Genomic DNA, 57,671 nt, shown 5'->3' on the forward strand with positions numbered 1-57,671 from the left:
GCGGTGTTCGTCGCGGACGACGAGATGGCGATGGGTGCGCTGCGGGCGTTGCGCCGTGCCAGGCTCCGCGTGCCGGAGGACATGTCTGTTATCGGCTTCGGCGGGCACGACAAGGCAGAGGTGTTCGAGCTGACGACGGTCGTCCAGCCGCTGGCCCGTCAGGGGAAGATCGCCGCCGAGTTGCTGCTCAGTCTCCTCGACGCTGTTCCGGATGCTTCCCAGAACCTGGACGCCTCGGAAGTGGTCGTGCTGCCCGTGAGCATCGAGATCCGTGACACGACGTGCCGCCCCGCGAGCGGAACAACATAACTCATGCTGATTTTCGCATCACTGACACCCGAGGCAGCTATCAAGGGAAACCTTACGACGCCATTACATCGGCGCGGTTGATCGTCCTTGCTACCCGGCCGTAGCCATACGTTCACCTGTCACGGATTCCCACTGTGCCATGGGTGGGCATCCGTGGCCTCGATACCTGCGCGCTCGTCAACGTCCGACGACCCGCCGCAGCACGGCCTCGGCCGGGGGCCGACGTCGCGACGGATGGTCGCGACGGACAAGTGTGGCGGGTTGGGCGCGGTCTGGAGACCGTCAACCGTGCCTAGTACTCCAGTGACAGTGGCSGATGTGTGGTCTCTGTGTGGGGTGGCGGCGTGGCGTCCGAACGGGGGTGGCCACCCTGTGATCCTCCGTAGTTTGTGAGAACCAACAAAGAATCCGCGGTGRCCGCGGCGCGGAGTGTATCCGGGTCGGACGTGGCGGTGTGGGAGGCCGGTTTGGACCGAGGACCGGGATCGGTGCGCCGCGGCGGGGGTGCCCCGACGGCGGGGTTCGCGACGAAACCACTGCTGGCCCTGGACATGATCCGCCGGTTCTGGYTGGCTCATCGGGAGCTGGGCTGRGTCGCCGGTGACGAGGTGTACGGCGCGAACGCCGAGCTGCGGGACTGGTTGGAGGAGCAGATGATTCCGTTCAGTTCCAACGAAATCCGGCACGTCCTCGCCCTGTTCGGACAGGCTGCTATCCCAGCAGCGATGATCACATGGTGGTCGGACTGGCGTCGTCGCCACCAGGCACGCGCCCGCCTCTACCACTTCCAAACCCGGATCCGAGCCAACCAGTCGGCCGTCGCCCGTGCCGCGACCACGTAAGGATCACTGTCACTGGAGTACGAGATGCCTGGCATGCCGAGGAGTTCCTCGCCCGCCGCCGCGCCGTCACCGACACCGACCKTCCGCTGCTAGATCGAGTCGCCGCGACGCTGATCCTGCTCTACTCCTACGCCTTGTCCGGTGGCCCCTGACAACCCCCGTGTCACAGCGTCGCTCCTGACAACAAGGAGCCCCTCGGCGTGACGCACCGTGACAGCTAACCCAAGAAGCGCTCGACTACAGACCACCCGATCAACGGTCGCTGCCAGTGTGGTCCCCCACGGACAGCCTCAACCCGGCGATGATCTGCGCCAGGTCGTCGAGGGACGCMACCGCGCACCGCGCCATCGGGCTAGCGGAGCGCTGCGAGTGGCTCCGGGGCATCCGGCCACGGAGCCTCTGGGAAAACCTGTTGGCGGATCACGGTGACCACTGCTAGCTTGCCGGAGGCCGTGCGAAAGAACGAGGAGGTGGTACCCGTGAACGCAGTATCGACATGGGTGCTCCCCTCCGGGGTCACGGTCGGGCGATAGGTCGTCCGGGAGCGCCGTTCACAAGCACTCCCGAAAGGCACGACCATGCGATTCACGTCTGAACAGCGCCTCGACGACGGTGTCCTCGAACGCGCATTCACCCTCGGCGAGATCCCCGGCATCCTGTGGACTCCCGCATCCGCATCCGCACCGGCCCCGCTGATCCTGCTCGGTCACCCCGGCGGACTGCACAAGATGTACCCCCGACTGGTGGCCCGGGCCCGGCGCTCCGCGGCGGACGGCTTCGCCGCGGCCACCATCGAGCTCCCCGGAAGCGGTGACCGGCCCCGTTCCGCCACCGCTGAGCAGGCCCGCGTCGACCTGCACCGGGCGCTGAAGGCCGGCGAGCCGGTCGACGAGGAGATCGTGGACCGGCTCGTCCTCCCGCTGGTCGAAAAGGCGGTCCCGGAATGGCAGGCCGCCCTGGACGCCTTCCTTTCGCTGCCCGAGATCGGCGGCCCGGTCGGGTACTCGGGGGGAGTGATCGCCATCGGGATCCGGCTGGCGGTGGTCGAGCCGCGCATCTCGGCCGCCGTTCTGTTCGCCGGGAGTTTCGTGCCCCACACCATGTTCGAGGAGGCCCGCCAGGTCACCATTCCGCTGCACGTCCTGCTGCAGTGGGACGACGAAGGAAACGACCGGCAGCTGGCCCTGGACCTGTTCGACGCCTTCGGCTCCAAGGAGAAGACGCTGCACGCCAATCTGGGCGGGCACACCGGCGTCCCGCAGTTCGCGGGGGACGCTGCGGCCCGGTTCTTCACCCGGCACCTGACGTGAGGCCCGGCCGTCCGGCCGGCAACAGACGATAGGAGCTGTCGGCCAGGATGCCGCTCATCGAGGACAGGTCCCGGCCCTCCTCGATGAGCGGTGGCCAGCAGATGCACGACCGCGCGGATATGCCCAACCTGCGTTSATCCCGAGCTACTCCCGGCGCCGCGGGCCGGACAGCACCTCGGTGGCCTGGTGCACGGCGGCCAGGCCCGGCTTGACGTAGCGCTGCACGCTGCGCAGCGACTTGTGCCCGGCCTTGTCCATGATCAAGTTGGCGGAGATGTTGGCGTCCCCGAGGTGGGTCGCTGAATCCTCGATGTTGAGGTGGAATTGCCAGCCGTGGACAGCGAGCGGCTGACCGACCGTATTTCGATCGGTGTGCTCGCCAGAATCGTTCCCCGGGATCTCGTCGATGAAGCGCTGGTGGAGACGAAACGGCAGGAACGGCGTACCAGGCTGCTGCCAGCCCGGGTCATGGTGTACTTCACGATTCGGGGTGGTCGGGGTGGTCCTCGATGAGTGGGTGGGGCCGGCCCTTCTGCCGTCACTGGACGTGCCGACCATCCTTGCGCGTCAGCTCACCGAGCGGCTCGCCCCGGGCAACCGCCCGCGGCGCACCGCCGCTGCGTACCCCGGCCCCACCATCGACGCCGAAGGCGAGGACAACCCACTGCCGAACCCGTTCGCACTGGTCCTGGATCCATCGCGCACGGACGGTATTCGCATCCCGACCTTCGTCGGGAAGGCCCACGGCGACCTGCACATCGAGAACATCCTGATCCCGTCCTCACTGCGCAACGTCGACACGACGTATCAGCTGATCGACCTGTCGCGGTACGCGGCCGACGCCGTGCTCACCCGGGATCCCGTCCATCTGGTCCTGCACATCCTTGCCCGGAGACTGTCGGAGCTGTCCGCGGCGCAACGCACCGCCGTCATCGATCTGCTGCTCGACCCGGAGCAGGACGGAGACCTCGTGCCGCGGTGGCTGTTCCTGCTCATCGACCGGGTCCGATCGGCGGCGAAGGACTGGGCACGCCGGGCCGGTCTGGTCGACCTGTGGCGCGACCAGATCCCGCTGTCCCTGCTGGCCGTCGCCCTGACCTGCCTCGGACGGACATCCACCCGGCCGGGGACCGACGCAACCCGGGCGCGCGGCCCTGGACGCGGATGACCCGACCGGGTCCGCGTGCAGACTCGTCACCGTCCTGGTCGAGGCCTGTGCCGTGCCGGCCGCATTCGATCAGGCCTCCTCGGCCCACCTCGACCTGTCCAACCTGGCCGAGGCCGATGCCCGCAAGACGCTCCTGCGGCGGCTGGCTGGGCGCTGAGAGAAGGATTGACGTTTCCGGCCTGCACTGACTCCGGCGACCGACCCAGGGTGGCCGCCGCGGACAACGGAAAGGACAACGGAAAGTTGTGGAGGGTTGAGCACGGTCCGACGGCGTCAAACCATGCTCAACCCTCCACATTTCGCCGGCCCGCCGGAGCGACTGCTCCGGATTCGGGGTCGGGGTCGGCCGGGCCCGCCACGGACATCACCACCAGCAGCTGGTCCAGGGCGACGAGGTCGCCGGGCCGGACGAGTACTTCCTTGACGATCCCGGCGCCCGTCGCCGAGACGGTGTGCTCCATCTTCATGGCCTCGACGACGGCCAGCGACTGCCCGTCCGCCACGGTCATCCCCGGTTCGACCAACACCGCGGTCACCGTGCCCGGCATGGGGCTACGCGCCTGCCCGCCGGGCACCGGCCCGGCCCCGGTGCCCGCCACCGGAATCACCTCGGCCAGGCCCCACGCCCCACCGTCGCGGCCAAGCCAGAGGATCCCGTCGGCGGGCTCCCACGCGTAGGCCCACCGGGTGGTGACCGCACCGATCGTGACGAGCAGCTCGTCGCCGAGCTGACTGACCGATGCGGCGACCGGCGGCCCGTCGGCGATCCGGACCCGGGCCGCGTCGGGGGTGCCGCGCGCCGCGACCCGCAGCGTTGACACCGTCCGCTCCCCGCGTCCCGGCTCCACCCCATCCCCGTGGCCGTTACCATCCCCGTGGATGTTCCCATCCCCGTGGATGTTCCCGGCCCCGCCCTCAACCCCGGCCCCGATCTCGGGTGGCGCGCTGCCACCAGGTTCGGCGCCGTCGGGGCCGCCGGACGGTACTGCCCCACCGGGCAGGGCGACCTCCCAGGTCAGCCACGCGGGCTCACCGGGCCGCCATCCGGAGGGGATGTCCCACGGGTCGACCACCGGACCGGCCGGTTGCAACGTCAGCAGCCTGGCCAGGGCGTATCCGAGGAACGCCTCGCCGGGCAGATCGTCCTGGGTGAGGGCGGCGAGATCACGTTCGACGAGACCGGTGTCGAGCCGCCCGGCGACGACGTCCGGATGGGCGAGCAGCGAGCGCAGGAAGCCGATGTTGGTCGTCACCCCGAGCAGGACCGTGCCGGCGAGCGCGGTGTCGAGGCGGGCGATCGCGGCGGCGCGGTCCGCGCCCCAGGCGATCACCTTGGCCAGCATAGGATCATACGTGGTGCTCACGATGTCCCCGGCCCCGATGCCGGCGTCGACGCGGATGGCCGGCCCGGCCGGTTCCCGGAAAGTCAGCACCCTACCGCCGGTCGGCAGGAATCCCCGCCCGGGGTCCTCGGCGTAGATCCGCGCCTCCACCGCGTGCCCGGTTAGGCGGATGTCGGCCTGACCGAAGCGCAACGGCTCCCCGGCCGCGATCCGGATCTGCTCGGCGACCAGGTCCACCCCCGTCACCAGCTCGGTGACCGGATGCTCGACCTGGAGCCGGGTGTTCATCTCCATGAAGTAAAACTCATCCGGCGCGTCGGCGGACAGGATGAACTCGACCGTGCCCGCTCCGACGTAGCCGACGGCGCTGGCGACGGCGACCGCCGCCCCCCCGAGCCGCTCCCTGGTCCGCGCGTCGAGCGCCGGCGCCGGCGCCTCTTCAACAATCTTCTGGTAGCGCCGTTGCAGGCTGCACTCCCGCTCACCCAGGTGGAGCACGCTGCCGTGCTCGTCGGCGAGGATCTGGACCTCGACGTGGCGGGGACGGGTGATGAACCGCTCCACGTACAGGGTGTCGTCCCCGAAGCCGGCGGCGGCCTCCCGGCGGGCCGACGCGATCGCCTCCGGCAGTCGGGCGGGCTCGCGGACGATGCGCATCCCCTTGCCACCACCCCCTGCCGAGGGTTTGAGCAGCACCGGATAGCCGATCTGACCGGCGGCCTCGGCGATCGCGGCATCGCTCATGCCCGGCGCCGACCGGCCCGGCACGACCGGCACCCCCACCTCCGCCACCGTCCGCCGCGCGGTGATCTTGTCGCCCATCACCTGCACCGCGGCAAGCGACGGTCCGATGAAGAGCACTCCGGCCGTCTCACAGGCCTGTACGAAGGCCGCGTTCTCGGCGAGGAAGCCATAACCGGGATGGACGGCCTCCGCCCCGGATACCCTCGCCGCCTCCAGCACGGCCTCGATGCTGAGGTAGCTCTCCTTCGCGGGCGCCGGGCCCAGCCGCACCGCGACATCCGCCTCCCGGACGTGCCGCGCCCCAGCGTCGGCGTCTGAGTAGACGGCGACGGACCGGATACCGAGATCGCGCAGTGTGCGGATCACCCGGACGGCGATTTCACCCCGGTTCGCGACGAGCACCGACGAGAACGTCAGACCCGACGTTCCCGGTGCCCTCGGCGGCACGACGCCCGCCGGCCGGGCCGGCGTGGAATGGCCATCCGGACCGTGGCCGGCACCGCCGCCGTGACCGGCGGAACCGGCGGAACCCGCGATGCCGGGATCGCCGCCTGCGTGATTCGTGGCGGACAGATCAGCCGTGGACACCCTTGATCCTCACGATTGGTTTCCTCACATCGGATGTTTCCGCACGCCAGGATGTCCCCCTCACATCCGGAAGACGCCGTAGCCCACCGGTTCCAGCGGAGCGTTCGCCGCCACCGACAGGCCCAGGCCCAGCACCATACGGGTGTCGGCCGGATCGATGACACCGTCGTCCCACAGCCGAGCGGTCGAATAGTACGGGCTGCCCTGCTCCGCGTACCGATTCAGGATCGGCGCCCGGAAGGCGACCTCGTCGGYCTCGCTCCAGGCGACCCCCGCGGCTTCCATCTGGTCCCGGCGCACGGTCGCCAGCACCGCCGCCGCCTGCTCCCCGCCCATCACCGAGACGCAGGCATTCGGCCACATCCACAGAAAGTGGGGCGAGAATGCCCGGCCGCACATCGAGTAGTTACCCGCGCCGAACGAACCGCCGATCACCACGGTGAACTTCGGCACCCGGGCACAGGCAACCGCGTTAACCATCTTCGCGCCATGCTTCGCGATGCCGCCGGCCTCGTACTCCCGACCCACCATGAAACCGGTGATGTTCTGCAGGAACACCAACGGGATACCGCGCTGATCGCAGAGCTCGATGAAATGGGTGCCCTTCAGCGCCGACTCGCCGAAGAGCACCCCGTTGTTCGCGACGATCCCCACGGGATGGCCATGGAGGCGGGCGGTCCCAGTGACCAGCGTCGTTCCGTWCTCCTTCTTGAACTCCGCGAAACGGCTGCCGTCAACGATGCGCGCGATCACCTCTCGCACGTCATAGGGGGTACGCCCGTCCGTCGGTACCGCGGCGTACAGCCCGGCCGGGTCGACCGTCGGTGCCTCGGTCGGCTCCAGTTCCCACGGCCGCGGCCCGCGCGGCGCGAGGCCCGCGACGATKGAGCGCACAATCCGCAGCGCATGGGCGTCGTCCTCGGCCAGGTGGTCGGTCACCCCGGAGGTGCGGGAGTGCAGCAGCCCGCCGCCGAGATCCTCGGCCGACACCACCTCGCCGGTCGCGGCCTTCACGAGCGGCGGACCACCGAGGAAGATCGTCCCCTGATTCCTGACTATCACCGCCTCGTCGGCCATCGCGGGAACGTACGCGCCGCCCGCCGTGCACGAACCGAGCACCGCCGCGATCTGGGAGATTCCCAGCGAGGACATCCGGGCCTGGTTGAAGAAGATCCGCCCGAAATGCTCCCGATCCGGGAAGACCTGGTCCTGCAGCGGAAGAAACGCTCCCCCAGAGTCGACCAGATAGACACAGGGCAGCCGATTCTGTAGCGCCACCTCCTGGGCGCGCAGATGCTTCTTCACGGTCAACGGATAGTAGGTGCCACCCTTGACCGTGGCATCGTTGGCGACTACCATGCATTCCCGACCCGAGATCCGGCCAATGCCGGTGATGATGCCCGCCCCCGGAACCGGATCCTCGTAAAAGCCGTTCGCGGCGAGCGGGGAGAGCTCCAGAAAAGGACTCCCCCGGTCGAGCAGCGTGTCGACCCGGTCGYGGGGCAGGAGTTTGCCGCGAGCCACGTGGCGGGACCGCGCCTGCTCCGACCCGCCGACCGCCGCCACCGCCAACCGCTCCTGGAGATCGGTCACAGCGTGCCAATGCCTCTCGGYATTGCGCCGTCCCTGTTCACCCGCGGCATCGACCCGACTGGTCAGGACCGGCATGGCCGAGGACCGCCGGACCTCGTCGGACCGCCGACCCGCGATGGTTCCGGCGCGTGCTGCGCTCACAGTCACCCCCACGAGTGGACGTCGGGCCCCGAAACAACGCCCCCAAGTTAACGACCGCTAACCTCGTCGTCAAGGCAGACGGCGGCGGGGACCGTCGGGCAGACGGCCGATCCCCGTTGCCGTTGCCGGACCTTCACCCCTTCACCGACATTCACCCACGAMCGAGACCAAGACCAGGATCCGGCGATCCGAAATACACCGGTTGCTCCCCGGTGGCTAACTTTAGCGATGCCTGACCGGTGGCGTCCGACCGGGACGGTCCGGCCACCCGACGGCACCGCGCAGGGCGCGGCGCCGTCGGGCCGGCGGGACTACCCGGCCCGCTCCCGGCCAGGCGGGCCCGAATCGGGAGTACGGCGCGCAGCCGTCACAGGTACATGCCGTGGCGGGCGTCCGTGGTGGTGGGCCGCGGCAGGCCCCGGCCGTCCCGCAGGGCGAACAGCTCCGCCAGCGTCATGCTCGACCGGACTCCCTCCGCGGAGCCCAGCCAGGACACCGCCTCGGTGTGTGGCAGGGCTCCCACCTCGATCTGGGCAAGACAGCGGCCGGGACGGACAACCGCGGGATGCATGCGCAGCAGATCCTCGTTCGTGGTCAGGGCGACCAACACCTCGCGGCCCTGCCCGACCAGACCATCGGTGAGGTTCAGCAGTCGAGAGAGCTGCTGGCCAGCCGCACCCCGGCCGTCCCCACGGATCAGGTCGTCGCAGTCCTCGATCACCAGCAGCCGCCACCGGTGGGCGGGTGGCTCGCCCATGCGGTCGGTCGCCGCGGCCTGGGCACCATGACTGTCCGCATCCCCGGACCCGGCATCGCCGCTGTCCGCATCCCCGGCCCACGCGATCCCGCCGTCGGTACCCCCGCCGTCGGTACCCCCGCCGTCGGTACCCCCGCCGTCGGCGCCGCGGGCGTCGGCGCTCTCCCCCTCCGGGTCCCCGTCGTCGTCGAAGCCGATCGCGACCTCCATCAGGTAGGCGGGATCGGCGAACAGCGCCTCGGGATCCAGGACGCAGTCGACCTGGCACCAGGATCGCCATTCGTTCGCCAGGGCCCGCAGCACGGTCGTCTTCCCGGTTCCCGCCGGACCATGCAGGAGGATCAGGCGGCCGACCACGTTGTCCCGGCGAACCGCCATGAGCCGGTCGAGCGGGCCCACGGCGGCCGACGCGTAGTTGGCGCGGATCGAAGCCCACGTCGTGGTGGCCGTCCGGCGGCTGGTCCGGATCGGACCACGTTGACTGGACAGATACCAGAAACCCATGTTGACGGCGTTGTCCGCACCGCTCTCGGCGACGGACGAGCGGAGCACGTCCTCGATCACCACCCGGGCGAGCTGTTCGCTCACCGCGGTGACGGTCACCTCACCACCCCCGCCGCGCCAGCGCACGGCTCGCACTGTCCAGCCCTCGCCGACCGCGAGACGTGAATCGCGGGACTCCTCGACAACCGCGCGCAGGACCCTTGCCCCTGACGGCAGCAGCGTGGCTCCCGGCCGGAGCCGGTCGACCCGGGCACTGCGGGCCCAGGGCTGCTCACCGGTTGTGAAAGGAGCCAGGGCGAGTGCGTCGACGACGTCGTAGGGCGTGTCCGAGTCGTCCAGGCCGACAACGAAAGGGAGCTTCATCCCTCCGCTCAGTGACTCGGAGACCATCCAGGACTTAGGYAGCGACGCCTTCTGATGTGGAACTGACACCTGTCCGATGGTCCCGGACAACTCAGCGCCCGGYCATCCCGTTGCGCGATTTACTCGGGCACATCGCGGGGGCCGTACACCGCCCGCGACCTGTCGCGTGCCTCCATCAGGGCCGATCCGAGGACGTTGCGGCCCGGCCAACCTCCCGGGGAATCTCCCGGCCCCACCAGCGGCGCGCCTACCTTAAGTAATCCATCAGCCACTCCAAGCTTCTTCCTGGGAGGTGGTCAGGATGCTAGGAGGGCTACTCATCCACCGTCGGCGCCGAAAGTCGGCGCAGCCGGAGCCGGACGACCATGCCGGCACCGGGGCCGGTACCGGGGCCGGTACCGCGGCCGGTAAGGGCGACGGTGACGCGAGGAAGCCCGGTGAAACGGGAACCGGTGCCACGGGAACCAGCGCCACGACGAGCGGGGGCGCCCGGCTGGGCCGGGGTCCGTTCGACGCGGTGGACGCGCCCGATGACGGCCGGGCGCGAGCGGATTTCGGAGCTCTCGTGGTGCCGCGGGTGAACGGCACCCGGATCCGGGTCTCGGCCTCCGGGCCGATGCCCACCCTGGCCGCGATGGACGGGACATCCGTCCTGGAGCTGTCCGTCCTCGCCGCCCCGCGCAGCGGCGGCCTGTGGGCGTCGATCCACGAGGACCTGGTGCTCTCGGCACCGGAGGACACGGAATGGAACGACGAGGACGGGCCCTACGGCCCCGAGCTGCGCATGCCGCTCGACACGGCCGTCGGCCGCCTGCCCGCCCGCATCTTCGGCATCGAGGGGCCGCGGTGGATCCTCTGTGCGGTCATCACCGGTGCGGCCGCGGTCGACGTGACGGCGGCGCCGCTGCTGGAGGAGGTACTGGACGGGCTCGTCGTCGTCCGGGGGGACGCGGCGATGCCGGTGCGCGAGCCCATCCCCTTCGAACGTCMCGACAGATTCGACCGTCCCGACCGTCCCGACCGAACAACCGACACCGCCGCGGCCATTCCGGAGCAACCCCCGGAACGCAGGATCATGACGCTGGCGCTGCGGGGCGCCAACCGCGAGGCCCCCCCACCCGCGGCGTCGTGACCSGGCCCGTCCACCACCGGCCCGGCTCAGGCCCGTGGGGAGTCGGTGTACTCCACGAGGTCGACGAAGATCTGGGCTGCGGCCTGGTAGAGATCGGTCCGGAGATGTTCATGGGCAGCACGCGGAGCTATCCGGTCGACGGTCTTCAGCCCAACGCCGGAAGCAGACGTGCAACGGCGGCCGTTCAGAAATCGTCTGTAAACGGATTTATCAAGCCTGTTCACCATGCGGGAAGGATGGCGCGGTTCGGGTCGCCCGGGCCGGTCACCATCGGACCGGGGCTCCCCCGGAGAGCACCCGGCACGACGGGCGGAGGTGCGGAGTGTCGGCCACGCTAGCGCTGGGTCTGCTGCTGCAGGGGCTCGCCTTGGTCGTGGTGGTTCGCGGTCGGGGCCGGCACGCCGTGTCCAGTCTCGGGCTGATGTTCGTCGGTGCCGCCATCGTCTACCACGGGGTGACGGAGGTCCTGCAGGTCCTGGTGCCGTCCTACAGTGACAACCGGCTGTTGACCACGGAGTCCGACGTCGCGGCCTACACCGTTCTGGTCGGGTTCTCCCTGCTCGCGTTCGCTTTCGGTTATCGCTTCGCGACCCCGCGCACGCCGCCGTCCACCGGTTTCCGCCGGGAGGAAGTCTTGGACTTCTTCGACTGGCGGGTCCTGACTCCGCTGGCCCTGGCTGCGGTGGCCGTGACAGCGGTCGGCAGGAACACCTCGCCCGGCCACGCGGACCCCTCGACGGTCACCGGCAGTCCCTACCTCGTCAGCGGCTTCGCGACGCAGTTCCTGGTCGTCGGCCTCGCCCTGGGAAGCTTCGCCGTGCTCGTGCGGACGAAGGGCCGCGGATTCCTCCCGGTGCTCGGCGTCCAGTGTACGTTGCACACACTGGCGGGGCAGCGGCTGCCGGTGGCGATAGCCGCGGGCGCGGTGATCTACCTACTGTCCATCGTCGGGATTCCCATACGCCGACGGCAGCTCGTCTCGGTCGTCGCGCTCGTGGTTCTRGCCTACGTCGTCATCTACGGGGCACGCGCGGACGCGGGCCGGCAGGTGTTCGGGTACAGCGTGGGTCCCGGGCAGCGCCTGCAGGCCCTGGCCTCCGGTCTGACCCATCTGGAAGGCGGGATAAACCCGGGCGAGGTGGGAGACCTCGGGGTCCGCCTGGACGGGAACTCCTACCCGTCGATAATCCTGCGACGGCTCCGCGACGGTTCTCCGCCCATCGGTCCGGTAACCCTGTGGAACGACGTCAACATCGCCGTCCCGCGTTTTCTCAATCCCGACAAACTGAATTCCGACCTGGAGTCGCGTTCCCTCAAGACGCGCCTGTCCGACACCTACGGGATCACCAACGCGTTCGACCGCCTGCCCACCCAGCTCGGTGAGCTGCTGCCCATCGGCGGTCCGCCGTGGATGGTGACCCTCGCGGCTCTGGCAGGATTCGTCCTCGTCCGACTGGAGTACGCGCTGCGCGAATGTCGCCATCCAGCGGCTCTCCTGGGCCTGCTGGCGCTGGTGGCCGCGATCCTGCAGTACGAAGGCGGGATCGCGCTCTACACAATCAACGGCCGCGGTGTCCTGGCCATCGCGGCCGGACTGTTCGTGTGGCGGAAACGACGGATCTTCCGGCCCGCGACGGTTCGGGGGCTGACCACCCTACCGCCGCTGTACACCGGCACCCCGGCCACCGTCGCGCGGGCCGGCTCCGACGAGGACGGCACACCGACCAACCCGTCGCAGCCCGGCCCGTCGCCGGGTGACCCGGTGCGGACCGAGCCGGCGTCCGCTGGCAGGGACGAGGCCGCGGCGCAGGTCACGGCCTGCGGCCACGGCCCACGCCGCAACCGGTGAGGGGGTGGCGGCGCGGCGGCCGCGGTCTCTCTGACGTTCCGGAGGGCGGTGTCCGGCTTCCCGTCAGTGCGCGAGCAGCCGGATCGCGACGCCCAGCGACGCCCGTGCCGGAGCGTCCCCGAGGGGGCTCGCCGCCGCCGGCGTCCTGCTAGCGTGCCCGGTTGTGCCCAGCAGCATGCGCCGAGCGTCCGCCGCCCCCGCCGCCGAGCTGCCCGGAGACGTCCAGCTGCCCGGAGACAACCGGCGGGGGCCGGCGTGACCGTGCACTTCATCGGGGCCGGACCGGGCGCCGCCGACCTCATCACCGTCCGCGGCCGGAATCTGATCGCATCCTGCCCGGTCTGCCTGTACGCCGGCAGTCTCGTCCCGGTCGAGCTGCTGGCACACTGCCCGCCCGGGGCCCGTCTCGTCGACACCGCCCGGATGCCGTYGGACGACACCGTCGCGGAGCTGGTCGCGGCCGACGCCGCCGGTCACGACGTCGCCCGCCTGCACTCCGGCGACCCGTCGCTCTACAGCGCCGTCGCCGAGCAGATGCGCCGGCTCGACGCGGCCGGGATCGCCTACGACGTGACGCCGGGTGTCCCCGCCTTCGCCGCGGCGGCGGCGTCGCTGCGCCGGGAGCTGACGGTTCCCGGCGTCGCCCAGAGCGTGGTGCTGACCCGCACGGCCGTGCTGTCCAGTCCCATGCCGCCCGGCGAGGACCTCGCCACCCTCGGCCGGTCGGGGGCGACCCTCGTGCTGCACCTGGCCGTGCACCGTATCGAGACGCTCGTCGCCGAGCTCGTGCCGAACTACGGTACGGACTGCCCGGCAGCCGTCGTCGCCTGGGCCAGCCGGGCCGACGAGATCGTGTTGCGCGGCACGCTCGCCGACATCGCCGGTCGGGCGCGGGCCGCGGGGCTCACCAGGACGGCCGTGATCATCGTGGGTCGCGCCCTGGCCGCGGAGGGTTTCCGGGACAGCTACCTGTACTCCCGGGAACGCTTCGGACCGGACGGATGCGTGTCGTCCGTTCCCCCGGCCTCCCCGGTTTCCCAGGCCTCCCCGGCAAACGCCGCGCCGTGTGGCCCGGATCCCGCCCCTCGGGCTCGGTGACCGGGCGCCCCCGGGGCTCGGTGACCGGGGCACGCCGCCTGCTGCTGCTCGGCGGAACCGGGGAGGCGCGCCGCCTGGCGACCAGGCTCGGCTCCCCGGATCCCGCCGGCACGGAACGCATCGAGATCGTCTACTCGTTGGCCGGTCGAGTCCGCGAGCCTGCGCTGCCACCGTCTTGCCAAATCCGGATCGGCGGCTTCGGCGGGGCGGCGGGCCTGGTCGACTACCTGCGGGCCGAACGGATCGATGCGGTGGTCGACGCGACCCACCCGTTCGCCGCGACGATGACCACGCACGCCGCACAGGCCGCGCGCGCCACCGGCGTTCCGCTGCTCGTCCTGCGCCGGTCGAGCTGGCGCGAGCAGCCCGGCGACGACTGGCGCCGGGTCCCGTCGCTGGCCGGCGCGGTCGCCCTGCTCGACCGGTTCGTCCTACCCGGACCGCGCCCGCATTCCGATCCAGCCCCACGGGTGTTCCTGACCACCGGGCGAACCGACCTCGCCCTGTTCGCCGGCCTGCACCGGCCCTGGTTCCTGGCCCGGTCGGTCGAGCCGCCGACCGGCCCGGTACCGCCACGACTGACCGTCATCCTCGATCGTGGGCCGTTCGACGTCGCCGGGGAGACCGCCCTGCTGCGCCGGCACCGCGTCGACGTCCTCGTGACCAAGAACAGTGGCGGAACGATGACCGCGGCGAAGCTCGYCGCCGCCCGGGACCTCGGTCTGCCGGTCGTCATGGTCGACCGCCCGCCGCTGCCACCCGGGGTGGCCGCGGTCGACGATGTCGACGCCGCCGTGGCCTGGGTCGCACCACCATGGCCCAGGTGACCGGGGCCCAGGTGACCGGGGCCCAGGTGACCGGAGGCTAGGTGACCGGAGGCTAGGTGACCGGGTAACGACGTGGGGTGAACACGAGGTCCCGGCCGGGGCCACGGCGCACCACCCGGGTCGTCGACGAGCCGATGAGCAGCAGGCAGCGCATGTCGACCTCGGCCGGGTCGAACGCACCGAGGCTCGTCACGGTGATGCTCTCGGTGGGACCGCCGACATCCCGGCCGATAACCACCACCGTGTCCGAGGGGCGGTGTTCGAGCAGCACCTCGTGGGCCCGCTCCAGCTGATGGCGACGGGTACGGGAAGCCGGGTTGTACAGCGCCAGGACGAAGTCGCCCGCGGCCGCCGCCCGCAGCCGCCGCTCGATGACCTCCCACGGCTTGAGTCGGTCGGACAGCGACAGCACGCAGAAGTCGTGGCCGAGTGGCGCCCCGACCCGGCTCGCCACCGCCTGCGCGGCGGTCAGCCCGGGCACGACCCGCACCTCGACGCCCGCGAACCGCTCCGCCGCCGCGGCCTCGACGACGGCCGTGGCCATCGCGAAGACCCCGGGATCACCGGAGGAGACCACGGCGACGTTCGCGCCGCCGGCCGCCAGTTCGAGGGCGAGCTCGGCGCGCTCGGCCTCGACGGTGTTCCCCGAGGCGTGCCGGCGCTGGCGTGGATCGACCGGCACCCGGTCGAGGTAGGGGCCGTAGCCGATGAGGTCGTCGGCGGCGGCCAGCGCCTCGGCGGCCTGCGGCGTCAACCAGCCCGCGGCGCCCGGTCCGAGGCCCACCACGACGACCTCCCCCGCGCCGGGCGTGCCGCCGGTACCAACGGCGCCAGCCTTACCAACGGTGGGCGCCGTTGGTACCCAGCCCGCCTGCGACGCGCGCAGCGGCGCCGGATCGTCCGGCCCCCGGACCGGGCTCGGCAGTACCGCGAGCGAGAAGTACGGCACCGTGGCCGGGTCTACCGCACCGAGCGGGGCGATGCGCTGGCCGGAGGTGGTGGCCCGTTCCACGTACCAGGTGTCCGCGAGACGTCCCGCGGCGGTGAAGGCGTCCCGGACCCCCGGGAAGGTCCGTCCCATCTTGAGCACGACGGCGGTGTCCGTGCCGGCGATACGCTCGGCGAGGACCGTCGGCGGCAGCGTGCCCGGCAGCACGGTGAGGACTTCGTTGCCCTCGACCAGCGGCCGGCCGAGCACCGCGCACCCCGCCGACAGGGACGTCACCCCCGGCACGACCTCGGTCGGGTACCGGTCGGCGAGGCGCCGGTGCAGGTGGATGAACGAGCCGTAGAAGAACGGGTCACCCTCGCTGAGGACCACGACGTCCCGGCCGGCGTCGAGGTGGACGGCCAGCCGCTTGGCGCAGTCCTCGTAGAACTCGTCGATCGCGCCGCGGTAGCCACCGGGGTGGGAGGTCGTCTCGGTGGTGACCGGGTAGACCAGCGCCTCCTCGATCTGGTCGCCGCGCAGCTGGCTCGCGGCGACCGACCGGGCGATGCTGCGGCCGTGCCGGGCGCTGTGGTAGGCGATCACGTCGGCGTCACGGATCAGGCGGGCCGCCTTGAGGGTGACGAGCTCGGGATCCCCCGGTCCAACCCCGACTCCCCACAGCCGGCCCTTCGACGGCACCATTAATCCTCCTCGCTCGCGATCGCGTTGACCGCGGCGACCGCCATCGCGCTGCCGCCCCGCCGACCGTGCACGACGAGATACTCCAACCGGGCCGGATCATCCACGAGGGCCTGCTTGGACTCCGCGGCGCCGATGAACCCCACGGGCACGCCGAGCACCGCCGCCGGTCGCCCGGCTCCGGCCGCGACGAGTTCCAGCAGGCGGAACAGCGCTGTCGGAGCGTTCCCGACCGCCACCACGGAGCCGGCGAGTCGATCCGCCCACAGATCCACCGCCGCGGCGCTGCGGGTGGTGCCCAGCCGCTCGGCGAGCCGCGGCACCCGGGGATCACCGAGCAGGCAGAGAATCTCGTTCGCGGCGGRCRGCCGACGGCGGGTCACACCGGCCGCCACCATCTGCGCGTCACAGAGCACCGGGGCGCCGGCCAGCAACGCCGCGCGCGCCGCCGCGACCACGCCGGGGGTGAAAGCGAGATCGTCGACGAGATCCACCATTCCACAGGAGTGGATCATGCGGACCGCGACCCGGGCGACGTCACCGGGCAGTCGATCGAGACGCGCCTCGGCCCGGATCGTCGCGAACGACCGACGGTAGATCTCCGCGCCGTCGCGAACGTAGGCGTAACGTTGCACACCGCTCATGTCTGATGCGCCGTTCATGCCAGCCTCCTCGCCGACCTGACGGCCGCGGCCAGGTCCCGGTGACCGTCGACGGGGCTCGACGACACGACCGTCGCCTCACCGCCATCCGCTCCGACGGATGCGACGGCGGCGGCTCCGAGACCCGTCCGACGGATCCGGTAGCCGGACCCGGTCGCCACAACCTCCACCACCCGTCCTCCCGGTTGCCCGCAGCGCCGCTCGCAACCCGACCAGTGCACCGGCGCGAGGGCCGGGCCAACCGGGACGGGTGGGAGGGCTCGCGGCCTCCCGGCCGGGTGCGTCGGCGCCGACGGGTCGTCAGCTCGGATCCGCACGGACACCGCCGCGTCGCGGCGGACATCCGCCAACGCCCGGGCGCATCCCGGCCGACCGGCACAGCTCGTCACGCCGACCCAGGATGATGCCGGATCGACGACCAGGCCCGCGTCCGCCGCCGCCCTCGACCACCGGGTAGCCTCGGCCGGGTCGAGATCGCGGAGCACGACGGACCGCCACGGCGTCACAACCAGGACGCCGTCTTCGGCATCGCCCGCTCCGCCAGCACCGTCACCACCACCGGCCGCCGCGGCGGCGGTGAGCAGGTCGAGCTGGTCGGCGCTCAGCCGCCCCAGGGGGACGAGCACGGTCAACGCCCGGCGGCCATCACGCTGCGGATGCGGACCGGGCCACGCGCCGGCCCGAACGGTGGCGCTCCCAGCAGCCTGAGCGATTCCAGCGGCCTGGACGATCCCAACGACCCCGGCCTCGGTCGCGGCAGCCGCGAGCAGGCCGTCCTGTCCGCCCGGTCCGCCCGGCAACTCGGCGATCCGCCAGGCCATCGCGGCGGTGCCCGCCGCGGCGCGGGCCTCGATGAAGGCCCGCGTCGCGGCGAGGAGCGCGGGTACGGCGACGTGGACGGGCAACCGCAGCGCGCGGGTCGCGCCCGCGACGGCCAGCAGCATCTCCCCGGAAGGCAGGGCACGCAGCGCGAGGTCCGCGGGCAGCCCGGCCAGGTCCCCGCTGCCGTCGTCGACGGCGAACAGCAGCCGGCCGGGCAGCGCGGCGAGAGCCGGATCCGCGCACAGCCGGCGGTCCAGCTCGGCGACGACCGGCGCGATGTCCCGGCAGCCGGCCTCGCCGCGTCCGGACAGCGGCGAGCCCACGATGTTGCGGACCCGCTCGTGCGTCGTCGAGGGCAGCAGGCCAACCGCGCTCACCCGGGCGGSGAGCTCCTCGGCCGTGCCGTCGGCCAGGCCGCGTAGCTGCACGTTCGCCCGGGAGGTGAGCTCAAGGTGGCCGTCGGCGAACTCCCGCGCGCAGCCGGCGAGGGTCTTCGCCGCGGCGGCGGTCAGCCGGCCCCCGGGCAGCCGCAGCCGCGCGAGCGCGCCGTCCGCGGCCGGATGCGTCGTCAGCACACCGGGGCAGGCGTCGCGGACACGCTCCCGCGGACTGGTGGGCACCGGCGGAGCATACGTGCCGGACTCGGGCGATGCCGGTTGATCGTTTCTTTGTCACGACGACAGCGGAGTGCTTGACAACACCGCCCACCTCTCTGCGATCGTGACGGGGCCACGAGCGGCGAACGGCGAGGAAGTCCGGTGCGAATCCGGTGCGAATCCGGTGCGGYCCCGCCACCGTCACCGGGGAGTGCGCCCCAGGCACGGCCACCGACGCGGGGCGTGGACCCCCGGGAAAGGCATCACCATGTCGCCTGTGCAGACTCCTCCCACCGATCCGTCCGACGACCCTTCCGACGATCCGTCGACCGCGTTCGCCCGCGAAGCCGGGGAGACACCAGGAGCCGGGGAGACGGAGGTTGACGCGGTCGTCCTGCTGCTGTCGACGTCCGACACCGACCTACTCTCCGCGCGGGCGAGCGGAGCCAGCTACCGCCTCGCCAACCCGGCCCGGCTCTCCGTCGCCGATCTCCCGGCGCTGACCAGCGGTGCCGATGCGGTCGTGGTGCGCATCCTCGGCGGCCGGCGGACCTGGGAGGAGGGGCTCGACACGCTGCTCGCCGGCCCGCGCCCGGTGGTCGTGCTCGGTGGCGAACAGACCCCGGACGCGGAGCTCATGGCCGTCTCCACGGTGCCCGGCGGYATCTGTGCCGAGGCACACGCCTACCTAACCCAGGGCGGTCCGGCCAACCTCGGCGAGCTGCACCGATTCCTCGCCGACACCCTGCTACTGTCCGGTACCGGATTCGCCCCACCGGTGACCATCCCGGCCTGGGGGGTGCTCGACCGGGCCRCGGACGCATCAGCCACCCCGGACGCATCAGCCACCCCGGACGCATCAGCCAGCCGGGACGTCCCGGACGTCCTCGCGGGGAACGCGGTGCGGCCGGTCGCGGTGCGGCCGGTCATCGGTGTCCTGTACTACCGCGCGCACCACGTCGCCGGGAACATCGCGTTCGTCGAGGCACTCTGTGCCGCGGTCGAGCGTGCCGGCGGGGATCCGCTGCCGGTGTACTGCGCGTCGCTGCGCGCCGCCGAACCCGAGTTGCTCGCCACCCTCGGGCGGGCGGACGCGCTGATCGTCACCGTGCTCGCCGCGGGTGGCAGCCAGCCGGCGCACTCCTGCGCCGGAGGCGACGACGAGGCGTGGGACGTCGGCGCGCTGGCCGCGCTGGACATCCCGATCCTGCAGGGACTGTGCCTGACCAGCGGCCGGGCGACGTGGGCGGAGTCGGACGACGGGCTGTCCCCGCTGGACGCGGCGACACAGGTGGCGATCCCCGAGTTCGACGGGCGCCTGATCACCGTGCCGTTCTCCTTCAAGGAGATCGATGCGGATGGGCTGACAAGCTACGTCGCCGACACCGAACGCGCCGACCGGGTGGCCGGCATCGCCGTCGCGCACGGCCGGCTGCGGCACGTCCCACCGGCCGAACGCCGGGTGGCGCTCATGCTCTCGGCCTACCCGACGAAGCACTCCCGGATCGGCAACGCGGTGGGCCTCGACACCCCGGCGAGCGTCGTGCGCCTGCTGCGGGCGATGYGCGCGGCTGGATACGACATCGGGCCCGACGACGGCCCGGACGCGCTGCCGGGGGTCACGGCCGAGGACGGTGACGCCCTGATCCACGCGATCATCGCCGCGGGCGGGCAGGATCCGGCCTGGCTGACCGAGGAGCAGCTCGCCGGCAACCCGGTCCGGATCAGCGCGGCGCGGTACCGGGCGTGGTTCGACACCCTGCCCGCCGACCTGCGGGAGAGCGTCGAACGGCATTGGGGGCCCGCGCCCGGCGAGCTGTACGTCGACCGGTCCGCGAATCCGGACGGGGAGATCGTGCTCGCCGCGCTGCAGGCCGGCAACATCGTGCTGTTGGTCCAGCCGCCACGCGGCTTCGGGGAGAACCCGGTCGCCATTTATCACGATCCCGGCCTGCCGCCGAGCCACCACTACCTCGCCGCCTACCGGTGGCTCGCCGGCGGCTCCGGCGGCTCCGATAGTTCCGGCGGCTTCGGCGCGCACGCCGTCGTCCATCTGGGTAAGCACGGGACGCTGGAGTGRCTGCCCGGCAAGACCGTGGGCATGTCCGCGTCCTGTCCGACCGACGCGGCGATCGGCAACCTGCCGTTGATCTACCCGTTCCTCGTCAACGACCCGGGCGAGGGCACGCAGGCGAAGCGCCGGGCGCACGCGACCCTGGTCGATCACCTGGTTCCGCCGATGGCCCGCGCGGAGAGCTACGGCGACCTGGCCCGCCTGGAACAGCTGCTCGACGAGCACGCCACCATCGCCGCCATGGATCCGGCGAAGCTGCCGGCCATCCGGGCGCAGATCTGGACGCTGATCCAGGCCGCCCGGCTCGATCACGACCTGGGACTGACCGACCGGCCGCACGACGCCGAGTTCGACGACTTCCTGCTGCACGTCGACGGGTGGYTGTGCGAGGTGAAGGACGCGCAGATCCGCGACGGCCTGCACGTGCTCGGCGAAGCACCGACCGGCGGGGCGCGGATCAACCTGGTGCTCGCGATGCTGCGGGCCCGGCAGATGTGGGGCGGGCGCGTCACCCTGCCGGGGCTGCGGGAGGCCCTCGGGCTCGTCGAGGACGACCGGGCGGCCCGCGGCACGGTCGACGCCGCCGAGGCGACGGCGCTCGCCCTGGTAACGGCGATGGAGGAACGCGCCTGGGACCCGTCGGCCGCATCCGACGTGGTGACGACCGTCCTCGTCCCCCCTCCCTCGCCAGCGACCATCCCCTTGCCCCCCTTGCCTATCCAGAGGGATAAACCGGACACAAAAGCCTCTGGAAAGGCAAGGAAAGTCCACGGCCCGGCAGGCATGGACGCGGACGCGGAGACCGACCCGGTCCGGGAGACGGTGGCGGCCGTGCTGCGGTTCGCCGCCACGGAGATCGTGCCGCGGCTCGCCCGGACCACCGACGAGGTCACCGCCGTGCTGCACGCCCTCGACGGCGGCTACGTCTCRGCCGGTCCCAGCGGCTCGCCGCTGCGGGGTCTGGTCAACGTGCTGCCCACCGGGCGGAACTTCTACTCGGTCGACCCGAAGGCCATCCCCAGCCGGCTCGCCTGGGAGACGGGCCAGGCAATGGCGACCTCCCTGCTCGATCGGTACCGGGCCGACACCGGCACCTGGCCCGAGTCGGTGGGCCTGTCCGCCTGGGGAACCAGCGCGATGCGCACCTCCGGCGACGACGTGGCCGAGGTGCTCGCCCTACTCGGCATCCGTCCGACCTGGGACGAAGCGTCGCGGCGGGTCAGCGGGCTCGAACCGATCGACCTCGCCGAGCTCGGCCGGCCCCGCATCGACGTCACCGTGCGCATCAGCGGCTTCTTCCGGGACGCGTTCCCGTACGTGGTGGCGATGCTCGACGACGCGGTCCGGCTCGCCGCCGGCCTCGACGAGACCGACGAGGACAACTTCGTGCGCGCCCATGCCCGTGCGGACCTCGCCGGGCACGGCGACGAACGGCGGGCCACCCTGCGTATCTTCGGCTCCCGGCCGGGGGCGTACGGCGCCGGGCTGCTGCCTCTGATCGACAGCCGGAACTGGCGCGATGACGCCGACCTCGCCGAGGTATACGCGACGTGGGGCGGCTACGCCTACGGCCGCGGGGTCGACGGCACCCCCGCCCGGGAGGACATGGAGTCGGCCTACCGGCGGATCGCCATCGCCGCGAAGAACGTCGACACCCGCGAGCACGACATCGCCGACTCCGACGACTACTTCCAGTACCACGGCGGCATGGTCGCAACCGTACGCGCGCTGACCGGCCGGGCGCCGGCTGCCTACATTGGCGACAGCACCCGGCCGGAGGCGGTCCGCACCCGAACGCTGTCCGAGGAGACCTCCCGGGTCTTCCGCGCCCGGGTGGTGAACCCGCGGTGGCTCGCGGCGATGCGCCGGCACGGCTACAAGGGGGCGTTCGAGATGRCCGCCACCGTCGACTACCTGTTCGGCTACGATGCCACCGCCGGCGTGGTCGCGGACTGGATGTACGAACGGCTCGCCACAACCTACGCACTGGACCCGGAGAACCAGAAGTTCTTCGCCGAGTCCAACCCCTGGGCGCTGCACGGCATCACCGAACGGCTGCTGGAGGCCGCGGCGCGCGGCCTGTGGGAGCACCCGGAGGCTGCGACCCTCGACGCGCTGCAGGAGCTGTACCTGCGTACCGAGGGCGACCTGGAGGACGGTCCCACCGGCGACGCCTGAGATCGCCGGGTCCGGCCGGTCCGGCCAAGTCGCAGGGCAGCAGGGCCGGCGGGCAGCAGGGCCGGCGGGCAGCAGGGCCGGCGGAGGACAGGTGGCGGGCCACCTCACGCGTCACGGCTCCCGTTCTCACGGCTCCCCCGCCACCATCGGGGAATCGGGCGGCGCGGCACCCGCCACTGCGGCGGACTCGACCGGGCCTCGCTATCCGTTGACGGATGACATGTCGGGATAGCGGGGGCCCGCCACGCCCGCCCCCGCCGCACCCAACCGCTCCGCCTCGGCGGCCGTCAACGTGATGCTGGTGGCTGCGACGTTGTACTCCAGGTAGCGGCGCCGCTTCGTGCCGGGGATCGGCACGACGTCGTCGCCCTGGTGGTGCACCCACGCCAGCGCGAGCTGCGCGGGGGTCACGTTCTTCTCCGCGGCAAGCTTCTCGATCTCGGCGAGCACGGCGAGGTTGGCGTCGAAGTTGTCGCCGTGCATCCGCGGCAGGTGCTGGCGGAAGTCGTCGGCGGCGAAGTCCGCGGCCGAGCGGAAGGTGCCGGTCAGGAAGCCACGCCCGAGCGGGCTGTAGGAGATGAACCCGATGCCGAGTTCCCGCAGGGTCGGCAGGATCTCGGCCTCCGGCTCGCGGGACCAGATCGAGTACTCGGTCTGCAGGGCCGTGATCAGGGCGACGGCGTGGGCACGACGGATGGTGGCCGGCGCCGCCTCCGAGAGCCCGAGGTAGCGCACCTTGCCGGCGCTGACCAACTCGGCCATCGCGCCGACGGTATCCTCGATCGGCGTCTTCGGGTCGACCCGGTGCTGGTAGTACAGGTCGATGTGGTCGACGCCGAGGCGACGCAGGGATGCGTCGCAGGCCGAGCGCACGTACTCCGGACGGCCGTTGATCCCCCGCGCCGTCGGGTCGGCGGGGTCACGGATGATGCCGAACTTGGTGGCCAGCACCACCTCGTCCCGGCGGCCGGCGATCGCCCGCCCCACGAGTTCCTCGTTGCGGTACGGGCCGTACATGTCCGCCGTGTCCAGCAGCGTCACCCCGAGGTCGAGCGCCCGGTGGATGGTGGCGACCGACTCGGCGTCGTCGCCAGCGCCGTAGAACTCCGACATTCCCATGCAGCCCAGACCCTGGACGGAGACCTCCAGGCCCTGGCTTCCTAGTGCGACCCTGCGCATCAGCGGACGACCCTCTCCTGGTAGATGTCCTGATAAATGCTGATTTTGACGTTGATGGCGGTGAGGTTGCGCTGCACCTCGTCGAGGCGCGCCAGGACCCGGCGGCGATGCTCGGTCAGCAGGGCGAGACGCTCCGCCTCGTTCCCCTCCCCGGCGCGCACCAGTTCGGCGTAGCGCGCCATCTCCCGGATCGGCATGCCGGTGAGCCGCAGCTTGGTCAGGAACGTGACCCAGCGGACGTCCTCGACGGTGTAGCGCCGATGGCTCGACGAGGCACGGGCGACCGGGTCCCGCATCAGCCCCGCCCRCTCGTAGTACCGCAGCGTGTGCGCGCTGACTCCGGTGGCCGCGGCGGCCTCGGCGATCGTGAGGGTCCCGGCGGCCTCTGGTGCACCCCCCGGACCGACCGCGAACGGATCAACGGACCGGTCGCATCCATCCGGGCGGACCGCCGGGTCCAACCGCGCGCACCAGCCCTGATCCGGCTCCGCCACCATGGCCGGAGACGGCGTCACGGCCGGAGGGGAAGACGTCACCGTGAGCGCCTCGATCGTGGCCATACGAAGACGTTAGGACTTGGAGTGCGCACGAAGTCAACGCGGCCCGCGGAAACTCGCTGTTCCRGATTCGCCGAATGCGTCATCGCGAACGGAGCGGGATGCGGCCGGCGGGACGGCATCCCAGCCGGCATCCCCGCCGTCGGGTTATCGCCGGGCACCGACCGGTAGCGGCCTCGTCTTGAGAGATCGCCACGAGCGATCCGGGTAACCGGGGCCTCCCGCCGCGATCCACCGCGCGAGCGTGCGCGGGTCAGGGGTGGAGCCGGTCAGCTCCCTGATCCGGACGCTCAGGGCCAGCAACGCCTCGGGGTGGTCGAGGTAGAGCCGGCGCTCCAGTCCCCCGGCCCGTCTGGCCAGCACCAGGGCCAGCCCCGCGAACGACTCCGCCCGCCCCGGACGGGCCTGCAGCTCCCGGCGGAACTCCTCGGCCGCGCGGCCGAGGTCTCCGCGCACGTAGAGCAGGTCTCCGAGGGTCGCGTTGACGGGCCAGGCCGCCGGATCGAGCCCGGCAGAACCAGCGAGCCCGGCGAACCGGTCGGGCATGGCGAACCGCAGCGAGGTCAGTGCCTGCCGGGCGTGGCGGTGCGGGCTGTACGGCTCGGTCTGGGGGACGAGGCGGGACGAYGGCGCTACCGGCCGTCCGCAGGGCCGACCGGCAGCCCAGTCCCGCGCCCATCTCTCGATGTGGTCGCGGTCGGGCCGGCGGTTACGCAGCCGCCAGACGACGGYGACGTCGCGCAGCACGGTGGCGGCTGTGGTAGTGGCCGCGATCGGCAGGTCGGCGGCGATCCAGACGTCGATCCTGGCGCCCATGGCCGAGACGAACCGGCGGCCCGCCTCGGTGAGCCCGGCCGCATCCCGCAGCACGGGCAGCACCGCCGAGACCGCGTCCCGGCACCAGGCGAACTCGTACGCCGCGCCCAGATCCGACCCGGCGCCGTCCCGGGCCCACCGCCCCGCCCAGAAGGCCGCGATCTGGGCGAAGGCGAAGGCGCCGTGCAGCAGCGGGGCGAGTGGCCGGGGGTCGGGCCGCCAGGGAGCGTAGTGCACGGAGCCGTCGTGCGGGCCGACCAGGGGCGCAAGATCGCTCAGCATCTCCAGTCTGGTGTGCGCCGCCTCATGCACGACGGTGATGGCAAGCCACAGCGCGTCGGTCGGCGGGCTGACCATCAGCGCGCCGAGCGCGTCGATCACGGTGACGCCGGTGCCGGGCCGGTCCGGGACCTCACGCAACGGGACCAGCGCCGACAGGACCGCGGCGGCCTCCTCCGCCCGCACCCCGTCGTCGCCCRCGAGCACACTCCAGGCGCCGTCGAGCAGGCGCTGCCACCGGGCCGCCGCCTCGTCGCAGCGCGCGGCGACGGGCAGGGGAAGCGTGTCCGCGGCCCGGAACGGGTCGGTGTCCTCCAGCGTCAGTGCGATTCGGTGACCGTCGACAGTGCTCGACAGCATGCGCGCCGGAGTCCAGCCGTCACCACCGGCCGGTCCCCACCCGGCGCTGCCACGCAGCGTCACCCGCCGGTCGGACACGTGCGCGACGCCCCAACCGCTCGTGGCCCCCGACCCGACGACGCCCATCGTGGGGATCGACACCAGCCCGTCGATGATCCGCACCGGCACCCGGCACGGCATCCGGGCCCGCAGGGCGGCGGCCACCGCGATCCCACCCACATAACCGAGGCGGTCGAGGTCGGGTCCGGCCGACCCCTGCCAGCACCGCCGCAGGCTGCCGGCGAGCCAGGTCCCGATCGTCGGGTGCAGGAGCAGGTCGTGGACGGCGTCGCGGGCCCGCCGCTGAGCGTCCCCGAGCACCCGCAGCGCCTCATCTACGCAGGTGCGCGTCGCGTCGTCGAGGTCGGCGTTCTCAAGGCCGCGCAGCAACGCCCACAGCATCAGCATCCGTTTGCTGATCTGACCCCGCAGCAGCTCGCGCAGCGGTGYGGCACCCGGCGACCCGCCCGCCACGGCCTCGATGTCCCTCGGGGTGATCCGATGCCGGGCGACGGGTGGGGAGACCACCCGACGGGCGGATCCGGTAGGACGGACGAGCCGCCGAGAGGCGTGGGTCATGGCGCCACCCGACGTCATGGCGCCACCCGACGTCATGGCGCCACCCGACGTCATGGCGCCACCCGACGTCATGGCGCCACCCGACGTCATGGCGCCACCGGACGCGGGCCGTCCGCCCGAACAGGCGGCGGCCCCGGGCAGACGCGGCGGCTTCGGGGGGTCGGTGCCGTCCGGCATCTCCCCGAAGGATGTGGTCCTGGGCAGGTAGTCGGTCAGGTCCAGATCCCCGCCCAGGGCCAGAGCTACGTCCCCGGGCAGCGGCCTGCCCGGGTAGCCGATCCAGGCGGCGATCCAGCGCTGCCATTCTCCCGAGGGTGGACCCGCGAGGGAGGCAAGCCGGTCGACGTCGACCTCGCAGAGATCCACCAGACCGGACGGCACGGGCATCAGATCGTGGGCCATGAATGTGGGGCCTCCCCACCAACGGGTACGCGTCGGCGCGACGCGGGGACCTGCTCGACGAAGAATACGCGAGGACATCGACAATGATCCCGTCCATCGACGGGATTCGCCTGGCGTCATCCGGCGCCTTTCAACAGCCGTACGAAGCCGTCAGTCGGCGGACGAGCAGCTGGAAGCGGCGGTCGGCTTCGGACACCCGACGCTGATCCAGGGTGACGCCCATCAGGAACTCGTCACGGCTGAGGCGATGAAAGTACAGCGCACCCTTCTCCACGTCGAGAACGGTGCGGGTCAATCGGCGGTTCAGGACCGATCGCAGCAGACCGTCGAGCAGATCGCTCAGGGCGAGGAACTTGGCGGCGACCTTGACGAGACCCTCCCGGCGGGCCTCCCGGCTCAGACCGACGAAGAATTCGTTGAGGTCGTCGTGGTCCATCAGGTCGGCGGCGCTCACCGTGCCGCCGCGCACCAGGGCCATGTACTGGAGGTCAYCGGGCTTCAGGACGCTGACGGCCTGGGCCTGGAACTCCTCCTCCCGCGAGTCCCCGGCGGGTGACCAACGCCGTTTGATCAGCGATGCCCAGGGATTGGCGAACACCGGCGCCGACGGCCTCGGCAACGACACGAATGGATGAGAGCCGGTGTCCGGGCTACCGTCGGCGCGGGTGGGCGACGGAAGGAACGTGCCGTCCCCCCGGTGATAGCCGCCGTAGTTGGGGTCGCCGATCCCCCGGGCCGCCCGGATTTCCGTCGCGGTCCGCGAGAGCGTCAGRTCAGCGGACTCGATGGCGTCCGCGCCGAGGGAGACCCCGACGATGTACTGCCCCTCGTCGACGTCGAAGTAGAGCACCGCCCGGTCCTGCGCGGCGAAGACCGTCCGGATTAGCCGCCCGTTGGCGAGAGCGGCCAGCGAGGTGTTCAGCTCCGTCATCCGGTGGTTTAGCTGCCGRCCGATGATCTCGTAGTCCCGGCGGGCCCGTTCCACCGTGCGTGAACCACGGAAACAGTCGGCCAGCCGCGGATGGTGCAGAAGATCGGCCGACACCGTCGGCAATCCGTGGACGTAGTACTCGAGATACTGGGCACCCGTGACAGCCACCGTCCCGCGGAACTTCTGCCGGATGCCGTTGTATTCGTCGCCGACATGCGGCGCGGTGACGATGCGGGGTTCGACAACATCATCAGGAACAGTCACCATCAGCTCATCCTTCTGCCGCTCCCGGCGGGTGGCGGCCGACGCCGGACCGGAAACCCCGGTCCGGGCGGACCGGCCGCCGGCGGATTGCCACTGTGCACTCGTCGCTCGACCTCATCACGCTACTCAGATGCTGGAGATGTCGATGTCGACTTCTCGATGGCCACGCCCACCGCCGGCCTGCCGGCCGGTGAGGACCGCCAGGTTCTCCCGCATTATCGGGAGGTAGGGATGGCTGCTGTCCAGTGACATTTCGGATTCGCGCAACAGATCCTCGTCCAGCGCCCGGGCCGCCTCGGTCTCGCCGAGGGCCGCCAGGCTCGCGGCGTGGTTCACCCCGGCGGCCAGCGCGAACGGGTGGTGCTGGTAGAGCTCGTCGACCAGCGTGAGGTGGGCCTGCTCGGCCAGTGCGCGGGACTCCGCCAGCCGCCCGTCCGCGCGCAGGTAGATGGACAGATCCGAGCGGCAGATGTTCGTGAACGGATGCTCGRGGCCGTGGAGACGTTCGTACTCCCGCAGGCACGACTCGGCCTCGACGGACGCCCGGTGGTGCTCGCCCAGCGCGTGCAGATGGCCGGYACGGCTCAGCAGGCAGGCCAGGGTGCCCAGGTCGGACGCCCCGTAGATCTCGGTGTAGCGCTCGAGCGTCTCACCGGCGAGGCGGCTCGCCGCGTCCGGGCTGCCCCGCAGGCGCAGGACGACCGCGAGATGCTTGTTGCAGCGCAGGGTCAGGTGCGTCGTCGCCCCCTCGATGCCGGCGAGGTTGGTCGCGGCCTCCCGCAGCAACCGCTCCGCCTGCTCCAGCTCGCCCAGCTCCCGATGGCAGATCCCGGCCCGCGCCTGCAGCCACCAGAACTGCGAGGTGCCCTCGGCCCCCGCCAGGCGTAGCCGCGCCATGGTGTCCAGGCTCAGGTGGAGCGCCTCGCGGGCCCGCCCGTCCAGGAAGGTGGACAGCGCGAGGTTGCTCGCGGCCATGAGGGTGTCGAGGTGGTTGTCGCCGAGCCGGTCGCGGAAACCGACCAGGGTGCTGCTCTCCTCCGCGGCTGCCTCGGCGTACCGGCCGAGCTCCCGGATGTCGATGCCGTAACTCATCGCGGTGATCAATGTGTGGCGATGGAAAATGCCCAGGTGGCGGCGCTGGCGGGCGAGGGTGTCGGTGTTCAGGTCGTACGCCTCCTGGAACCGTCCCAGACCGCGGAGCACCATGGCCAGGTGGGCGGCCATCCGCAGGGTCAGCGGGTCGTCCGCTCCGAACAGGTCGCGCCATCTGCKCAACGCATCCTCGGCGATGCCGCGGCCCAACTCCAGCCGGCCGGACCGCCACATCACATACACCTGGGACACCAGCCACTGCCGAACCTTGGGTGCCGGGCTCTCCATCGCCTCGGAGGCCAGGATCTGACCCTCCAGCATCCGGTAGATCGGCCAGCCCGCGGCGGCCGAGGGCCGCGGAGCGGCCGCGGCGATGTCCGCGAAGATGCCGAGCACCGCCTCGCGGGCGGCGGTCCGCTCGGCGGGCTGCATCCGTTCGACGAGGAGCCGCTGCCAGCGCGCGGCGAGGCGGAACTGACCGTCGGGTACGGTGTCGACTTCGGCCAGCCGGGGCTTGCGGATCTCCGCCCACAGCTCGGGCAGCACGGTCGGGTCGGCGATCGCGTCGTCCCCCACCGCCTCGGCGAGATGGCGCAGCATCACCGGGGATTCCAGCAGGGCGAGCGGCACGCCCTGCGGGGCCAGGAAGGCACACAGTTCCAGCAGCCGGGCCGCCGCCCGCCGGGTCGCGCGGTCGCTGGTGCGCAGGGTCTCGAACGACACCGTCCAGGTTGCCTGCTCGGGTGCGACCCCGGCGAGCTGGGTGAGGTAGGCGTCGACGGCACGATCGTCAACCGGCACTCCCCGCCGGTCCTGGCGAAGCCGCCCGACCGCAGTGCGCAGGCCCGACGGCTGATGCCGTAGCCGCTCGGCGATCGTCGCCAGCCGGTCCTCACCGACCTCGGGCAGCCACCGGCGCAGGAACGCCCGGCTCTCGGCCGGGGTGAACGGGTCCACCCACAACGCGCCGGGTTCACTGTCCCAGGCCGGATCCGCCGAAGTCAGCAGGACATGGCCGTTGCCGGTCGGGACGGGCAACAGCCCGGCCAGCGTCCGCGGGTCGGCGGCGCCGTCGTAGACAAGCAGCCAGCGCGCCGAGGGGTCGCCTTGGCGCAGCGCGTCCAGGGCGACCCGTTCGAGCTGCTCGCTCGGGGAACGCTGCGCGTCCGGGACGTCGCTGCCGGGACGCAGCCGCTCGGCGAGGTCGCGCAGGCCCGCCCGGACCGAGGCGGCGTCACCCGCCGAGATCCAGTGCACGATGTCGTAGTCGGAGTCGAACCGGTGCGCGTACTCGGCCGCGATGGCGCTCTTCCCGACGCCGTCCGGGCCGAGCAGGGGACACAGCCCGCTCGGTCGGCCCCCCGGCAGCAGCCGGTCGCGCAGCTCGTCCAGCACCGCGTGCCGTCCGACGAACGGCTGGGCGAACCTGGCCGGCACCGACCAGAAGCGGGGCCGGCGGGCCGGGTACCGGGGTGCGACCACCCGCAGGTCGTCGAGTCGGGCCCGCGGAACGGGCAGCCCCAGCCCTTCGAGGACCACGACCCCCGCGTCCCGCTCGTTCCGCGCGGGCAGGGAGATGATCTCGGCTCCATGGTAGGCGGAGTCGAGCCGCATCGAACCCACCTCGACGACCACCACCCCCGCCCGCGAGCCGCGCTGGCGGATCCGGGTCTGGATCTGCTCGCGCACCAGGGACTCACCCGGGGTGTCCGGGCCCAGATGCGGTGATCCGATCACGATCAGTGACTCGACGGCGGGGAAGTCGGCGGGGGTCAGCGCCATCGGGGGCAGCGGTCGGATCCGCACCCCGGTGGCTCCCAGCACCGACACCAGCCAGTCCGCCCAGGGCCGGTCCTCGGGCGCCCCAAAGATCGCCACCGACCGCGGAGCGGGCGGTCCGTACTGCTCGAAGTCCCGCAGCACCCGCTCCCGATCCTGTGGCGGGACGGGGCGCGCATCGATCGGGGCGCCGGCAAGCTCTCCGGMGAGCATCCGGTAGGCGGCCTGGACGCCGAGCCGGCTGGCGGGATCCTCCTGGAAGGCCGCCAGGACCTCCTCGTAGGCGTAGACCGCCTTGTAGGGGATCTCCAGGCCGATCAGAAAGCTCCGCTGTGCCTCCGGGTCGGAACCGCACAGGTCGGCCAACACCGGGCGGAAGGCGTGGAACGCCGCGCGGCGGCGCAGTTCCTGCTTGCGCTGCTCGGTGTCCTCGACCCGCATCGGGACGGGCAGCACCCGGATGTCCCGCTTGCTGTTACGGATCTCGCGGGCCACCCCGGCGCCGCCGTCGATGGACTGGTTGTTCAGCGCGAATCCGATGACGACGGTGTCCGGCAGGAGCTGGGTGCAGACGCCGGCCGCGTCCGAGGTGCCGGTCCGGCTGTCGATGAGGACGTAGTCGTAGTCGGCGAACCGCATGCGCTCACGCAGCGCGGCGAAATACGCCCGGCCGTCGGCGTCCTCGAACAGCGTCGACCAGGGCACCGTGGCCACCAGCACCGCGCTCGTGGACGTCTGCCGGCCGGGACCGAGGAAGTCGATCCGTCCGACGCCCGGGAACCCGGGCCACTCGATGGTCTCGATGTTGTGCCGGAAGTCGCCGTGCAGGGCGATGATCTCGCGCACCGCGTCGGCGTCCGGCACGGAGGCCTGCTCCGCGGATGTCGACGGCGGCGCGTCCTGGAGCCGGTMGATCTCCCGGATGAAACCCTGGAGCATCTCGGTGACGCCGTCACTCGAGTCCAGCTCCCTGTTCTGCAGAAACGGGCGGAAATACCGGTGCAGGCCGGGAGACTCCAGATCCCAGTCGACGGTGAGAACCCGCTTACCCGAGGCGGCGAGCAGCCAGGCGACGTTCGCCAGTGCCATCGTGCGCCCCGAACCGCCCTTGTAGGAGTAGAAGGTGATGATCTGCGCCGGCCTGCCGGCGCGCCCGCCCGGCGTGTCGTGACCCGCCGGTTCCGGTGGTTGCCTGGAAAGTTCAGTCATCGTCATCGTCCAGTTCGGCGGCGCCGGCACGACGCAGGATGGGTCGACGGGTGTGCTCGGGATCGGCCATCCGCCATCGACGCTCCCGGCCACCGGCTCGGGCCGGAGCCATGGCCGCCGAAGCCATGGCCGCCGGGGTTGGAGCCGCCGGGGTTGGAGCCGTGCGAACCGTCGAGGCCAGGGGGACCAGGGGAGCCGGCGGGATCAGCAGCGTCGCGGAGCTGCCGGCAGACCAGCGGGTGCCCCGGCCCCGACCGGCCGACACCCAGTCCGTCCGCCCCGACCGCTCGACGAACTCCACGTCACGCGTGGACAGTGCCGGCGGCTCGTCGCCGCGGGCACGCACGATCAGTTCACTGACCCGTTCGGTCAACTGCTGGTACCAKACCGAGGCGGAACCGGTCCGGATCAGCTGCAAYGCGCCGCTCGCCGTGTAGCCCGCGCCGAAGTCGCCGACAAGCATCCCCGCCTCCGCGATCTGAGCCGGCACGGGTACCGATCGGATGGACCAGGGAACACCGACCAGCGCCGGAGAGCTCCGACCGGTGAAATGGTGGTGCCACCGCAGCCGTTCCCGGAACAGCGACCACTCCAGCAGGCACTGGTGGTCGGTGAAGTAGGCGTCCGAGTACAGCGCCACCATCACCGGCGCCAGGAGCGCATCGGGATTGGAGCGGCCCCCCGTCGCCGGCGAGGACTCCGCCGCGCCGGCCGCCTCGCCAGTGAACACCTCACGATAGCCGAGGCGCTCGTAAACCGCATTCTGTACATCTCCGAAGAAACGTTCGACATAGCTGCTGTCACCGCCGGCGAGCGCGTGATGGACCAGAAAGAACGGTGTCACWGGTCCCCCTCACGCCGTTTTTCGGCGCAGGGCCTCTGCCCTACCATCGCACCCGGGCCTCCCACGTCCACGGCAGCTCGCACAGGTCGGACCACATTCTTCACCGCGGGGATCCGGGTACGGCGGGACGGTCGCGGCGCGCTGCCGCCGGGTGCCGGCCGTGGGGTGTTCGTGCAGCTCATCACGGCTCCGTGCAGCTCACGGCTGATGGTGGAACGGGGAACGGACGAGCTCCGTCACCTCGGCGTCCAACGGCGGCAGCTGGTCGCGAGCGACATCCATGACCCGGTAGGCCAGCAGACTTACATACTCCGCGAAGGCGGCGGGATGGCGCATCAAATCCAGGACCGGAAGGTTGTCATACTGACGACCAAGCTCCATATGCGCGATGTGGAGTTCACGGGCCGCCTCGGGTACCTCGGCGTCCCGCCGCAGCCAGGGCACGGGAATGATCCCGGACGGCGGGTTCCCGCCCGGCTTGGTCGCCCGGCGGATACGTTCCTGAAAAACGCCGAACTCCCGGCCGCACCAGTCGCTCTCAAAGTAGTCGTCACACCACAGCGCGACCAGCACCGGAGCCGTGCGCACCGCGTCGCGCAGCGAGGTCGGCCAGTGCTCCCCRCCGCCCAGCCGGTCGGCGTCGAAGAATCCCGTCGGCCGGATCCGGCGCCRGACCTTGCGGCGCAGCTCCAGCTCGAGCTCCCGATGGAAGATGGCCACGCGATCCCGGTCGTCGCGGTGCGCGTGGCTGGTGAAGAAGTAGTAGGTCGGGGTGCCCGACGGCCCGTGGCTGGGCGGGGGTGAGGAGGGCACTCCAGACAGCAGCGGTGGCCAGGAGGGAAGCTGGTAGGCGGGCACCGGTGATGACATGCCGGGCAGCGCCGAGCCCGCGCCGCTCCAGTGGGATTGCAGCTCGGTCACCAAGCGCCGGAAGTCCACGACGGACCGGTCGTCGCGCGGCGCGACCAGGTCGAGGGCCTGCAGCAAGGCGTCGAGCATGCCGGGATCGGGCTGGCCGACCGCCTCGCTGACCAGCGTGGTCAGGCGGACCGCGACGACCGGGGAGGTCAGCGCGATCGTGCGACCGAGGATCCGTGTCAGCTCGTCGAACCAGTGGTCGAAACCGGCCAGGTCAGCGATGTACTCCACCCGCATCAGGGCCGCGACGAGCTCGTCGACCTCCCGGGGGGGCCAGCCGTGCTTGTTGATCACAGGAATCGATGGTGCCCGCGCCGCGTTGCGCCCTACCGGGTCACGTACCTCGCCTGCGACCATGACGGCGGCCCCGGCCCCGGCTGCGGCCCCGGACGCGGCCCCGGACGCGGCCCCGGCGGGGGTTCCGGAACCACGCATCGCCTGGGCCCGGGACGACTGGTCACCGCCGGCGGCGTCCCGGACGGCCGGCGTCGGCCGCGACGCCGCCATCTCCAGCAGGCGCCGACACAGTTCCGGCGACACGACCGCCTCGCGGATCAGGTACCCGGCGATCTCCGCGAGCAGGGCGGGCCGGTGTCCGACCAACTCCCCCAGCTGGGCGGCGGTGGCCGGGTCGACCATCGGCGCCGCGCTGGTGAGCAGCATGACCGACTCGCGACGACGCAATGGCCCGATGGGCATCGTCCGGTCCCGCCAGGCGCCCACGGCGCGGTCGGCGATGATGATCACATGCGCCTCGCCGTCGGGCAGGAACTCCGCCACCTCGTCCGGACTGCCCACACCCGCGAAGATGACCAACCATCCCGCGGTGGACTCCGGCCCGGCGTCGGCCGCGCCCGGAGGGGGGCCGGGAAGTTCGGTGCGGGCCCGCTCGTAGAGCTCGCCGATCTGCCCGGGGACGGCGGCGGTCGTCGAGCAGTCCACCCACCACGAGACGTCGTAGCGCAGCTTGAACCGATGCTGGTACTCGCCGGCGAGCTCGGTCTCCCCGATGTCGGACTGGTCCCCCTCCGGCACCAGCACCACCCGCCGATGCCGGGTCAGGCCGTCCCAGATGCGTTCCAGCTCGTCGTCGCGACCGGCGAACAGCTCGTTCTCCCGGCGGCTGCGCCACACCGGGGGCGCATCGCCGGGCCGACGACCGGGCCGGGCGTAGGCGTTCATCGCCGGGCTCCCGCCCGTATCCCCGCCAGCAGTCCGTCGACCGCGGTCGGCTCGAACCGGCTCAGATCCAGCTTCGGCAGCGTCCGCAGCGGCTCGGGTAACGGTTCGCGGTCGATGACCGCCCGGATGACCTGATTCTCGAGCGGTCCCGCCAGCCCCAGCCGCTCCCACGCCTCGATCTCGGTCTCGCCGGGGTTCTCCGGGCGGGGCGGCCGGTAGTGCCGCGACAGCAGGGCCACGGTGACATCCGGCCGGCGCGCGGCGATGCGGTCAACCGTCTCGGCCAGCCGCTCACCTCTACTCTGCGCCCATCTGACCTGCACGACCCGGTGGGAGCCGCGGCGCAGCAGGTATTCGAGCCAGTCCGCCCACTCCTGGTCGGCGCCGACGTAGCTGATGGCGACCAGACGGGAGACCTCCGCCAGCGGCGTCTGCGGCGACGGTACGTCAGACGCCACCGGCGGCGTGGTTCGGCGGGAGGTGGTAGTCGGCGTGGGCACGGGGGGTGCCGTCCCGATCGAAGCCGCGCGCCGCGCCTCGTCGCCGTCGCCGTGGGTCCGGAAACCGGCTCTCCCGTTCCCGTTCACGTTCCCGTTCCCGTTCACGGACCCGGCCAGCGGAAGGAAGGGGGGCATCGCTTCCGACGGGTCCCCGGACGAGCCGGGGTGGGAGCCGAAGGCCGCGGCGGCGCGGCGCACCGCGAGGTCGGGCACCGGGTCCAGGGTGATCTGCTGGGCCGCGACGATCCGCGCCGCGAGCATGCGGACGAACCAGTAGTACCCGCCCGCCCCGAGCAGCATCTTGCGCATCATCCAGAGCAGGCCGCGCTGGCGATAGGTGTCGGGGAGTCCCGCGCTCGCGTCCGCGAGATCCCTCGTCGCGACCGCCGGGACGGGATCCTGCGTCGGACGCCACAGCACCCGGAGGAAACCGTCCTCCAGTCTGGTCGCACCGGCCTTGCTGAAATTTTCGATGCGCGAGTGGAAGACCTCCCACTCGCGCCCGCACCAGGCGTCCCYGAAAAAGGGATCGGAACAGAGCGCCACCATCACGCGGGTTCCGCCGGCGCCGGCGGCCAGGGCCAGGTCGGCGTCCATGCCGGGACGCGGACGGGTGTCCAGGATTCCGCCCACCGCGGAGCCGACCTGAACCCGCAGCTCGTACTCGAGATCGGCGTGAAAGCGCTGCACCCAGCGCCGATCCTCATCTGCCGCATAGGAGATGAAGAAGTAGTTCTTCATCGGGTACCCTCAAAAGCCAGCACCATGCGCCCCCGAACCTACCGTCACCCGGYGGACGGTGGCATCAGACGCTATCAGCCGACCGGCGGCATGGCGATGGCCACCCGCCCGGTTTCCTCAATGATCGTTCAACAACGATCGTTCAACACGGACGTGGCGGGTAGGCCGGTCCATCGAGCACGTCCCACGTTCCACGTCCCACGTTCTGTGGACGTCCACCGCCGGCCACCGGATGCCCCGGGCGGACCTCTCTGCTTTCCGTCAGATTTCCGTCAGCGCGTTTTCCCGGCGGCCTCYCTCAGCGCACTTCCCAGTGCTCGGGTTCGAGCCGAAGCCAACGATCAATCTCCGCTCGCCACCAGATCCGGGTCCCGCCCCAGGTGGCGGTGCGATTTACCACCGCGGCCGGGCTCGGCGCGGCCGGATCGATCCGGAGCCGATGGTCGACCGCCTGGCGGGTCAGACCCAGCGCCCGAGCGATGTCACCGGACCCGACAAGCAACGGTAGTCGATCCACGGTTGCCGACGTTAGCCAATTCGGGCCGGCCGATGCCGCCGGTGGCCGCGCTCCGTCCCCGGCCACGATCCTGGAGACTGCGCAACGATGYCGACACCAATCGGTCGGTGACCATTCCTCCCCAGTAGGCTWCCGGTCGTCGGACACCCGTCGCCGCTCGCGACCAGCAGGACCGGCCGAGACCGGTCGGGACAGTCTCCTGGATGCACGCACCAGCGACACGCTCATGTGCTTGGGTAGTCACGTATCGCGAACATCGCACCGGCCGGGGCCRCCGGGCCGGAGAACGTCGTGGGATCGGAGAACCGTGGGCATTGACGTCGTCAAGGGTGGAAGCGTCGCGCTCACCGGAGCCACCGACGGCCTGACGCACATCACCGTCGGCCTCGGCTGGGATCYGAATGCTCCCGGATCGGAGGAGTTCGACCTGGACGCGAGCGCCATTGCCCTGCAGGCGGACGGGCGAGCTCCCAACCGCAGCTATTTCATCTACTACAACAACCTCAGTAGTMCGCGCGGCGAGATCGTGCACCGCGGTGACAACCTCACMGGTGAGGGTGCGGGCGACGACGAACAGATCGAGGTGCGTCTCGACCTGCTGTCCAGTGCAATAACGCGCATCGTCTTCCCGGTCAGCATCCATAACGCCGACTATCGACACCAGAGTTTCGGCGACGTGACCGACGCCTATATCCGGGTCGTCAACGCGTCGACCGATGACGRGCTGGTGCGGTACGACCTCACCACCGCCGCCGCGCGGGACACCTCGATGTTGTTCGGTGAGCTCTACCGGGATCAGGACGGCTGGCGCTTCCGGGCGCTCGGCCAGGGTGGGGTCAGCGGCCTGGCTGCGATCGCCCGCAGCTACGGCCTGGACGTCTGACGCGGCCTGGGCACCTCACGTGACCTGGGCACCTCACGTGACCTGGGCACCTGACGCGGCTTGAACGTCTGACACCGCCGGGCGCCGACAGGGGAATGGCGGGCGGCGCGGCCGCTGTCCCCGGCGCCGTGGGTGTACCGGGACGGACCGAACCGGMCTGGAAGATCAGCGTGGGATGGACGTGTGCTTGAACTCGTTCAACTCGGGCCAACCGGTCRCCAGGTCGACGATGCGCTCCACCGCACGGATGGAACCCGCCGGGTCGGCACCGAGCGGCGCACGGTTCATCAGCCGGACGAACACGGCCTGATCACCGGCGATCCAGGTCGGCACGCCCCAGACGGTATGCGAGGCGACGTACTGCTCGTGCTCGGCGCGGACCTTGTCGAGAGCGCCATCGTCAACCCGGGCAAGCACCTCGTCGGCGGGCAGCCCCACCCCCGCGAGCGTCTCCTGGATGACCGCCCGGTCCTCCAGGTGACGGCCCTCGTCGTGACGCGCCGCGAACAGCGCCCGGTGGGCGGAGGGGAACAGATCCGGGTATTCGTCGMGGACGACGACGCCGGCCTGCAGGGCGAGGATCCCGGAGTCCTGCTCGGGCTTCTCCCAGACGGTGGGTTGCCCCTCCTCCACGTGCGCCTGCCCCAGCGAGAACGGGAGAAAGGTGACGTTCCAGTCGGCACCGGCCGCGAGACCAGTCAAAACGTGTTCATGTGCGTTGCGGGCGAACGGGCAACGGTAATCCCAGGTGATCGCGAAGGTGACAGAAGTCATGTCGCGGACAACACCGGGGCCGGTCCCGGTGTTCCAGCCAGCCCCGGTGTTCCAGCCAGCCCCGGCAGCCTGCTCAGCGGCAGCCTGCTCAGCGGGCACCGCGGCGCCGGCCTGATACCCGAGGCGGCGGAGGCTGCCGCGGCATCGGGTGGGGCGCCCGGCCGGGTGGATCGATCCCGGCCGGGTCCAGGCCCCGCCGCGCGGCGATCAGGCCACGCAGGTAGACCACGGTCGCGATGATCACGGTGATGTCGTCGATCAGGCCGATCGGCCCCAGCGGAATCTCCGGGACGGCGTCCACCGGGGAGATGACGTAGGCGAGGCCCGCCAGGGTCGCCACGAGGCCCCGCAACGGCAGCCGGTACTTCCGGACGGCGACCAGCGCGGCCACGGCCAGCGCCAGGACGATCATGACGAGAGCCCCGAGGGCGACGAGCAGCCCGATTCCGACGCTGTCACTCATCGCTGCCCACCACTCATCGCTGCCCGCTGTCGTTCATCGCTGTCCACTCCCGCAAGATCGGCTGGATCCGTCGGCTCATCGTGTCGTCCTCGAGGGATCGTCACCGATCCCTCGCGATGATCCTCGATCAGGATGCCCACCCGGCGCCATCTCGAACACCGGAACAGCATTTTCATCTGGCGGACACGCCGGTGGCCGCGCCGGTAGGCTTCGCCTTGTGTCCCGGACGGATTCCCCGGTTTCGCCCGGGCGGCTGCTGGCCGTCAGTGACGTGCATGTCGCCTACCCCGAGAACCGGCGGATGGTGGAGGACATCGCACCCGGATCATCCGACGACTGGCTGATCCTCGCCGGTGACGTCGCCGAGACGATCRCCGATATCGAGACGACGCTCAAGCAGCTCAGCGGGCGTTTCGCGAAGGTTGTCTGGGTGCCGGGGAATCACGAGCTGTGGACTCCCAAGCAGGACCCGGTGCAGCTGCGCGGCGAACAACGCTACCGGCATCTCGTGGAGATCGCCCGCGGGCTGGGCGTCGTCACCCCGGAGGACCCTTATCCGGTCTGGGAGGGCGCGGGCGGCCCCGTTGTCGTCGCGCCGTTGTTCGTGCTCTACGACTACACCTTTCGGCCCGCCGAAACGGCGACGAAGGAGGAGGCGCTGGCCCTGGCCCGGGAAAGCGGGATCGTATGCACCGACGAATGGGTGCTGCACCCGGACCCGTATCCCACCATCGACGCCTGGTGCCGGGCCCGGGTCGCDCAGACCCGGGCGCGCCTCGGCGACATCGATCCGACAATGCCAACGGTGCTCGTCAACCACTGGCCACTCGTCCGWCAGCCCACCGCGGTACTGCGGTACCCCACATTCGCGCTGTGGTGCGGCACCACGAGCACGGCCGACTGGCACACGCGGTTCCGGGCCAGCGCTGTCGTCTACGGTCATCTGCACATTCCCCGCACCACCTGGTACGACGACGTCCGCTTTGAGGAGGTCTCGATGKGCTACCCTCGGGAACGCGCGGCGTGGGGCACGCCATGGTCCGGGCTACGGCAGATCCTGCCCTTCCCCGCACCGCCGGCCCGCCGGGACTGAGCGCGATGCCAGGATCGAGTTCCACGCCGGGATCGAGATTGGCGCCGGGGGCAGGCTCGGCGCCGCCGGGGGCGCCGGCTTCGACGTCAGGGACGGCTACCGGAGTAACGGGTACCGGAGTAAAGAGGGTGGATCCGCGCCTGCTCGCGAGCCTGCTGCCCGCCGCGGCCGTCGCCGTCGAGGCGTTTGAGGACGATCCCTCGGCTGTGCTATTCCCCGAGGAGGCTGCGCTGCTGAGCCGCGCGGTCGACAAGAGGCGCCGCGAGTTCACCACCGCCCGGGTATGCGCGCATCGCGCGCTGGAGGGGCTCGGACTTCCGGCGGCGCCGATCCTGCCCGGTTCCCGCGGCGCACCCGGCTGGCCGGACGGAGTGGTGGGAAGCATCACCCACTGCGCCGGCTACCGGGCGGCCGCGGTGGCCCGGGCGGCGGAGGTCCACACCATCGGCATCGACGCCGAGCCGAACGAGCCCACACCCGGCGGGGTGCTGAAGGAGATCACCGTTCCCGCCGAGGCGGGCTGGCTCGCGGCCCTCACCCGCACCCGCCCGGCCGTCTGCTGGGACCGGCTGCTGTTCAGCRCCAAGGAGTCTGTCTACAAGGCGTGGTACCCGTTGGCGGAACGTTGGCTCGGCTTCGGGGACGCCGCCCTCGTGATCCACCCGGGCACCGCACCTATGGGCCCGCCGGCACCGAGCCCGGCCGCCCGGKGCACCTTCACCGCGAAACTCCTGGTGGCGGGACCACGGCTGGCCGGCGGTGAGCTGACCGGCTTCGGCGGTCGTTGGCTCTCGGCCCGCGGCCTGCTGGTCACCGCGATCACCGTGCCGCACCTGGACGGCATCCCCATGACGACGGCATCCCCCCAGACGCATCCTGCCTATCCAGAGGGATAAATCGGACACGAAAGGCTCTGGAAAGACAAGGAACCGAATCCTGGTCAACGGCCGCCGCACGGACCCACCGGACGCGACGCTAGGCAGGGTCGTCCACGTCCACGACGATCTCCCCGCCCAGCACGAAGCCTCCGGACAGACGCAGGTCGTCACCGCTCCAGAACGGAAACGGCGTGCCCAGACCTCCACCGCCGCACGCAGGTCGTGCAACTGCACGCCGCGCTGATGCGTGCCCGCCCAGACGTCCGGCAACGATTTCCCAGCTCGGCGTGCCACATCAGCGGCGGAAGATCGTCAACGACCACCGCCATGCCGACATGGTTCACCGGGCTGTTGGTCGTCGTCTGGATCGCCCGGTCCGCCGCCGTGCGGCCGCGGAACAGCCACAGGTCGCCGGTCCGCCTCAGTTCCAGGGCATCGGCCAGGCTGATCCGCGAATCAGGCATGCCGGTAGCATGCCGCAGCCGACGCCCCGCAAGCCGACRCTGATGGTTCGACTCCCACCTGACCGGGCTGGGGCTCGGGCTGGAGGCGAGCCGGGTCCGGTCGGAGCGTTCACGGCCCGTTCTGGAGGTCACGGACGGTGCAGCGGAGACCCGGAACGCGGTCGAGTTTCCGGTTGGCCGTGACAAGGTCGGCGTTCAGGGTTTCCGCGAGCGCGATGTAGGCGGCATCGTAGGGCCACATGTTGTGGYGTAGTTCCCAGATCCGGGGGAGGAGCGGGGCGTGGCCATAGCGTCGCAGGTTCATGCGACCAAGCAGTTCCAGGGCACGTGATGCTTCGCCCTCGGGCAGCTTCCCACCGCGGGCGAGGCCGCGCAGCGTCGAGGCGCATTCCAGGTCGACCGCGTGCGGCGCGGCGATCCGCTCCCGGGTGGCCAGGGCACGGACCACGTCGGCGACGTCATCCGTGCCGACCAGAAACTCCACCAGCACGGAGGTGTCCAGGACGATCATCCACGGTCCGCGCGCRTCCGCGCTATCGCGTCCACGACGTCGGTCGCGGTCACCGTGCCGCGGGAGGCGATCGATCGGGCCTGGTCCGCGGCTTCCTCGGCCGTGAGCGTCGCCGCCTCGCCCTCCAGCAGCTGCAGCACATACTGCTGCAATGACCGGCCCGCGCGCGCGGCACGGACCTTGAGGATGGTGAGGGTCTCCTCCGGCACCTCGCGGACATGAATCGTCGCCATGCAAGCATTTTAGTCCCACCGCAAGCGCCATGCCATCAGCGCAGCGGGACGGTGTTGAGCGCCCGGTGCAGGCTGCCGAACTGCTTGTGATGTTCGTCAAACGGCACCGCGACGGTCTGGATCCCGAACCGCGACAGCACCGGTTCGGTCCAGGGCGCACTCGCCGTGGATACCAGGGCGGCCGGCTCCGACCGGAGGACCGATTCCGGCGGCGCGAAGGCCGGTAGGAAGAACACCCCCGCGGCGAAGGCCGCGACCATGTCCGGTGCCAGCGGACAGACGGCGAGATTGATCGTTCGCAGGGCGTCGACCAGCGTCGTCTCCCGGCCGGCGACGCCGTCGCGTTCCACCACCGCCGGGGCGTGCAGCCGATCGGCGGCGACGAGGGCGATCCCCGGGCCGAGGCCGAGCCAGGAGTTCAGATGGGGCTGGCCGTCACGCCGCAGCTCGTCGCGGACCCGCACCACGTGACCGAAGCTGGCCAGCAGATGCGGACGCAACAGCCCCCAGACCGCCGGGCTGGTCCGCCAACCGGTGCCGAGGACGGCCACATCGCCGCAGCTCACCAGATCCCCGCCTTCCAGGAACAGCGGCTCCGGGACGCGGACCTCGGCCGATCGGCCCCGCAACCCGCGCAGCACGGCCGCCATGACGACCGTCTCGCGGGCCCGGTCCCGGCGCCGCAACCGGCCGACCGCGACCGCTTCACCGAGATCGACATAATGATCACGAGGAAACATCAACCCGGCCAGGGGACGCAGAGCGTAGCTCTCGTCCGCCTGGTCGGGGCCGATCACGCCGCGGGCGGCGCCGGGGTCGAGCAGCAGCCGCGGCTGGCGCAGCACCACCGGCACCAGCGCCGGCGCCGACCAGTCGTGGAGCGCCTCGCGGGCGGCGGCCATTCGCAGGTCGTCCTCAGCGCTGACCGCGCGGACGGCGAGCTCGATCAGGACCTCCCGGGGCAGCGCCGCGAGGATCTCGGACGGGGCACAGGGACGGGCCCCGAGGTCGGCGAGCGCCGCTCGCACCGCGGCGGACTCGGCCGCGGCCCGGACCGGGTCGTAGGACGGACGGGGTGCCAGGAACACCGACGTCTCGGCCGGCTGCACCACCGTCGGATTCTGGATGAGAACCGTCGACCCGGTCATCCGGTAACCCCGGTCATCCGGTGACCAGGTCGCGACCGCGCCGGCCCGGCACCCCCGACACCGGCACCCCCGACACCGGCACCCCCGACACCATCACCCCCGCCGCGACGGCGGCACCCGCCACGGCGCGCCCTCGGCCCCCATCGGCCAACGAGGAGAAAGGCACGGAAAAGCGGAACACGGCCGCGGGGAGAGCGTGGAAGCAGCAGCCGTAGACAGATCGACGGCGATGTCCGTACTCACCCGCCGGACGCCGACCCACAGGCCAAGAATCATCTATCCGATTTCTCGCTGGCGCGTTCCACCTCGGCATTATGCGACCAGGACGCGGAGCCCGGGATAGCGCGGGTACGCGACGTGCCGATCGGGCAGGCGTTTACGTGTTCATAATCAGGGTGAGCGACGGCGGCAACGGAATTAGATCCGCATGACAGCCGCGCCGAACGGAGCCCCTGCCGCCGCCACGCGCACCAGCCCGGCGGCGCGTGCCGCCGTGGCCTCGGCATCCATCGGGGTCGGGCCGACCGCCAACACCTCGCCGATGCGGTCGCCCGACGAGCGCAGCGGCGGGATGGACGTGCCCGGGGTGACCGCCAGCGCCACCCGCCGCACCCCGGGCACCGCCCGCGCGACCTCGACGCCGTCGACCGCGTCGACCCGACCGGGTGAGGCACTCAGGAAGCGGATCGCCGCAGCGGCGCTCGCCACCGCGGCCGGCGCGGGCCGCCCCCCGGAAAGAATCTCCAGGTAGTCCGCGGCCAGCGAGGTTCCGTAGGCCAAGTCGATGAGTTCGACCAGACTGTCACCGGGGATCCGCCCGGCGCACTCGATGAGCACCGGGTCGTCCGGGCAGCGGGCGGTCAGCATCCATTCGGCGTGCAGGATGCCGTCCCCGAAGCCGATCGCCGCGATGAGACGCGTCAACGCGCGGCTCAGCACGGCGGTCCTGGCCGCGGGTCCGGGGGCCGGCACGACGTGCCCGGTCTCGACCGGGTGCCGCCCGGGCAGCACCCGCTTCGCCGTCACGTTGACGAAGCTCGGCACGCCGTCGCGCACCAGCGCCTCCACGCTGAACTCCGCGCCGACCATCCGGCTCTCCACCAGGTAGCGCCAGTGCAACGGGCGGTTGGGAAGCGCGCCGTCGTCGAGGGCGGCGACCGTCGCCGACCAGATGGCCGCCAGGTCGAGCGGCCCGTCCTCCACCGCGTCGAGGATCTGCACGCCGAGACTGCCGTGCCGGTTGGCGGGTTTGAGCACCACCGGGCTCTCCACCCCGAAGGCCGCGAGGTCATCCGGGCCGAAGACCTCCCGCCAGCGCGGGGTCGCGATGCCCGCCGCCGTCGCCGCCCGGCGCAGTTCGATCTTGTCCGACAGGCATCGGGCGGCCCCGACTCCCGCGCCCGGCAGGCCCAGTGCGGCCGCGGCCAAGGCCGCGGCGGGGACGCTGTACTCCAGGGCCGGGACGACGGCGGTGAAGGGTCCCCCGGTGGCCGCCGCTGCGAGYACGACGGGGAGGAAGTCCTCGCTCTGGTGGTAGGCCGCCGGGAGCAGGGCCGCCACGCAGGGCAGCTTCTCGACAGCCGGCCGCACTCGCCGCCGGTCGATCAGATCCGGGTCCTCGACGAGGGTGACACTGCCCGGCGGCAGCGCCGAACCCAGCTGGTTGAGCAACGCCTGCCCGAATCCGATCACCAGGACACGCACGGGACGGTCTCCTCTCTTGGCATCCTCCCGCCCTCAAGGACGGAGCCTGCGCGCTACGTTTCCCGGTCACKTCGTCAGGCCTCGACCAGACCGCGGCCGCGGAACCCGGCGGCCGGCTGCCTCCACAYGATCCTCGACGTCGAAGGGAAGGACATAGAAGGGAAGGACATCGGGGGAAAGAACGGACGCCGCATCGGCCGGTGACTCCGCGGGCGCGCCCGGTACCACTGCGGAGCCCCGGAGGAATGTGACATAAAAAGGAACCGCGACTTTGACCACGGCCACTCTGAACAATAATGGAAAAAATATCGTATAAATTTCTGAGATTTTCGGTAGGTCCGCCCCGGATCACTCATCCGGGGTTCGATCCGATAGCCCGGTGAAATTCGGAGTGGAAAATTCGCCGTCCACCATTGAGATCCGTCAGGAGACGTTCCATCAGCATCACTCGGACGATGCTAACAGCCGCACACGACGGACGAGGCGGCAACCACGGAGCACCGGAAATGGTTACCCCTACTTARCATAGCGATCATGCGGCGGAGGGCGCCGTCGGGAGACCGGCCCACCAGGCTCGGGGCCGGTCGACTCCCCGGATCGGGACGCGCGGACTCCCGGCCCCCGCGGACTCCGGAAGACCGGAAGCAGCAGCACGACGTCACGAATCGTTACGAATCGCCATGAGTCGTCACGTGTCATCACGCGACGAACTCGCCGACCAACCAGACGAGCACCATCGCGACGCCGGCGGCGAGCTCCACGACCACACCGACCCCGAAGGCGACGATCGCGGCCCAGGTCGTGCGGCCCGCCRCTCGCGCATCCCCCAACCGCACCAGCTCGGCCAGGTAGATCCCGACCACTCCACCGATCAGGAGCCCGACGACCGGCACTACAAAGAAGCCGATGATCGCGCACACCGCGCCGATGGCCAGGCTGGGCCACGGCACCCCCCGACCGGCCGTAGCCCGAGCCGGCAGGACGTACTTGGTGAGCGCCCCGATCACGAACAGCGCGGTCATGAGCGCCAGCACGATCCAGYGACCGACTCCCCCACCGTCCGCGATCACCCACCACAGACCCGCGCCCCAGACCAGGACGAGGCCCGGCAGTACCGGGAGGACGACGCCGACCAGGCCGACGRCCATCACCAGAGCGACAACTAGCAGCCCACCGGTACTTATGGCGCGACCTCCTTCACCGGCATCTCCCGATCTCCCGCGACGGTAGTGTTGCTCCCCACCGCCRCGGCAGCACTGTTCCCCGCCATATTGTTCTCCGCCATGCGTCGACCCACCTCGGCGAAGGCGGTGCGCAACTCGGCGGGGGCGAGCACCACGACCCCGTCCGCCAGGACACACAGTTGGCTGAGCGCCACCTGGAGCCCCTCCGTCGCGAGCTCCACCTCCCGCCAGCCGTCGGCGTCAGTCGGGCCCGCCGCACGGCCTGCAGATGCAGGAGCAACGCGGTGAGCCGGCTCGATCGCACGTCTGGGAAGCCTAGCCGTGAACCAGGACAGCAGATGGCAGAGTTTTCATGTCACGATGGCGCGGTGACGACATCCTGGCGCGACTTCGAGGCCGCGCAACCCGCCCTCGCCAAGACCGCGCGCACCCGGTTCGCGGCATTCCGCCATCACATCCTGGCTACCGTGCGTGCCGACGGCTCCCCGCGCACGAGCGGAATCGAGACGAACTTCCGGTTCGGGGAGCTGTGGCTCGGGAGCATGCCGGATGCGCGCAAGTCCCGGGACCTGCGTCGCGACCCCCGCTTCGCCCTGGCCGCCAATCCCGGGCCGGGCCAGGACCTGGCCGGCGGCGACATCCGCGTCTCCGGGCGGGCCCGGTGGATCAACGATGAGGAGGTCCTGGCCTCCTTCGCCACCGAGGTCGGCCCGCCGACGCCGTTCGACCTCTTCCGCGTCGAGCTCACCGAGGTGGTCCGCACGAGCGTCGACGAGCCGGCCGGGGAGATCGTGCTGGAAAGCTGGCGACCGGGCTATCGAGGGGTGCGGGTGCAGCGCCGTGGCAACGGGCCGGTGCGCGAAACCTGGGCCGAGGAGTAGACCATCACGAGCCGCGGGACGGCGTCAACATCGTTGACTATCATGATGCCATCGACGATGAGACCAACGATCCCAAGGCGCCCCGGTCCGACGACGAGAGCCCAGGCTCCGAGGACACCCGGGAGGGTGACGCCGGCACGCACGATCCCGGCACCGACGATGACGAGCCAGAAGGCATCGGAACCGCCGACGCGGACACCGGTAGGCGGCGAGGTCGGCGGGTCGGTTCCCGGCGGACCCCACGGGGCACGCTGTCCCGGGAGGTGCTGCTGGCGGCAGCGATGGAGGTCGTGGACACGCACGGCGCGGGCGCGTTCAGCATGCGGGCCCTCGGCGCGTTCCTCGACGTGGATCCCACGGCGATGTACCGACATTTCGCGACGAAGAACGCGCTGCTCGACGCGCTGACGGACACGGTGATCCGCGGGGTGGAGGAGCTGCCGGAGACCGACGACCCCSGCCGGGACATCCGGGAAAACTTCCGTCAGCTCCGACGCTCCCTGCTGGCGCATCCGACCCTGGCGCCGCTGGTGCTGCGCCGCCCGCCCGGGGTGGGCGCCTACTGGGAGCGGGCTGATCACGCGGTCGCCCAGCTTCACCGCGCAGGCATGGATCCGGCCGACGCCGCCAACGTCTACCAGACGCTGCTCTTCTACACCCTCGGCCACACCCTCAGCGAGGCCCGCCAGCTCGCCCGGGCCGTGGAACGGGAGGGGGCCGGCGCCCGCGGCGGCCCGGTCGCGGCGGTACGCCCGCCGGCCGAACACCACCCGGATCTCTCCGATGCGGCACCCCATCTACGGGAGGAGAACGAGGCCCAGTTCCTCGCGGGCCTCGACCTCATCCTGCGCGATCTCCCCCGTTGACATCCTCTTCGCCCGAAGGGCGGAGATTCCCGCCGTCACGCGGGCGCTCACCGGCGGGGGCCGACCGGCGCGGGGCCGGGCTGTCATGCGCTGAGCTGGAGGCGTGGCCCGGCGAACGTCGCCATGATCTCATCAAAGGTTGCCTCCGGCCGGTAGCCGGCACCCGGCGCTTTTTCACCTCGCCGCCGGAGCGCGTCAAACTGCAAGGTCCACAGTTCGCTCTCCGTCGCCGGAAGCGCGACGACGACCGCATCGTCCTCGTCGTCCATCTGCCCGGTCAGCCAGGAGATCTGGTCCGACGGCAGCGCACAGACATACACCACCTCGCCCGCGGCGTTCGCCCGCACGGCGCGCAGTTGTTCCGCCTGACTGTCCATGCCCAAGGCCGCGCCCAGACGCTCGGCGACCAGCTGCCGTTCCCAGGCGTCGGCATCCTGCGCGATCCGGACGATGACACCGCGCACCTCCAGCTCAAGGTGGATCCGGAGGTTGACGTCGGGGTCCCCGTCGAAGTACCAGGCGATCAGGTCCGGCAACGCGGCACGCATCTCCTCGGCGGTCGTCTCGGYGGCCACCAGACCAGGACACTGCGGCGACCAGGCCGACCAGCAGGGGCCGTCCCGGCGAACCAGCACCGATACCACCTTAGACACTATCGATCACCTCCAAACGCCTCCTYGACCGTCAGCCCCACCTGCTTGACCAGTATCTGCCGGACGACCCCCGGCCCGATGGTGATCCGGTCATGAAAAGCAAGACGAAGTCGTGGACGTCCGTCCGCCTCCAGCCATCGGTGAGCTGAATCGTCCTGTTTTGTCACTCGATATCCCAATCGTCCAGACACTCGCAGAAGCTGACGTGCCTTCAACGAGGGAAACCCCCCGGTCACGGAGAGCCRGCGGCCAGGAATGAAACCAGAAGAATCGCACGGATGGTCGTGCGGGCGGATGACTTCATCTCGATACTCCACGTCGTGGTCAAGGACGGGACGTCTCCATGGTAGCCGAGAAGAGAAGCAGGACAATAAACTCGGGAAAATGGTGAATGATATACCCTCGCTACCCACCTGACATCAAGTTCCGTGGACTCATCGCAGCAGGACGAATGTCGCATTCATATCGCTACATCCGGCAAGCCGGCCGGAGTTCCTGAGTACAGCCAGTGTGGCGGGTGGCTCGGGATGCGGCGTAGCGGGCACCGGACGCTTCCGGCCAGGTGCGTCGTTTCAGGTGCGTCGTTTCAGGTGCGTCGTTTCAGGTGCGTCGCTCCGGCCGTCCGTAGATGTCACAGCGAGGAGCGGGCCGCTACGTGCCGCGAGCGGCGGCCGACTCGAACGATCGCGAACGTCGACGACCGRCCAGCCCACTCCGCCGGACCGCACCACCTGCCACCATCACCCCGAACCGGGAAGATCATATCTAGTAATACACGGATTTCCGCTCGGAAATCGCCCACCTCGGCTGCACCACCGCACAGGGGCGGGCCTCTTCCGGAAGGCTTTCCCAGGGAGGATCCGTTATTCCGAAAATCCGAGGCACGAGAACCGACCGTTCTGGAACCGACCGTTCTGGAACCGAGCGTTCTGGAACCGAGCGTTCTGGAACCGAGTGCACCGAGCCGCCCTGGCGTGCTCCCCCGCGCAGGTTAGCTGCCCACCCGCCTTGCTACGGTACAACCGTGCCCGCCGCCGCCCCGCTCGCTGCGCCGGTGCATCCCGGGCCTTCCCCAGGTTTGGCGTGGTGGGCCAGGACGGCATAACCCGCGCGAGTGCGGGAAAGGCCTGCGGACAGCGGTGACTTGCCCGTACGGAACGGCCCGGACGTGCGGAACGGCCCGGAGGACCATCAGGACCGCAGGGCCACGAGAGCCAGACCACGAGAACGACGAGGATCGGAACGGCACATGAGGATGCTCGACGGGCGGTCGATGGCCGCCGAGATCGGCAGGTACGTGGTCGACGAGGCCGAGAGGCTGGCTGCGGCGGGAGTCACGCCGACCCTGGCGGTGGTCCTGCCGACCGCGGATCCGGCCGCGTATTCCTATGCCGAGATCATCGAACGGACCGCGGGCAAGGTCGGCGTGCGCTGTGTGCTGCATGAGCCGAAGGGCGAGCCGGCGGCGATCCTCGACACGATCGACACCGTCGCCGCCGATCCGACCGTGCACGGGATCATCGTCCAGACGCCGCTGCCAGGCGGGCTGACCTCCCGCGAGGTCGGCGAGCACATTCCGACGGCCAAGGACGTCGACGGGATGAACCCGAGCAGTCTCGGCCGGCTCGCGCTGGGTCTGCCGAGCTTCGCGCCGGCCACCGCCGCCGCGGTGGTGGAGATCCTCACCCGGGCCCGCATCCCGATGTCCGGCGCCCGGGTATGCGTGATCGGCCGCGGCCCAGTGGTCGGCAAGCCGGTCTCGCTGCTGTTGCTCGCCGAGGACGCGACCGTGACGATCTGTCACTCCCGGACCAAGGGACTGGTGAGCATCGCCCACGAGGCCGACATCATCGTGTCCGCCACCGGCCATCCCCGCCTCGTCGGCGCCGGCTTCGTCCGCCCGGGTGCGGCCGTCATCGACGTCGGCACCGTCGTGACCGAGACCGGGCAGGTCGGTGACGTGGACGCCGCGGCCGTCTCGTCCCTGGCGGGCGCCCTCACCCCGGTGCCGGGCGGCGTGGGACCGGTCACCACGATGCTCCTGCTGCGCAACACGATCCGGGCGGCGCGCGCCGCCTGATCGGCACACCGGCCACCTGGCATCAGCGGGGCCCGCCACCTCAGCGGAGCCCGCAGCGGCCTCAGACGGAGCTGTAGACCGGCCCGGCGAGCCGTACCCGGTTACGACCATCGGCCTTGGCCCGGTAGAGCGCGGAGTCCGCACGGGCGATGAGGCCGGCGAGGTCGCCGCGGGGGCCGTGATGTGTCGCGACTCCCACGGACACGGTCACCGACAGGGGAGGCCGGCCCTCCAGCCGGCAGTGGGTTCCGRCGACTTGGCGGCGGATCCGTTCCGCGACATCGGCCGCGTTCTCCAGCTCAACCTCGGTGAGCAGCACCACGAACTCCTCGCCCCCGAACCGTCCGACGAGATCCCGGGGGCGGGTCGCCGCCCGCAGCGCGTCCGCCACCGCGATCAGAATGACGTCCCCGATGAGATGACCAAACCTGTCATTGACCCGCTTGAAGTGGTCGATGTCGACCAGGAGCACCGACAGTGGACGCCCCACCTGGCAGGCCCGGTTGATCTCGCGTTCCGCGACCTGGCGCCAGTACGCCGGGTTGGCCAGCCGGGTCTTCGCGTCGGACCGCGCGGCATGCAGGAGCTCGGCGTGCAACAGGCTGCGTTGCAGCAGCAGGACGGGGGGTGTGATCGCCAGCATGAGCAACGGGTTCGCCGCCCACAGCACCGCGACCACGATCGACGAGCAGATCTCGGCGGCCTGCGCGGGCACGAGGTCGCGGCACGCATGCCGGAGCGGGGTCCGGGCGGGGATGACAGGTGACGGGACGACCCCGGTCCGGTCCGGCCGGTCCGGCCAGCCCGGCCGGGCTGGACCGGCCGCCACACCGGAGCACGAATCGAGGCTCTCCCGACCATCGGACGTCGCCATCCCCATCACGGTCAGCCTCATCCCCATCACGGTCAGCCTCATCCCCATCACGGTCAGCCTCGCCACAACCGGGTAAACCGCAACCGCGGCGAGGAAGGCCAGCACCGCGACGCCGGACCCGACGAGGTTGTCGACGGTGAACGGCCCTCGATCGGGGCTAAGCAGCAGATGGACGCTGGAGGCACAGAAGCCCGCGATGCCCAACGCCGCGGCGTGGAACACGCGCAGATGCGGCGGCTGTACTGGATCACGACGGCCGGCGAGCCAGCACAGCGGCAGGCTGACAACCGCCGGGTAGAACGGCGGCAGCAGGACCGCCGCCGCCAGCGTCCAGGTGGACAGCAGGTCATGACGTCGGGCCCCGGGAACGGTCAGATCCTCACCCAGCCGTCCGGACGCCACCACGGCCAGCGCCCCGAGAACAACGAAGGTGGCGAAGGCCGCGAGGTCGGTCCATCGCGGACGCAGACCCGCCGCCGCGAACCCGGCCATGCTCAGCCAGCAGAAGACTACGATTAACCCCCGCCGCATCAACCCCCCGGGCGCGCGCCACAGCATCCAGCCGTGGCCGAGCAGGCGCAGCACGGCCAGGCGAGGGCCGGCCAGGCGAGGGCCCAACGGCGGRGGGCCGATCATCCAGGGGCCGACGGGTTCGGCGCTCGCGGGTGGGGCGGACGCTTCGCCTCGTGCCGCCCCGCGACCGGTCCGGGCAGTCGTGCCCGCTCCCCGCGTGGTCACCCCGCGGACTCGCCGCCAGCCACGCCGAAGGGTGCCCACCAGAACGGAACCCGCGCCCCGCGCCAGTCGTATGCGTAACGGCATTGGTGGATGGCCTTCCTCGTTCTTGTCCACGGCCGTACCCGGCCGGAACCGCCCGGTGAATCCAACCTGGTCGCTGCTACTTACGGTGAATCTTCGAGAACGAAGAGTACGAAGGCGCTTCGCCAATTCGCAACCGTCCGAATGCCGGTTCTTAGCCGTTCGCGGCGTCGCCGAGCCGTGTTTTCTCCCCGGCACGCGCGCGATAGTTGCCCAGGAAATGGCACCTGACCTGCGACGACGAATGCCGGGCCGAAGGAGGCGTCACGACGGGCCGCCCGGTCGCGTCGGCTGCGGGACACCGCCGAGAGACCACATCCGACACGCCCGGGAAACGGCACGTCCGCCGCCCGGAGACCAAGGACGGCCGAGGGAGGGACCGCCGAGGGACCAGCTCGATGCCCGCCGTCCGCTCCTGACACCTGGCGGCGGCGTAGGGACCGACGCGTCGGTAACGCGGACGAACCGGTGACGCGGACGAACCGGTGACGCGGCGATCAGATGGTACGGGCGACCGCCTCGACCATCGCGGCGGCCAGGGTGGCCACGTCGGCGGGGGAGATGATGAACGGCGGCATCGTGTAGACCAACCGTCCGAACGGGCGGACCCAGACCCCGAGATCCACCAACAGCGGCTGGATCACGGTCATGTCGACGGGCTCCCGCGTCTCGATCACTCCGATGGCGCCGAGTACCCGCACGTCGGCGACCCCGGGCAGGTCGGCGGCCGGGGCGAGCCCGGCGGAGAGCCCGGCGGAGATCTCGCGCACCCGAGCCTGCCAGGGCGAGGAGAGGAGCAGGTCGATGCTGGCGTTCGCGACCGCGCTCGCCAGGGGGTTGCCCATGAACGTGGGGCCGTGCATGAACGCGCCGGCCGGCGAGTCGCAGACGCCCGCCGCGACCTCGTCGGTGCACAGCGTCGCGGCCATGGACAGGTATCCACCGGTCATCGCCTTGCCCACGCACATGATGTCGGGGCTGATGCCGGCATGGTCGCAGCCGAACAGCTCGCCCGAGCGGCCGAACCCGACCGCGATCTCGTCGGCGATCAGCAGCACCCCGTAGTGGTCGCACAGCTCGCGCAGCCGCGCCAGCCAGCCCGGCGCATACCACCGCATGGCTCCGGTGCCCTGCACAACCGRCTCGCAGATGACCGCCGCGATCTCGTCGGCGTGCCCGGCCAACAGCCCCTCGATCTCGGCGACGTGAGCGTCCTCACACGGCTCGTCGAAGGCGCAGGCCGGGGCGGAGGCGAACAGATGGYGGGGCAGCAGGTGGCTGAACAGGTGATGCATGCCCGCGTCCGGATCACAGACCGCCATCGCGCCCGAGGTGTCGCCGTGGTAGCCGCGTCGGATGGTGAGCAGGCGCGTCCGGCCCGGCCGGCCCCGTCCGGTCCAGTACTGCAGCGCCATCTTGATCGCGACCTCGACGGCGACGGAACCCGAATCGCACGGGAAGACCCGCCGCAACGGATCCGGCGTGATCGCCACGAGGGTCTCGGCGAGGGCCACCGCCGGCTCATGGGTCAGACCGCCGAACATCACATGGGACATCGTCTCGAGCTGCCCGCGCACCGCCTCGTCGAGCACGGGATGCCGGTAGCCGTGAATCGCCGCCCACCACGACGACATCCCGTCGATCAATTCCCGGCCGTCGGTCAACGTCAGCCGGGTCCCCGCGGCGGATGCGACCGGGAAGAGYGGCGTGGAGCCGGACACCGAAGCATACGGATGCCAGACCACCCGCCGATCGCGGGCGACGAGGTCGCCCACGTCCGCCACCGGGGTCTGGGGCCGGGGGGTGAGCGCGGGCGGCGGGACGGCGATCGTCGAACGAGGGGTCACCTCCCCACTCTCGCCCACCCCGGTCGACGGCGGTGGCCTGGGTGGCGCTGGCCCGGGCCGAYCGTCGTGCGTCTCACACAACTGCGGTCTCACACCACTGCGTCACCCGCCCGAGCTCGTCACCCGCCCGTCCTGCCCTCGAACCCCAACCCGACAGGAGTCCAACTCGCGGCTACCCCCACTCAGTCGGCGGCGTCGAGGACGGCGAGCGCGTCGACGAGGACGAGGAAGTMACGGGGCAGGTCGACGCACACGGTGGTCCGGGCCGGGAGGGGTCCTTGACCCAGGTCGCATAGAGCGTGTTGAACTCCTCGAGATGGGCGCTATTGGTCAAGTGGACGCGCATCATGATGACATCATCGAAGGTGACGTCGGCGGCGGCGACGCCAGGGGCACGACCGATGTCGTGCAGAAGCGCCGCAGCGACGACATCGGCATCCGCGCCAGACCGCCGTGCTTGCTCGGCGGTCTGGCGCGTGCTCCAGCTGGTTGACACCCCCGTCCTCGTACGGATTGCCTTCCAGCCCACGGCAGTATCGCGAGGATGCCAGGAACTGTGAAKTGAGGTAGTGCGGATGGTTCGCCTTCCATGGTTCGCCGTCTCGGTCGACCGGCCCCTCGGCCAGGGTGAGGCCAAGTTTCCCAGCGGCGGCATCGCCCCGGTGTGATCTTCGCGGCGGAGGCGGAGGCCGACGGCCCCTGGCTGATCGTCGGCCAGGAGTGCCAGGTAGGAGTAGTTGCCCAGGCGCATCGGGCAGGATGTCAGTGTGGTCATCCCGATTCACGACATCAATCCCCTGCGCCGCCGCCCGGTCGTGACCTGGCTGCTCATCGCGGCGAACGTGGTGATCTTCGTTTTCTTCGAACCGGTGGTCAGCTCGGTCGCCGGCACGGAGACGTCGGCGGCACAGAACATCTGTGAGCAGCAGCGGTTCTTTCAGGAGTGGGGCGCGATCCCGTGGGAACTGGTGCACAATGCGCAGCTCACCGCCGCGAACTCCGGCCGGATCGGGGTGGATGCGRCCGGCAACCCGKGATGCATCGTGGAATCACCGCCCAGCTTCGACAAGATCCCGGTGCTGTCGGTGCTGACCTCGATGTTCCTGCATGGAAGCTGGCTTCATCTGATCGGCAACATGCTGTTCCTCGGGGTCTTCGGCAACAACATTGAAGATCGCATGGGCAGGCTGCTCTACCCGCTGTTCTACCTGGTCTGCGGATACGCCGCCGGGTACGGCTTCGCCTTGTTGGAGGGTGGGTCGACGAACACCCTGATCGGCGCCTCCGGCGCGGTCGCCGGCGTGTTGGGGGCCTATCTGGTGCTCTTCCCACGGGCCCGCGTCATCGGCCTGGTCTCCGTCCTGTTCTTTCTGCCGTTCTGGCTGCCGGCCTGGATCGTCCTCGGTTTCTGGTTCGCGTTGCAGTACATCTACTTCACCGGATTCGGCGTCGCCGACGGCGGTACCGTGGCGTACGGAGCACATGTAGTCGGCTTCGCGGTCGGCGCGTTGCTCGTCACGCCGTTCATCAGCCGGCTGCGAGCCGCCGGCCCCGGGACGCCGCTCCGGGTGCCCCAACACGGCTGGATTCGCGGCACGGGGAACTCGTCGGCCCGCCACCGCCGCCCCTACTGAGCGATCCCGATCTTCCGCGGCCTGACCGTCGTGGCATCCCGCCGGCACCTGCCGGACGTGGACGCCGCGACGGCGGAAGCCGCCACGACGACAACGGCCGCCACGGCGGCGACCGTCACGACCGTCGAGTAGTCCCGAAGCCGCGAAGGCCCGCCCGGCGGTCAGGCACCCCAGCGGTCCGGCATCAGGACGCCGACGACCCGCCGACGATGGAGTCGGGGGTGGTGGAGTCGGCAGCCTCGGCCGCGGCGGCGTCGTCGCAGCCGCCCGTGTCGGCCGCGGATGCCACGGCCACGGCTTTCCCGGCGGGAACACGACGTCGCAACAGACCGCGCCGGGCTCGCGGACGGCCTGCGTCGGCCGACCTCCGGCCGGGCCGCTTCCGGCTACCCGTCACGACCGGCGCGTCCTCGGCCTCCGCCTCCGCTGCGGGCCTGACGGGCTGTTCCCCGGTTGTCGAGGCGACCTGCGCGGGCTGCGAGTCCACGGCCGGCTGCGAGTCCACGGCCGGCTGCGAGTCCACGGCCGGCTGCGAGTCCACGGCCGGCTGCGAGTCCACGGCGGTCGAGAAGGCGGCCTCACCGGTCTCGACAGCCTCACCGGTCGCCTCGGGCAGGTCGGCCAGAGCGGCATCCTCCGCCTCCTCCGCGACCCGCACGTCGAGAGCGACCGTCCGCCAGTCCTCGAAGACCTCCTGAACGGCGAAATCCGCGGCGAGCAGGGCGTCACGGTAGCGAACGAGCTGCTCGTACGACAGGGTCGGATCCGGCTGCGGTCCCGTCACCACGGGGACCTCGGAGGCCGTCGCGGTGGCGCCCGCGACAACGGCCGCGACGACGGCCGTGGTCACCCGACAGGTAACGGACCCGGCGGAGTCGATCGTCTCCGTCAGCGTCCAGGAACGGCTGGCCGCCGCGGCGAGCCGCGGATCCGTGAGCGCCCCGCCGCCGGCCTGCTCCGTCAGAAGCGTCGCGATCCTCGCCGCGACCGTGGTGGTCGCCACGTCGCCCCTACCCCATCGCACGACCGCACGTCCTTTCCCTCGATCTCTGTCTGCCGCTACGCCGAAGACGCCCATGATCGGCCGACCCCGGAGAATGGCGCCGGCACCTGAGGGCGAGAACTGCATCTTGACGGACGGATCGGATGCGCTACGCAGCGGGGTGCTTTTTGCCACATGGCGGACATACGATACAAACACCGGACGGCCCCGATCGAGGTTCCCCTGCTACGGCCAACGGGCCGCAGCGCCGCGCCGGGGAGCAGGCGAAACCTCCGGGCTCGCGGACGGACTCTGCATCCGCCGTCGGCACRCCAATTGCGACCTGGCGTAATCACATCATGAAGTCGCTCGATTACACCTCACCGGACTTCGGCGGACGCCGCCCGGACCTACCCTTTTCGGATGAGGCCGGAACCGGCGTTCACGGGTTCACCGAACGRCATCCGCCGAGACGCACGACACCGCTTCCGTGCGGTCGAGGTCACCGCCTCCAACAGCGAGCGTTATATTCTGCTTGCTGCAGGTGACAACAGCGACGGTCTTCTACGGCGTCAGGGTCGGGCGGAGTCAACGGTGTCAGACGAACTGGCGGACGGTTCCGGAGTCGGTGACGCACCGGGGCCTGCGTCGATCACCGGAACCATCCGGGTGTTCCTTCTTGACGACCACGAGGTGGTGCGTCGCGGGCTGCGGGATCTCCTCACCGACGAACCCGATGTGGAGGTGGTCGGGGAGGCCGGGCGGGCCGATGAGGCGGTCGCCCGGATCCTGGCTCTCCAGCCCCACGTCGCGGTGCTGGACGCACGCCTGGAGGACGGCAGCGGTATCGAGGTCTGCCGGCAGGTCCGGTCGAGCGATCCACGGATCGCCTGCCTCATCCTGACCTCGTTCGACGACGAGGAGGCGCTCTTCACAGCGATCATGGCGGGCGCGGCCGGCTACGTTCTCAAGCAGATCCGGG

At 71.0% G+C, this 57,671-nt stretch carries 44 protein-coding genes and 3 pseudogenes (1 of these 47 running past the window's edge); 19 read left to right on the plus strand and 28 right to left on the minus strand.

Annotated features, from left to right (window positions below):
• The 5 genes and pseudogenes from Manayef4_RS20780 to Manayef4_RS20800 all read left to right on the plus strand — a co-directional run.
• Positions 1-309 (plus strand): substrate-binding domain-containing protein (locus Manayef4_RS20780; protein ID WP_139140170.1); only part of this gene is annotated, 309 nt, incomplete at its 5' end.
• Between the two features lie 468 nt (positions 310-777).
• Positions 778-1,151 (plus strand): annotated as a pseudogene (locus Manayef4_RS20785) (transposase); the annotation flags it as partial.
• Positions 1,152-1,729: 578 nt separating this feature from the next.
• A complete protein-coding gene (locus Manayef4_RS20790) occupies positions 1,730-2,461 on the plus strand; it encodes a hypothetical protein (RefSeq protein ID WP_011435969.1) in 732 nt (243 codons plus the stop codon).
• 303 nt (positions 2,462-2,764) lie between these two features.
• Positions 2,765-2,947 (plus strand): annotated as a pseudogene (locus Manayef4_RS20795) (transposase domain-containing protein); the annotation flags it as partial.
• 61 nt (positions 2,948-3,008) lie between these two features.
• Positions 3,009-3,629, plus strand: coding sequence for a hypothetical protein (locus Manayef4_RS20800; protein WP_254665773.1), 621 nt, complete (start codon positions 3,009-3,011; stop codon positions 3,627-3,629).
• 284 nt (positions 3,630-3,913) lie between these two features.
• On the opposite strand, the gene Manayef4_RS20805 is transcribed toward Manayef4_RS20800, so the two are convergent.
• The 3 genes from Manayef4_RS20805 to Manayef4_RS20815 form a co-directional block, all read right to left on the minus strand.
• A complete protein-coding gene (locus Manayef4_RS20805) occupies positions 3,914-6,163 on the minus strand; it encodes a biotin carboxylase N-terminal domain-containing protein (RefSeq protein ID WP_235463081.1) in 2,250 nt (749 codons plus the stop codon).
• 201 nt (positions 6,164-6,364) lie between these two features.
• Positions 6,365-7,972: a carboxyl transferase domain-containing protein gene (locus tag Manayef4_RS20810; RefSeq protein ID WP_070133179.1), complete on the minus strand. Its 1,608-nt coding sequence runs from the start codon at positions 7,970-7,972 to the stop codon at positions 6,365-6,367.
• Positions 7,973-8,405: 433 nt separating this feature from the next.
• A complete protein-coding gene (locus tag Manayef4_RS20815; protein WP_083282610.1) occupies positions 8,406-9,731 on the minus strand; it encodes a DUF5925 domain-containing protein in 1,326 nt (441 codons plus the stop codon).
• A 232-nt stretch (positions 9,732-9,963) separates the two neighbouring features.
• On the opposite strand from Manayef4_RS20815, the gene Manayef4_RS20820 reads away from it, so the two are divergent.
• The 4 genes from Manayef4_RS20820 to Manayef4_RS20840 all read left to right on the plus strand — a co-directional run bounded on the left by Manayef4_RS20820 (position 9,964) and on the right by Manayef4_RS20840 (position 14,568).
• Positions 9,964-10,794 carry a DUF3710 domain-containing protein gene (locus Manayef4_RS20820; RefSeq protein WP_139140172.1) on the plus strand — a complete coding sequence of 277 codons (831 nt, stop codon included), beginning with the start codon at positions 9,964-9,966 and terminating at the stop codon, positions 10,792-10,794.
• 322 nt (positions 10,795-11,116) lie between these two features.
• Positions 11,117-12,643: a hypothetical protein gene (locus tag Manayef4_RS20830; protein WP_011435963.1), complete on the plus strand. Its 1,527-nt coding sequence runs from the start codon at positions 11,117-11,119 to the stop codon at positions 12,641-12,643.
• A 255-nt stretch (positions 12,644-12,898) separates the two neighbouring features.
• Positions 12,899-13,741, plus strand: coding sequence for a precorrin-4 C(11)-methyltransferase (cobM, locus tag Manayef4_RS20835; protein WP_070133022.1), 843 nt, complete (start codon positions 12,899-12,901; stop codon positions 13,739-13,741).
• On the plus strand, positions 13,738-14,568 hold the full coding sequence (locus Manayef4_RS20840; protein ID WP_254665774.1) for a cobalt-precorrin-6A reductase: 831 nt from the start codon (positions 13,738-13,740) through the stop codon (positions 14,566-14,568). The genes cobM and Manayef4_RS20840 overlap by 4 nt, the downstream gene beginning before the upstream one ends.
• Positions 14,569-14,620: 52 nt before the next feature.
• On the opposite strand, the gene Manayef4_RS20845 is transcribed toward Manayef4_RS20840, so the two are convergent.
• From Manayef4_RS20845 to Manayef4_RS20855, 3 genes are read right to left on the minus strand one after another with little or no spacing between them, the layout of a single operon-like run.
• The gene (locus Manayef4_RS20845; protein ID WP_023840482.1) at positions 14,621-16,201 is read right to left on the minus strand and encodes a precorrin-2 C(20)-methyltransferase; all 1,581 of its coding nucleotides are present in this window, start codon (positions 16,199-16,201) and stop codon (positions 14,621-14,623) included.
• Positions 16,201-16,860: a precorrin-8X methylmutase gene (locus Manayef4_RS20850; protein ID WP_070133023.1), complete on the minus strand. Its 660-nt coding sequence runs from the start codon at positions 16,858-16,860 to the stop codon at positions 16,201-16,203. Before Manayef4_RS20850 ends, Manayef4_RS20845 begins: the two co-directional genes overlap by 1 nt.
• Positions 16,857-18,302 (minus strand): nitrite reductase, encoded by a 1,446-nt coding sequence (locus tag Manayef4_RS20855; protein ID WP_070133025.1) that lies wholly within the window; start codon positions 18,300-18,302, stop codon positions 16,857-16,859. Before Manayef4_RS20855 ends, Manayef4_RS20850 begins: the two co-directional genes overlap by 4 nt.
• Before the next feature lie 244 nt (positions 18,303-18,546).
• Between Manayef4_RS20855 and cobN the strand changes: the two genes are divergently transcribed.
• Positions 18,547-22,530: a cobaltochelatase subunit CobN gene (gene cobN / locus Manayef4_RS20860; RefSeq protein WP_217494153.1), complete on the plus strand. Its 3,984-nt coding sequence runs from the start codon at positions 18,547-18,549 to the stop codon at positions 22,528-22,530.
• Positions 22,531-22,731: 201 nt separating this feature from the next.
• Here cobN and Manayef4_RS20865 read toward each other — a convergent pair whose 3' ends face one another.
• The 9 genes from Manayef4_RS20865 to Manayef4_RS20905 form a co-directional block, all read right to left on the minus strand.
• Positions 22,732-23,709 carry an aldo/keto reductase gene (locus Manayef4_RS20865; protein WP_023840486.1) on the minus strand — a complete coding sequence of 326 codons (978 nt, stop codon included), beginning with the start codon at positions 23,707-23,709 and terminating at the stop codon, positions 22,732-22,734.
• Complete coding sequence (locus Manayef4_RS20870) at positions 23,709-24,269, minus strand: MerR family transcriptional regulator (RefSeq protein ID WP_254665775.1); 561 nt, start codon at positions 24,267-24,269, stop codon at positions 23,709-23,711. The genes Manayef4_RS20865 and Manayef4_RS20870 overlap by 1 nt, the downstream gene beginning before the upstream one ends.
• Before the next feature lie 144 nt (positions 24,270-24,413).
• Positions 24,414-26,741, minus strand: coding sequence for an HEXXH motif domain-containing protein (locus Manayef4_RS20875; RefSeq protein ID WP_070133027.1), 2,328 nt, complete (start codon positions 26,739-26,741; stop codon positions 24,414-24,416).
• A 130-nt stretch (positions 26,742-26,871) separates the two neighbouring features.
• On the minus strand, positions 26,872-27,939 hold the full coding sequence (locus Manayef4_RS20880; protein ID WP_070133029.1) for a hypothetical protein: 1,068 nt from the start codon (positions 27,937-27,939) through the stop codon (positions 26,872-26,874).
• Between the two features lie 123 nt (positions 27,940-28,062).
• Positions 28,063-32,016 carry an FxSxx-COOH system tetratricopeptide repeat protein gene (gene fxsT, locus Manayef4_RS20885; RefSeq protein WP_070133187.1) on the minus strand — a complete coding sequence of 1,318 codons (3,954 nt, stop codon included), beginning with the start codon at positions 32,014-32,016 and terminating at the stop codon, positions 28,063-28,065.
• Complete coding sequence (locus Manayef4_RS20890; RefSeq protein ID WP_035910626.1) at positions 32,009-32,860, minus strand: hypothetical protein; 852 nt, start codon at positions 32,858-32,860, stop codon at positions 32,009-32,011. The genes fxsT and Manayef4_RS20890 overlap by 8 nt, the downstream gene beginning before the upstream one ends.
• A 198-nt stretch (positions 32,861-33,058) precedes the next feature.
• Positions 33,059-34,960 carry a toll/interleukin-1 receptor domain-containing protein gene (locus Manayef4_RS20895; protein ID WP_070133031.1) on the minus strand — a complete coding sequence of 634 codons (1,902 nt, stop codon included), beginning with the start codon at positions 34,958-34,960 and terminating at the stop codon, positions 33,059-33,061.
• Positions 34,957-36,201, minus strand: coding sequence for a toll/interleukin-1 receptor domain-containing protein (locus tag Manayef4_RS20900; protein WP_070133033.1), 1,245 nt, complete (start codon positions 36,199-36,201; stop codon positions 34,957-34,959). The genes Manayef4_RS20895 and Manayef4_RS20900 overlap by 4 nt, the downstream gene beginning before the upstream one ends.
• 298 nt (positions 36,202-36,499) lie before the next feature.
• Positions 36,500-36,718, minus strand: coding sequence for a hypothetical protein (locus Manayef4_RS20905; protein WP_035730521.1), 219 nt, complete (start codon positions 36,716-36,718; stop codon positions 36,500-36,502).
• 307 nt (positions 36,719-37,025) lie between these two features.
• On the opposite strand from Manayef4_RS20905, the gene Manayef4_RS20910 reads away from it, so the two are divergent.
• The gene (locus tag Manayef4_RS20910; protein WP_070133035.1) at positions 37,026-37,601 is read left to right on the plus strand and encodes a TerD family protein; all 576 of its coding nucleotides are present in this window, start codon (positions 37,026-37,028) and stop codon (positions 37,599-37,601) included.
• 165 nt (positions 37,602-37,766) lie between these two features.
• Here Manayef4_RS20910 and Manayef4_RS20915 read toward each other — a convergent pair whose 3' ends face one another.
• Together Manayef4_RS20915 and Manayef4_RS20920 are read right to left on the minus strand one after the other, a co-directional pair.
• Positions 37,767-38,474, minus strand: a complete 708-nt coding sequence (locus Manayef4_RS20915) for a DsbA family protein (RefSeq protein ID WP_254665776.1) — start codon at positions 38,472-38,474, stop codon at positions 37,767-37,769.
• Positions 38,464-38,838, minus strand: coding sequence for a DUF1232 domain-containing protein (locus Manayef4_RS20920; protein WP_011435945.1), 375 nt, complete (start codon positions 38,836-38,838; stop codon positions 38,464-38,466). Before Manayef4_RS20920 ends, Manayef4_RS20915 begins: the two co-directional genes overlap by 11 nt.
• A gap of 217 nt (positions 38,839-39,055) precedes the next feature.
• On the opposite strand from Manayef4_RS20920, the gene Manayef4_RS20925 reads away from it, so the two are divergent.
• Entirely contained in the window at positions 39,056-39,931 is an 876-nt protein-coding gene (locus tag Manayef4_RS20925) for a metallophosphoesterase (protein ID WP_070133038.1), read from the plus strand.
• Positions 39,932-40,071: 140 nt separating this feature from the next.
• Entirely contained in the window at positions 40,072-40,827 is a 756-nt protein-coding gene (locus tag Manayef4_RS20930) for a 4'-phosphopantetheinyl transferase superfamily protein (protein ID WP_070133189.1), read from the plus strand.
• Positions 40,828-40,992: 165 nt separating this feature from the next.
• On the opposite strand, the pseudogene Manayef4_RS20935 reads toward Manayef4_RS20930, so the two are convergent.
• From Manayef4_RS20935 to Manayef4_RS20965, 7 genes and pseudogenes are all read right to left on the minus strand, one after another.
• Positions 40,993-41,273, minus strand: a pseudogene (locus tag Manayef4_RS20935) (hypothetical protein); the annotation flags it as partial.
• A 109-nt stretch (positions 41,274-41,382) separates the two neighbouring features.
• Positions 41,383-41,784 (minus strand): type II toxin-antitoxin system VapC family toxin, encoded by a 402-nt coding sequence (locus tag Manayef4_RS20940; RefSeq protein ID WP_070133039.1) that lies wholly within the window; start codon positions 41,782-41,784, stop codon positions 41,383-41,385.
• Positions 41,781-42,017, minus strand: a complete 237-nt coding sequence (locus Manayef4_RS20945) for a hypothetical protein (protein WP_070133040.1) — start codon at positions 42,015-42,017, stop codon at positions 41,781-41,783. The genes Manayef4_RS20940 and Manayef4_RS20945 overlap by 4 nt, the downstream gene beginning before the upstream one ends.
• A gap of 35 nt (positions 42,018-42,052) precedes the next feature.
• Complete coding sequence (locus Manayef4_RS20950; protein ID WP_011435939.1) at positions 42,053-43,165, minus strand: arginine deiminase family protein; 1,113 nt, start codon at positions 43,163-43,165, stop codon at positions 42,053-42,055.
• Positions 43,166-43,582: 417 nt separating this feature from the next.
• Positions 43,583-44,869 carry an ATP-grasp domain-containing protein gene (locus Manayef4_RS20955; protein WP_011435937.1) on the minus strand — a complete coding sequence of 429 codons (1,287 nt, stop codon included), beginning with the start codon at positions 44,867-44,869 and terminating at the stop codon, positions 43,583-43,585.
• A 698-nt stretch (positions 44,870-45,567) separates the two neighbouring features.
• The gene (locus Manayef4_RS20960; protein ID WP_070133042.1) at positions 45,568-46,017 is read right to left on the minus strand and encodes a DUF456 domain-containing protein; all 450 of its coding nucleotides are present in this window, start codon (positions 46,015-46,017) and stop codon (positions 45,568-45,570) included.
• 32 nt (positions 46,018-46,049) lie between these two features.
• Positions 46,050-46,391, minus strand: coding sequence for a WYL domain-containing protein (locus Manayef4_RS20965; RefSeq protein WP_083282613.1), 342 nt, complete (start codon positions 46,389-46,391; stop codon positions 46,050-46,052).
• Positions 46,392-46,421: 30 nt separating this feature from the next.
• Here Manayef4_RS20965 and Manayef4_RS20970 point away from each other — a divergent pair, with 30 nt between their 5' ends.
• A complete protein-coding gene (locus tag Manayef4_RS20970) occupies positions 46,422-46,934 on the plus strand; it encodes a pyridoxamine 5'-phosphate oxidase family protein (RefSeq protein WP_232234933.1) in 513 nt (170 codons plus the stop codon).
• A 263-nt stretch (positions 46,935-47,197) separates the two neighbouring features.
• Entirely contained in the window at positions 47,198-47,800 is a 603-nt protein-coding gene (locus Manayef4_RS20975) for a TetR/AcrR family transcriptional regulator (RefSeq protein ID WP_254665777.1), read from the plus strand.
• An 83-nt stretch (positions 47,801-47,883) separates the two neighbouring features.
• Here the strand turns inward: Manayef4_RS20975 and Manayef4_RS20980 are convergent, their stop codons facing one another.
• Positions 47,884-48,453 (minus strand): hypothetical protein, encoded by a 570-nt coding sequence (locus Manayef4_RS20980; protein WP_070133047.1) that lies wholly within the window; start codon positions 48,451-48,453, stop codon positions 47,884-47,886.
• 1,249 nt (positions 48,454-49,702) lie between these two features.
• Here Manayef4_RS20980 and Manayef4_RS20985 point away from each other — a divergent pair.
• Positions 49,703-50,533 carry a bifunctional 5,10-methylenetetrahydrofolate dehydrogenase/5,10-methenyltetrahydrofolate cyclohydrolase gene (locus Manayef4_RS20985; protein ID WP_023840500.1) on the plus strand — a complete coding sequence of 277 codons (831 nt, stop codon included), beginning with the start codon at positions 49,703-49,705 and terminating at the stop codon, positions 50,531-50,533.
• A gap of 61 nt (positions 50,534-50,594) precedes the next feature.
• On the opposite strand, the gene Manayef4_RS20990 is transcribed toward Manayef4_RS20985, so the two are convergent.
• Positions 50,595-52,025 carry a GGDEF domain-containing protein gene (locus Manayef4_RS20990; protein ID WP_254665779.1) on the minus strand — a complete coding sequence of 477 codons (1,431 nt, stop codon included), beginning with the start codon at positions 52,023-52,025 and terminating at the stop codon, positions 50,595-50,597.
• Positions 52,026-52,723: 698 nt separating this feature from the next.
• Complete coding sequence (gene bioA, locus Manayef4_RS20995; RefSeq protein ID WP_070133194.1) at positions 52,724-54,010, minus strand: adenosylmethionine--8-amino-7-oxononanoate transaminase; 1,287 nt, start codon at positions 54,008-54,010, stop codon at positions 52,724-52,726.
• Positions 54,011-54,389: 379 nt separating this feature from the next.
• On the opposite strand from bioA, the gene Manayef4_RS25225 reads away from it, so the two are divergent.
• On the plus strand, positions 54,390-54,566 hold the full coding sequence (locus Manayef4_RS25225) for a hypothetical protein (protein ID WP_175443445.1): 177 nt from the start codon (positions 54,390-54,392) through the stop codon (positions 54,564-54,566).
• Between the two features lie 274 nt (positions 54,567-54,840).
• Positions 54,841-55,707, plus strand: a complete 867-nt coding sequence (locus Manayef4_RS21000; RefSeq protein ID WP_070133049.1) for a rhomboid family intramembrane serine protease — start codon at positions 54,841-54,843, stop codon at positions 55,705-55,707.
• A gap of 184 nt (positions 55,708-55,891) precedes the next feature.
• Here Manayef4_RS21000 and Manayef4_RS21005 read toward each other — a convergent pair whose 3' ends face one another.
• Positions 55,892-56,710: a hypothetical protein gene (locus tag Manayef4_RS21005; protein WP_035941293.1), complete on the minus strand. Its 819-nt coding sequence runs from the start codon at positions 56,708-56,710 to the stop codon at positions 55,892-55,894.
• Positions 56,711-57,295: 585 nt separating this feature from the next.
• Here Manayef4_RS21005 and Manayef4_RS21010 point away from each other — a divergent pair.
• Positions 57,296-57,671 carry the 5' portion of a response regulator transcription factor gene (locus Manayef4_RS21010; protein WP_070133196.1) on the plus strand. 308 nt of this gene lie beyond the right edge of the window, so 376 of the gene's 684 nt are visible here — the first part of the coding sequence; the start codon lies at positions 57,296-57,298; the stop codon falls past the right edge of the window.

The sequence above is a fragment of the Frankia sp. CgMI4 genome, assembly GCF_001756285.1.
Classification (GTDB): domain Bacteria; phylum Actinomycetota; class Actinomycetes; order Frankiales; family Frankiaceae; genus Frankia; species Frankia casuarinae.

Bases quoted from the DNA above. Each gene is read 5' to 3' on its own strand.
- Manayef4_RS20985 (WP_023840500.1), top strand. From the start codon at position 49,703: ATGAGGATGCTCGACGGGCGGTCGATGGCCGCCGAGATCGGCAGGTAC.
- Manayef4_RS25225 (WP_175443445.1), top strand. From the start codon at position 54,390: ATGGGCGCTATTGGTCAAGTGGACGCGCATCATGATGACATCATCGAA.
- Manayef4_RS20790 (WP_011435969.1), top strand. From the start codon at position 1,730: ATGCGATTCACGTCTGAACAGCGCCTCGACGACGGTGTCCTCGAACGC.
- Manayef4_RS20950 (WP_011435939.1), bottom strand. From the start codon at position 43,165: ATGACCGGGTCGACGGTTCTCATCCAGAATCCGACGGTGGTGCAGCCG.
- Manayef4_RS20865 (WP_023840486.1), bottom strand. From the start codon at position 23,709: ATGCGCAGGGTCGCACTAGGAAGCCAGGGCCTGGAGGTCTCCGTCCAG.
- Manayef4_RS20920 (WP_011435945.1), bottom strand. From the start codon at position 38,838: ATGAGTGACAGCGTCGGAATCGGGCTGCTCGTCGCCCTCGGGGCTCTC.
- Manayef4_RS20845 (WP_023840482.1), bottom strand. From the start codon at position 16,201: ATGGTGCCGTCGAAGGGCCGGCTGTGGGGAGTCGGGGTTGGACCGGGG.